Source organism: Nostoc sp. UHCC 0870 (assembly GCF_022063185.1).
GTDB lineage: Bacteria > Cyanobacteriota > Cyanobacteriia > Cyanobacteriales > Nostocaceae > Trichormus.
On the sequence record NZ_CP091913.1, the window covers coordinates 57,672 to 115,342 of the forward strand.

Consider the following 57,671-nt stretch of genomic DNA (forward strand, 5'->3'; position numbering starts at 1 on the left):
CATGGGGAATCTTAATTGGCCTGTGGCTGCAATTGACTTGCTGTGGTCAGAAGGAGCAGCATACAATTTGACGTTTGAGGGTGCTTTAAAAGCCTGGCGACCACTGCTGACACTAGGGGGTGTAGCTGTCATTTCAGAGATGAGTTGGTTCACAGACGAGATACCAGAACCCGCCCGTAAATACTGGCGGGATGCCTATCCTACAATTGGAAGTGAAGCTGAAAATTCAGCACGAGCAAAGACGGCTGGTTTTGAAGTGCTGGGCGTTCATCGTTTACCTTCTCAGGCGTGGTGGACTAATTACTACGAACCACTCCAAGAACGGATGAATACAGTTCGACCACTGGCTAATAGCATGATGCAGTCCGTTATCCATGAAACCGAAGTGGAAATAGAAATCTTCCGAAACTACGGTGATACATACGGTTACTCATTTTACATATTGCAAGCAGTTTAGCTCGGCAATACCTTAGCTGTTGCACCATTAGCCAGTATTTCCTTTAAGTGTAGGCATAAGATTTCCTGTATTATTTTATGTACAGTTTCTTTACTCAAAGTACCATCAACTCGGAAAATTTGTGAGGGTGAGGACGTGGCTAAATCTGCATAACCTTGCTGTACACGACGATGAAAAGCAATGGTTTCTTGTTCGATGCGGTCTAATCCTAGTGCATCCCCACGCTTTCGGGCTAGTCCTATCTCCACATCTACATCTAGCCAGATAGTTAAGTCGCTCTTTAAACCACCAGTAGCAATCTGATTTAACTGGTGAATTAAATTCATATCCAAACCACGACCATAACCTTGATAGGCAATGGTAGAGTCAATATAGCGATCGCACAAAATATATTTTCCGGCTGCTAAGTTGGGTTGTAACTCTTGAGCAACGTGTTGAGCGCGATCGGCAGCATACAATAATAATTCTGTCACCTCAGCCACAGGCTGATCATCTTTTTTTTCTAGTAATAACCGCCGCAGATGCACACCTAACTCCGTTCCCCCTGGTTCACGGGTGATAATTACAGAAATACCCAAACTTTGTAACCACTCTGCACAAAGCTGCATTTGGCTAGTTTTGCCGCAACCTTCTACCCCTTCAAATACAATTAATCTACCACCCATGCTTTTATCAGTTATCAGTTATCAGTTACAAGTTACCAGTTATTGTTCAGGGATTTAAGCCACCACTCCATGAGAACCGCACGACATTGTAGACAGATAAGATGCTGAAGTAAATCATGCACACCTGTGGAAGTGGCTGGGTAAGTTGCTCCCACATACTCAGATGCAACGATGGGATGGGGTTGGAGATAAGCCACAAAACCGTAAAGTTTCTGATTAGAAAAAGAACTGTTTACCGCCCAACCTTCGGTATTTAGGGGTATGATTTGACCAATTGTTGCCAATTCCACACCTAATTCTCTTTGCAAAATAGCTGGTACTGCTGTATCAGGGTTTTGTCCAGGGATGGCGCGACCACCGGGAAAGTCTAAAGTGAGTTCTCCTAGTCCGGGTCTATAGCTTAGAGGGGGTAAAATTAGGTAATTGGACTGAATCGGTATGATTACCACAGAATCGGCTTTTTCAATGCGCCAGTATTCTAATATTTGACCTTGATGGTCTTGCAGGTGTTCACCAATCAAAGTCAGCCAATTTGAGCGCAGTTCTAAAAAACGGTCGTGAATCTTCCAGGCTGGTTGGGATAATTTTTTCATAGAGGTTTGCGTTAACCTAGTCTGAAAGGCTAGAAAATTCTGATGAAAAAAAGGATTTGGCTCGCTCTGTTGGTACTAGTAGCAATTGTAATTGTAGGTGGTAAAGGGAGTACATTGTTTCAACAGCATTCCTCTGTAGAAATTGTTGAGACTACACCATTAATTACACCTCAACCACAACCAGAGTCTCAGGAAGTTAACAACGCCCCGGAAGTATCTGCTGATCAATTATTAACTCATATCCAAAAGCTAAATTTTCAACGCTATACACCAAAAGAGCGATCGCTTACTCGTACTTATATCATCAATGAACTACAGAAATTAGGCTGGAAACCCAAATTAGAAAAGTTTCCTGGTGGTGTGAATGTATTTGCTGAACGCCCAGGAACTAACACCAAAACCGGAGCAATTTTAGTTGCAGCCCATTATGATACAGTTGCTGCGTCTCCTGGATCTGATGATAATGCTAGTGGTGTAGCGGTATTACTGGAATTAGCCAGAGTTTTTCATTCACTACCCACACCCCGAAATTTGCAGTTAGCATTTTTTGACCTAGAGGAAGCCGGACTATTGGGGAGTAAAGCATTTGTGACTCAAGAAAAACGTTTGCAAAACCTCCAGGGTGTAATTGTCATGGATATGGTGGGTTATGCTTGCTATACCAGTGGGTGTCAGCAATATCCGACAGGTTTACCTGTGACTCCACCCAGCGATAAAGGTGATTTTTTAGTCGCCATAGGTGACACGGAACATTTACCCTTATTGAAAGCTTTTGACAACTCCGATAGTAGCAATTTACCAGATATTCTCAAGCTACCGATTCCCCTGAAAGGTTTGCTCACACCTGATACTCTGCGTAGTGATCATGCGCCCTTTTGGTATCAAGGTATAGGTGCAGTGTTAGTTACAGATACGGCTAATCTCCGTACACCCCACTACCATCAACCTAGTGATACCCCTGAAAATATCGAGCGATCGTTTTTTATCGGCTCTGCACAGATTGTAGTTAATGCCACTAATAACTTATTAAATTAACTTTAACTCCTCACTCGCTTTTAAGACATTGGTAAGCCAATTTTCTGGGCTGCTTCCTTTGCCATATCCCAGATATCTTGGGTCATCCCATCTTCAACTAACCAATTACCACTGATGCCTGTATAATCTTCCATAGCCTCGAAGACGTTACCATCGGTGTGAGGGGCTGGTTTGTAATCTTGAAAGTGGTTTTTATCTACTTGTGTTGCCATCATGTGCTCAAAGACATCGGGGGCTAAGGTTTTCTGTAAAAGTGCTAAGTAGACGGCTTGACCAACAACGATTTCTCTTTGTGGTCTTTCTACTAATCCAGCGATCGCTTCAGCAACTTCTCTGGCAGAATATACAGGTGTCATGGCTTTGGTTTGGCGACCTGTGTAATTGGCTGCGTGTTGAAATATGGGTGTATCAATAGAACCAGGTAAAACTGTGCAGACATGAATGTCAGGTGCGTGATCTAAATACAATTCCATCCGTAGGGAGTCGGAGAGTCCGCGAATTGCATACTTGCTGATGGTGTAGGGTATTGTGTATGGTTGTCCCGTTACACCGACAACTGAAGAAACATTAATCAAGTTACCGTTACCTTGTTCTCTAAAGTAGGGTAGGGCAGCACGCGCACCGTGGATGTAACCAAATAAATTAGTCTCAATTACTCGCCGAAAGGCTTCCATCCGTACATTTTCAAACCGTGCAAATAAGCTGACGGCAGCATTGTTCACCCACACATCTAACCGTCCGAAAGATTCGATAGCGCGGCGTGCTAGGGCTTGCACATCTGATTCAAATGTAACATCGGTTCGCACTGCCACAGCCGTTGCGCCTAGTTGTTCGCACTCTTGGGCAACTTCCCGTAAAGCATTTTCACGCCGAGCAGCTAGGAGTAATGTTGCCCGTTGTTTAGCAAACTCCAACGCTGTAGCCCGCCCGATGCCGCTTGATGCACCTGTAATGACTATGACTGAACTGTGTATAGGTCGTGGCATATTCTTTTCTCCTTCAGCAAATTTTGTATTTCTTAAGCTGGATTTTTCACGTAGTAGGACGAGCATTTGAAAGTTGGCATGGTACTAGTACCGCTACGCGGAAGTCAAAAGTTTTATATATTAAGGCTTTGAACGATTGAGAATGGTCTGTTTATTTACGCCGTGCTTTACTAGTGCAGCCGTGTAGGAAAACCTTTGTAATTGTTGCGGTGTCAGGTTCAGTTGATAAAGAAAAACCAGAATATTTAGAAATTGTATCCAACACCTAATAAAATTCCGACATCAGTTCTATCAATAAAACTCACATTCACACCACCTGTTGCTGTTATTTGTGGAGTTACAGGCACATCTACACCACCAGAAATTAATGCTCCCAAGGTACTATCTCTACCTGTAGAAATTGCCACGCCACCGCCAATATAAGGTGCTACACTCAGTTGAGTAAATTCCAAATTTTCTGTAGGAAAATCTACAGTGATTGGCACGAGAAAAACTGTATTATCCCCAACTAAAGCCGCAGGACGCGCCGATAAATTTCTTGTCAGTCCGATTTTGCTAATCACAGCAAATGAACTTTCACCTACCCGTGTATCACCACTCAAGCCAATGTTACCAGCCACACCAATATAGCTAGAACCCGAACGCGTGGATCTCCCAGGCTCAAAAGTTTGAGCTACCTGCTCAGTCTCAGGTTGACCGATTGAGGAAGGTTGTGTTGAATCTATCATCAAATCAGATGCAGAAGCAGTAGCAGGCGTTTCACTTACTGCTGCTGGCTGATTTGTCACAGCATTAGCAGAAGTGGAGTTTGCATTTTCAGCACTAGCCGGCAAAGTGTTACCAATAATAGTCACAGTAGCTAGAGTTAACAGAGTAAAAGTACCCTGGAAAAAAGTTGTATTCATAAATATTTCTTCCTTTTCATCTTGTTATCTTTACTTTTGATGACAAATGTGATTAGAAGGTGACAGAGATTAAATTTTTGCTATTAATTTTGTTAAAAAAAAACTATTTAAAATTTATAAATCTTGTTTTTAAATAAGTCTATTTATGTACACTGTGAATGTGTCATTCTTTAGGTATAAATTACTTAACAATTAAGTTCAAACTTTGGATAGTTGATTGATACTTTGGCGTTGCTGATTTTAGGGATTATTTGTCATTCTGAGCGCAACTTAGTGGAGTAAAGAATCTCGATAGATGCTATCCTGCGGGAATCACCTGTCACCTGTCACCTGTCACCTGTCACCTATCCCCTATCACCTTTGACTACTTAAGGGGCAAAAAAATTTGAAAAGTTGACCCCTCATCAACTACACTTTTGACACTAATATGACCAGTATGTGCAGCAACAATTTGTTGGACAATCGATAACCCTAAACCATATCCACCAGTTTTACGCGTCCGCTTTTTATCTACCCGATAAAACCGCTCGAAAATATGCGCTAAATCAGCTTTGGGAATACCAATACCATTGTCCATGACTTCAATCACAGCCCAATATGATTGGGTAAACAGCCGCAATTGAACTTGACCAGCAGCAGGAGTATATTTACAGGCATTATCGAGCAAATTCACTATTGCTTGACGCAGTAAGTCAGCATCACCGAGTACAGTCACACTGGTAGTTGGTAAAGTGTAAGTTAGATTGAGATGTTGTGTAGCCTCATGTTTTGCATATTCATCTGCTATTTCTAAAAGCTCACTCTTTAAGTCAACATCTTGTAAATATTCAGGAGATAATCGACCAGCATGACGCGCCAGAAAGAGTAGATTGTTCACCAGAGTATTCATTGACTTAGTGACATCGTAAATCTTCCCGAATATCTGACGTTGCGCCTCAATATTGTTAGATTTAGACAGTAAACCATACTGAGCATTGCTAGTAATTGCCGAAAGAGGCGATCGCAATTCATGGGAAGCATCAGACGTGAAGCGTTGTAACTGCTCGTAACTTTCATGAATTGGCCGCATAGCTATACCACCCAAACACCACCCAGCTAGACCAATTACCCCTAAAGTTGCTGGTACTATCAACAGCAAAACTAGCCGTAACTGAGCCAGATCATTCTGCACCGATGCTAGCGGTGTTGCAACTTGAAGATAACCGATGAACAAATTATCTTGGTATACAGGCAGAGTTAATTGACGAAGCCAGATCACAGGCGATGTTTCTTTTGACGAATCAAACCTCGTCTTGAGAGTCTTAAATCCCGGAGTTACTGTAACCTGTGCCTGTGGGATAGTACCAAAAAATTGCACCAGTTGCCCTCTAGTATTATACCAACGGGCATATACGAGTTCAGTACCCAATGGAGGTACTTTATTTCCTAAAAGCGGCACATTTTCCAGGTCTAGCTGTTGATTCCCCAGATCGTACTTCACATTTACAGCCATTACTCTGGATTTTTTGTAGAGTAAACTATCGAGATTCTCCAGCTTGTTTAATACTGTTTGGTAGTAAATTAACCCTGCAAAAACCACCAAAATACTACCCATCGTTAGGGTAAACCACAGAGCTAAATTACTACGACTACGGTAAAACATGAGACTAGTTAGATACAATTCAATTCATTGCTGGAGATAGGAAACTACCTTCTTTCTTGCCCGAAGAGCAGATACAGTCAGATTACTATCTATAGCAATCCTAAATGATATGTGAAAAATTTGGCATTAATCAGTATAAGGATAAAAGTGAAAAAATCAAATTGGATTCCTATATGTCTTTATCCTACGTATTAGAAAAACTACATTTTTTAAAGATAGAATATTTGTTACCTCTACCACTACTCTTAATAGCTTTTGGACTTGGTGGTGAATCATTAACCAACATCTTGTTAAGTCGTTCCCACCCTACAGTAGATAAGCTACAAGCTGATACACAAACATTCATGATAAGACTAGCAAGTAATGTGGTAATAACCGAAACTAAAATTGAAAAACAGCAAGATTTTACCCAATTTGAATTTAGATTAACCAACTCTTACCTGAAAAAATTAACCTTGAGAATTTCAGCTACAGAATTAAACAAAGTAAAAGCCATAGTTGAAGAGTTAGGACTATCTAGTGAAATAGCAACTCTACAACCTCATACACAAATGCAACTTAGTTCTACATTTCAAGTAGTAGGAATCCTATCTGAAATTGAAAAAGAAAAAGGTTTTACAAAAGTTGAGGTTAATACGACTAATTCCATCCTGAAAAAGTTAGAATTTGAGTTTCCAGTTACAGAATTAAGCAAAGTAAAAACAGCGATAGTTCAAGAACTGGGGCTTTCTCGTGAAAATGCCAGAATATTAGTCAGTTATCGGGTAAAAAATTAGCCCGTTATAATTAATTACGAATTACAAATTACGAATTAATTCTCTGGTGCTTTGAGACTGTAACCCATACCATAGACTGTTTTAATCCAATCAGCCGCACCAACTAACTGCAAACGATGACGTAACTTGCGTACTAGTACAGTTAATGCGTTACTTTCTGGTTCTGCCCCCCATTGCCACAATGCTTCTTCAATTTGTTCACGGGTGAGTATTTGATTATGGTGACGCATTAAGTATTCTAGCAATTGAGCTTCACGCGGGGATAATTCCACACTTTCCTGATTGCGTTCAATTGTCAAGTAACTTAGGTGCAGTTGTAAATCTGCAACAGTAAGAACATCTCCTACCCAGTGGGGAGAACGCCTCCCTAAAGCGCGTACCCGCGCCAAGAGTTCAACTAAATCAGCCGGTTTGACAAGATAATCATCTGCTCCCGCATCTAAGGCTGTAACTTTGTCCCGCGTGGTATCCTTGGCAGTGAGCATCAGCACAGGTGTAGTTTTGCCCAAAAGTCGATACTGATGACAAAGACTCAATCCGCTAATTGTGGGCAACATCCAGTCCAAAATCAACAAATCATACTCTTTTTTCGACAATAGCCATTGTGCAGTTTCTCCATCTTCAACGCCATCTACAATGTATCCAGCTTCTGAAAGTACACCCTGCAATGGCTCTAATTGTTCTGAGTCGTCTTCTACCAGTAAGATTCGCATACAAATTTTGAGCAATCAACGTCAATAAAATTACCAGCCTCATTACTTATGGTATGAAAACTTAACCTATTTCCTCTCTTCCATCAGTCATATTCTGATGCAGATGGCAGATGATCTAGGTTTTTTTGACAATTGCATTTAAAGAGCAGGAAAAGTGCTGAGTTGCAACTGCTGCTATTGACGTTCTCAAAACTCAGCACTCATAACTCACTACTCAGCACTCATAACTCACCAGGGAATCAGTCTTCCATTACCTTGTTCTGGAATCACCGCATAAGCATCAATCTCAAACAACATACCGTCAAGTGCAAGCCTAGGAACGGGAATGAGAGTGTTTGCTGGTAGATTATTACCCCATAACTTCCCAATTTCCCGTCCTAACGGTATCAATTTATCTTGAGTATGATCTACTATGAGGACAGTAGTTTTTACTACATCTTTTGGTCTTGCTCCAACGGATGTCAAGGCCAAGCTAAGGTTCTCAAAAGCCTTGACTAACTGCTCTTCAAAGTCATCGGAGACAAGATTTCCTTGTAAATCTGAACCAAATTGACCGGAAATATAGACGGTTCTCGTCCTTGGTGGTGTAATAGCTATATGACTATAGCCATTTTGGGGGGCATTATATAAAGTTGGTGGATTCACCAATAGCACATCTTTCTTATCTATAGCAATCACTTCCTTTTGCGTTCCCACCACAAAAGCCGTACCTAACCCGCTACCCCCAAGCCACAAAAGCGCATTCCGTCGCGACAGTTTTGTCACTAATGAATTTACAGCACTGGTAATACGTTGACTCATTAAAGATCCTTTAAGATGAGTTATCTATTTTTGCTCATACTTAGTTCTATTATGTGTCCAATGGGGGTACAAAAGCACTAGAAAAGAGGGAAAAATCAGTGTGTTCACGCAATATTAACTAATTCAAAATAATAAATTTACAATTTAATCAATGCCTACTGATTCCCTCTCAAGCTGACCAAGCTTCTCGGAAGTCTGCATATAGTGTCAATCCACCATCAATAAATAGTGTTTGTCCGGTGATGTATGCTGCTTCATCAGACGCTAAAAAAGCTACGGCTGCGGCCATTTCTTCTGAAGTTCCCGCCCGACCCATCGGGATGTGACTTTCTACAACTGCTTTCTTGTCTGGGTCGTTAACCCACTCTTCATTCATAGGAGTGACAGTTGCGCCAGGTGCGATCGCATTTACTCGAATACTTCGGTTTGCATACTCCAACGCCAGAGTTTTGGTCATGTTTTCCATCCCGCCTTTGCTAATGGAGTAGCTGACATACATCGGGCGGGGAATAATTTCGTGAACGCTGGAAATATTAATGATGTTTCCTGGCTGATTTCGGGAGAGGAAATGTTTGATAGTTTCACGGGTGCATAGGTAAGCACCTCGTAAATTGACCCCAATCACCCGGTCAAAGTCTGCGGTCGTGACTTCGTGGGATGGGCATTCAGTTTGAATTCCCGCATTGTTGACTAGAATATCAAGACTACCCAACTTATCAACGACAGTATTGACCATTTCCACGATGTCTGATTCTTGAGAGACATCACCCTGTATCAGTACAGACTTAACACCACAATTTTTGACATCTCCACAAGCCTTTTGCATTGCCATTTCTTCAGTATTTTCCGCACCTTCGGGACTTTTGCGGTAATTAATGGCAATATTACAGCCTTCTTGAGCCAGACGAATGGCAATCGCTTGTCCGATACCTGAACTTGCTCCTGTAATCAGAGCATTTTTACCTTTTAATCCTTTCATGGCATTTCCCTGTATGTGTCGGTTTTCTATTAGACATCTCCAGAAATAAAATATGCGTCATCCAGAAACTTTGTAGAGACGTAGCAATGCTACGTCTCTAAATTCTTTTTCGCCAGATGTCTATTAGACCTCTTGCAAAAATCTGAAAATAAGATGTTTCGCTTTGCTCAACATGACACCTTAAGCATTTATACAAGAGGTCTATTGAGTCATTGGTGGTAGAAGCACTCGGTCAATTATATGGATGACACCATTTCTAGCTTCAATATCAGGCTGTGTGACACGAGCATCATTCACTCTCACTTGGTCTTGAGCAACTTGAATATTTAGCGGGTTATTAGCAAGAGTTTTTACCTCTTGCGATCGAAGTTGATTAGCAGTAAGATTGCCTGGAACAACGTGATATGTTAAAACCTGTATGAGAAGTTGGCGGTTTTCTGGTTTTAATAGTCGCGCTCTTGTCTCCTCTGGAACTGCGGCAAAAGCCTCGTCAGAAGGCGCAAATAAGGTGTAAGGGCCAGCATCATTTAATTTATCTCTTAAACCTGCTTGATCAATCAGACTGGACAGTGTTTTCAATGAAGGATTAGCTTTGACAACATCTGGAATGTTTTCATTCACAGTTGCATCAGGGGTTGCAGGCTCAGGCGTTACATCTGCAACAGGCGGTGCAGTAGCAATAGGAGCAGGAGGTACTTCAGCCGTATCGTTGGGCGCACAAGCGGCAAAAACTGGCAGTAACAGAATACTTGCGGCAAAGTTCGCAAACTTTTTCATACTTGTAGCACAAGTTCGAGTCTTGATATGCTTCACCATGATTCTTTAGAGAGCCAACTGTTTGTTTAATTGCTCTTTCATGTTGGGCAGGAAATGTGAATAGAATGTGACTTCAATTATTGTCTACCTTATGGCTGAATAAATAAAAATTCTGCCCTGTATATTTGTTTCTTTTGGTGCTGGACGGTATTGTAACCAGGCAAATAAAGCAGCCGTACCCAGAAAAATCAAAGTTATTGTCGCTACCACTTGCAGCATAATACTGTAACGCATAACAAAAAATATAGATGTAAATTATGAATGTTTCACATGAAAATTCGCCCACATCACAAAACCATGAATTTGGCAGTCTAAACTTTTTAGCCAGTCAACGATTTCGTGATTACTATTGTGGAATAATGTATATTCCTGATCATCTTTGACTAAAGTTAAACCTGTTTGACGATTTTTGATGCTCGTCGCCATATTGCGGTTAAAACGTTCATCTAATAATGTCAGTAAGTGTATGACTTTGGGTTGTGCTACTTCTAAACTTAATAAGGTATAATTTTTTTGTTGAATTATTTGCTCAAGTTCGATGATATTGCTAAATTTTCGCCTACCGAGAGTGCCTTGAGTTGGTAGTAAAAGTGCCGCCGCCCCATTCCTCAAGTCCTGCTGATTGAGGGCAAAATAATTCCAATCACCGTAAGCATACTGGATTAATTCACCATTACCTGTGGGTAATACTAGTCGGGAATGCCAACCGTAATCTGTGACATAAATTGTTACTGCCCCAACAGGATAATTAGGGGGTATGATAATGGCGGGAGACAGCATCCAAACCAATAAAATACCAACAATTATTACAGAAGCAAACTTAGCAAGGCGACATAAACCCATAGATAAATTGAGTTAAACAAGGTTGTAGTGTTCCATGTGGATATTAGTTACAGGTACATCCAATTCATGTAACGCTCTCTCTACCTGATCCATCATTTTTGGTACAGCACAAATAAAGTAATTTCGAGTTGCTGGACGCTTAGGAATATAGCGTTCTAGCAGTTCTTTATCAACATAGCCACTTTCTCCTGACCAATCCTCTGGAGGTTCTTTAATCACATGAATTACTGTTAAGTCTAATTTATCCTTTAATTCTTCAATTTCCTCACGATAAGTTATATCTTCCCAAGTCTTATTTGCATATATGAGTAGTAATGGACGTTCATCTTTGCGTTCTGCTAAGGTAACAAGCATACTTATAATTGGTGTGATACCGATACCGCCAGCAATGAAAACAAATCCGGCTGTATTTTCATAGCGGTCTGTGGTAAAAACTCCATAAGGTCCATCCAGGAAAGCTTTAGTACCAGGGTTGACATCTTTGATGGTGTTGGTAAAATCTCCTACAGCCTTAATGCCAAATTCAATGCGTTGGCAATTTTCTGCACTAGATGCAAAAGAAAATGGGTGTTCCCGCATTCTAAACGGTGAAATTTCTAGAGTAATCCAAGCAAATTGACCTGGTTGGAAATGTATTCCTGGGTGTCCTCTGGGACGCAAAACCAAATTCCACACATCACCACGTTGAGGGATGACTGCTTCCACTAGGTAGGGTTTTTTCAGCATCAAATAGGGTTTAATCAGGCGGACATAAATCAGCAACCACACAGCAGTTAAGGCAATACCAGTCCAAATAACTGCTTTCCAAAAGAGTCCCAGGTAGTTACCCACACCCAAGGCGTGTCCTAAACCAAATCCCACGATGATCACTGCCAAGATACCATGAGCTATCCGCCAAGGTTCATAGGGGATATTCAGCTGCTTCCGCCAAATGGAAGTAACCATAATGGCAATCAAGGCTAAAGTAGCGATAACTGCTGCTCTAGCTCGCCACGGTGCTTGAATAAAATTCAATAATTGCAGTGTCTCTGGGTTATCAATAAACAGAATTATAGGGTGAACGAGAATGAAAAATAATGCAACTATCGAAGTGTAGCGGTGAAATTGCAAAATCAAGTCAACGCCGTATGAGGCTTCGATACGGTTAATCCGTGCGGTTAAGGCAAATTGCATTGCCATCATCGCTAAACCGATAAAACCCAAAGCAGCAGAAAATTCTAACCAAAAACTACGTTCATTACTTGGTGTAGGTGGATATAAAAGTAGTATCAATAGAGGTAATAGGATAATTACAATATATGCAGCTATCCAAGATGCCCCTATGACTACGGGATTTTTCATCAATAAGCTTCTCATACTAATTCTTCATGGGCTGCGCCCCGCTACGCTAACTTAATTCGTAATTAATAGATACAGGCTGTTTCTAGCACTTTATGAAGTATTAATTTTTGTCTCACATTGAAAAATTGATGCTTTGGTTTGATTAATCATGAGAAATAGCAGAATTGTTGCTTTTATTAGGTAAGCGGTGCTATAAGTCTCAAGAGAATAGAATTAATGATTGCCAAAGCAAGTGAGCCAAGCAAAGCACTCCAAAAGCCGTATCTTAATCGGAAACCAGGCACTATAGCAGCTGATAAGCCAAAGATAATTGAATTGAGAACAAAGAAAAATAAGCCTAAAGTAATAATAATAAACGGCAAGGTGAATAAGGTTAAAATAGGGAGCAAAAGCGCATTCAAAATACCAAAAACTGCGGCGGTAATTAATGCTTTACCAAAATTGTCTATTTCTACTCCTATCGGCAGTCGAGAAATAATTAAAAAGCTGATGGCTGTAACTAACCAAGTAATTATCAAACCAACCATAATAAATACTCCTTACAAATGACATTTTGATTTAAGCCAAGTAAGTCAAACCAATTCGCAATGGACTAATGTCCCGCTCCGCTCTAAGCGCAGCTATGCCGCAGGCTTTACGCAATTACAATCAGTGGGGGCTTGAAACCCACATAATTACCAATTACCAATTTGGTCAATATGTTTAGTATTTGTGATAAATGTGAATAGAAAGTGACACCTAGATAGTATTAGTCATCAACACTAACCAGCTATCAAGTGAATGATAACTGGTCAGTGATTTAAATTTATCTTGTCTCCCCCTACACCCCTACACCCCTATTTCACTAGGAATCTCAATCTCTTTCTTTGGTGTTTCTTCAAAAATACTTAAATCAAACCAAAAAGTAGTACCCACACTGACTTCACTGACCAAATGGACTCTGCTGTGGTGTCTTTCAATAATATTTCTGACAATCGATAGACCCAAACCTGTACCTTCTAAGGTGTGAACGCGGTTCTCGACACGGAAGAAACGGTCAAAAATAGCCTGTTGGTCTTCTGGGGCGATACCAATACCTGTATCAGATATTTCTATCCTAACTTGTGCAGGCTGATTGGATGATGTGGGTGTGATATCTAGCGGATAGGTACGGATGGCTACTTTGCCGCCGGCTACAGTAAATTTGAGGGCATTACCCACCAAATTAGCTAAGACTTGCAGCAACAAATCATAATTACCCATAACTAAAGGTAAATTGGGGGCAACTTCTTGTAAGAGTTCGATACCTTTATCTCTAGCGTTGAGTTGATATGTCCGCAGGGTTTGCTCAATGGCTTGGGCTAAATCTACACCATAGAAGTTGTAAATCTTGCCAGATTCTAGCTTAGATAAATCTAAAACATCATTAACTAAGCGAGTCAAGCGATCGGTTTCATGATTAACCGTTTGCAGGAATTCCCGTTTTTCTTCTAAGCTTAATTCTTCGCCGTACTCGTGCAGAGTTTCGATAAAAGATTTGATATTAAATAATGGCGTTCGCAGTTCGTGGGAAACGTTGCTGATAAATTGGCTTTTAGCTTCGTTTAGTTCTACCTCACGGGTGATATCTTGCACGGTGATAGCAATACCTTTGATACTCTCCCGTTGTAAATTGAGTACCGTAGTTAAGAGAATGCGAATAGTACGCTTAATGGGTTGACTTAAGAAAATGCGAAACTCAGCACTTTCACGTTCGCCGGCAGCCATTTGGTATAAAGGTTTGGATATTTCCATTTGCACTGTTGGCGGTAAGTGATGCAAAACATTACTGCCTACTACATCATCGCTACCTTCCCAACCAAAAATGTGCCGTGCTGTGGGGTTGACTAAAATTACCTGCATATTATTGTCAATTAAGACAGCACCATCAGCGATCGTGGAAACTAGGGTTTCGAGTTTGGCTTTTTCTGCGGTTAATTCCTCTATATTTTGTTCTTCGTAGCGTTCTAGACGCTCGGCCATTTCATTAAAGTTTAAAATTAGCTCTCCTAATTCGCCGCCTAGGGGTAAGTCAATACGCTGCTGGAAGTTGCCTGCGGCGATTTCTTTTACCCCTACTAGCAGTTCTTTAATCGGCTTAGTGATAGTTAAAGCGTTAATTACTCCTGCCAAAATCACCATTACCCAAATTGTGATAAATACGGCAATGGTGACATCACGGGTGAAGTTAGTGGAAATAACTGCTGTTTGGTTGGGGTTGATCCCGATCGCTAATATACCTAAGTTTTTTTTATTAACAATCAGAGGAATAAACACATCGGTCACAGCCCCATCTGGGGTCATGTGTTGCCGCACCATTGGCTTATCCCACTCTTGAGGATAATCTTCTGGGAGTTCGATTCGTCGCTCAATTGTCAGTGAGTTTTCTACTTCAGGTTCCCAAAAAGGAATCCCAAAATAGATTTTCCCAGTCTCATCCGCATACAGCATATAGCGGATGCTAGAGGTACTGCTATAAAAGCGTTCAGAAAATTTGGCTACCTCTGTAAGATTATTATCAGCTACCAGAGGGGTAACGTTAGCCGCCAATAGTAGCCCCAGATCCCGTCCAAAGCGGGTGTCATTCATGCGGGCATCTTGCTGGATGGTATTCACCGCCCAGAAAGTTAAACCACTCATGACTAGGGAGACTACTAAAGTAGCCACGGCCAAAAGTTTAGTTTGGAGAGTGAACTCTGACCACCAATTGGCGATCGCTTCTCGGATTGTTTTTAACAGCGACAGCATCTCAAATAAAGTTGTTAGTAGTTTCATCAATCAACCCCAACAACTAAAAAATTAACAGTTAATTCGACAAATATGCTAATTGGGGACTGGGAATTGGGGATTGGGGACTGGGGACTGGGGACTGGGGACTGGGTAATTAACCACTCAACATTCAACACTCAGCACTCACTACTCAGCACTCAGCACTCCTAACTCAGCACTCTATGACCTATATCTCTACGGTAATACATTCCTTCAAATTGAATAGATTCTAAGCCATTGTAGGCGGTGGACAGGGCTTGCTCAAAGTCCTCTCCGGTAGCAGTTACGTTTAACACTCGGCCGCCGTCTGTCACAGGTTGCTGTTGCTGGTTTAATTTTGTGCCGGCATGAAATACTGTGACTCCTTTAGCTTCAGCTTCCTTAATACCGGTAATGACTTTGCCTTTTTCATAATCCCCCGGATAACCACCGGAAGCTGCCACTAAGGTTGCAGATGCGCCATTATGCCAAGCAATGGGGGGTAAATCACTTAAACGTTGCTCGACACAAGCTAAAATTAATTCTTCTAGGGGTGTGGCTAACAGTGGCAGAATAACTTGGGTTTCAGGATCGCCAAAGCGACAGTTAAATTCTAAAACCTTAAAGTCGCCATCGGGGGAAATCATCAAGCCGGCGTAGAGTACACCACGATAATCAATGCCTCTAGATTTTAATGTGGCGATCGCTCTTTCTAAAACTTCGGTTTGCACCCTTGCCATTAATGCTGCCGTAGCAATGGGTGCTGGGGCATACGCGCCCATTCCACCTGTGTTTTCGCCTGTATCTCCTTCCCCGATGCGTTTGTGGTCTTGCGCTGGCAATAAGGGGCGAATTGTGATGCCATCGGTTACAGCTAACACCGAAACCTCTTGCCCAATTAAACATTCTTCAATAACTACAAATTCCCCTGCGCTGCCAAACTGCCCTTGAAATATCGTCTCAATGGCGTTGGTTGCCTGTTCTACGGTGGTAGCAACAATTACACCCTTCCCAGCCGCCAAACCGTCTGCTTTAACAACAATGGGCGCACCCTGAGACTGCACATAAGATTTAGCTGCGATCGCCTCAGTAAATACCGCAGCCTTAGCAGTAGGAATTCCCGCTTCTTGCATCAAGGCTTTAGCCCAAGCTTTACTGGCTTCAATCTTAGCTCCGGCTCTAGTTGGGCCAAATACCTTCAGTCCTTTATCTTGTAAATAGTCGGTAATGCCTTGAGCTAGGGGTACTTCTGGCCCTACTACCACCAGAGAAATCCCGTTTTCTATGGCGTATTTACTTATACCTGCAAAGTCATCTACTGCCAAAGGTATGTTTTGGCAACCTGCCATACTAGCCGTACCACCATTACCTGGTACACATACTACCTGATCAACTTGTGGCGATCGCAATAATTTCCAAGCCAAAGCGTGTTCGCGCCCACCATTCCCTACAACTAAAACTTTCACAGATTTCCTCTTGCGTCCCTTGAGAGATAAGAATGCCCTATGGCTGCGGATCAATTTTTCACCAATTCTTACCCTGACGCAAGCCCCCCTCAAAAATTCAAAATTCAAAATCTTGCCCTCGAACGAAGTGAAGGGTCAAAATTCAAAATGGTTCATACATTGGTGATAAGTTACTCTGTCACCTGTCACCTGTCACCTGTCACCTTCCTTCATTAACAGTATTAACCTAATAGACATTATGATGTAAAAATTGCACTAAAAGTAGAATACATGGCTAGAGTTATTGTTACTGGGGTTGCAGGATTTATAGGTTCTCATCTTGCACAAACTTTGCTAGAACAAGGTAAAGAAGTAATTGGTATCGATGAATTTAACGATTACTACGAACCTATGTTAAAACGCAAGAATATTGCTCATTTACAATCTTCACCTAACTTCACCTTAATTGAGAGCAATATTCAGGGTTTAGATTGGTCAACATTATTGCAAGATGTAGATGTTGTTTACCATCAAGCAGCTCAAGCCGGAGTCAGAGCTAGTTGGGGTCAAGGTTTTCGTGCTTATACTGAACGCAACATCAACGCTACACAAGTAATCTTAGAAGCCGCCAAAGATGCCAAACAATTAACAAGGTTCGTGTTTGCCTCTACATCTAGCATCTATGGTGATGCAGAAACATTACCTACTCATGAAGGCATTCCCCCGCAACCAGTTTCTCCCTATGGTATTACGAAACTAGCGGCCGAGCGTTTGTGTGGTCTGTATCACAAAAATTTTGGTGTGCCTTTTGTCTCTCTACGTTATTTCACCGTTTACGGCCCCAGACAAAGGCCTGATATGGCGTTTCATAAATTTTTCAAAGCTGTTTTGCAGGATGAGGCAATTCCCATCTATGGCGATGGACAGCAAACACGAGACTTTACATTTGTCAAAGATGCCGTAGCTGCGAATTTAGCAGCCGCTACTGTACCTCAAGCAGTAGGTGAAATTTTCAATATCGGTGGCGGTAGCAGAGTAGTTTTAGCTGAAGTCCTCAACACGATGGAAGGAATTGTGGGTAAACCCATCAAAAGAAACCATATAGAGAAAGCAATGGGAGATGCTAGACACACGGCGGCTGATGTGTCTAAAGCACGGCAAATTTTAGGATATCAGCCTCAAGTTTCTCTCAAGGAAGGATTGACCCAAGAATGGGAATGGATTAAAGCTTTATATAGTTAAAAATTGAGAGAATTTACAAAACTCTGTTATATCGGTTCTCTCTTTAGTTAGGTACAAGAACCACACTAAAGTGAGAACCGCTATATATTCTGGATTGGGTACAAAAAAACTACCAAAATGACCGATAACCACGAACAAGCATCATTAAAAACTTCCAAACCCCAGAATTTTCCGTTGAGCCTAGGTCTAGTTTCTGTAATCTCATTAGCAGTGCTTAATTTAAATCACACTGAGCCGACAGTACCTATTTTGGGATTTCATGGCCTTGTAGATATGAAGAATACTAGCCTAGCTCTCAACACTAATGAAATGCAGTATTCTAAACAAGAGCTAGAGAAAATATTAGACTATTTAGTTGTTAATGACTACTGGTTTTTATCAACTCAAGATTTATATGATTTTTTCTTAACTAAATCCCAAGAAATCCCAGCTAAAAATCGCCGACAAAAGCCAATCATGATTTCTTTTGATGATGGTTATAAATCAGTACATACAAAATTACTGCCTATCTTATCGAAGCTAGAAAAAAAATATAATAAAAAAATAAAAGTTGTCTTATTTATCAATCCCGGCAATTTAGCTAAACCTGGAATTAATAGTAAAACTCACTTGGGATGTCAGGAGTTAAGGGAAGGGTTACAAAAGGGTTTTTATGATATTCAATCTCATGGTTTAAAGCATAAAGATTTAACTAAACTATCTCGGCGAGAGTTACTTAGAGAACTTGTACAAGCTAGAACAATCTTAAGGCAATGTACACAAGATTTAGATCCCAAACAGAAGGTAGCATCTCACTTTGCCTATCCCTATGGAGCTACTAATAAACAGGTAGCATTATATGTTTCTAGATATTATCTTACGGGATATTTATATAACAATGAAGTTTTAAATCACACTTGCATAAATAATTATTATCAAATTCCTCGCCTCATGGTTAATCGACAAAAATCACCTAAAGAACTTATATACATGGCCGAAAAGCAACATCCAATTAACAAGCAGGAGAGTGCTGAGTGCTGAGTGCTGAGTGCTGAGTGAGGAGTGAGGAGTCAGGAGTCAGGAGTCAGGAGTCAGGAGTCAGGCGCAAGCACTGTAGAGAATTGGTATAAGGACTAAAGTCCTTACTACAAACCTTCAAAACTAACGGGTAAAAATTTACCATGTATATACATTTTATAAGGCATAGAAGGTATTTACTTTAAGTTTTACATTTTCCATGTATATACATATGTTCGGCAACTATAACCCTGAATTTTCTTCTTCCTGATTCTCCACAAAGCCTTGACGAGCAAATATTTCAATAGCTTCAGTGCGAGACAAATTATGTTTAGCTGCTAGTTCTGCTAACTTTTGCCAAGCTGTATCTGTCAATCTAATAGACCTCAATTGCTTAGGCTCATTACCATAGTCCATCTCAAACTTACCCGAAGCACTGCGTTTGCGCCTGGGTGATTTCTGCCTAGTCCCAGAATACTGATTAATCGACGTACTATTTGAGAGATTGATTGTCATCAATTTGACTAAGTTGTCAATGAGGCGATCGCACTCCATTGGTAGAATATCTTGACCATGCAGCATACTGTTAATAATTGTGAAATGTATCAATGTCCCCATAAAAATACGTGCTGCTACTTGCGAGTCAGGTAATTGCAGTTCTGGATGATCAGTAAAATACTGACTTACCAAATCCAACCCAGGCTTGTCTATATTGCTGACAAAGACCCTTGCTAGAGAGGGAAACCGGCCAGACTCCCCAATAATTAATCTCACCAAGTTCAATAACTCTTGTTCTTGATGGACTTGAGCCAAAATATGGTTTGCTAGGCGGCGCAAAACTAGCTGTGGTTCTCCTTGTAAAAATTCTGGATCTTTGACTGCAAGAAATTTTTCTTGTGCTAGGTGCTCAATTAAAGCGGTAAACAATCCCTCTTTATCTTGAAAGTAGCTGTAAACAGTTGTTTTAGAAACACCTGCGGCGGCTGTCACCTTATCCATTGAGGTAGCAGCATAACCGTGTATCAAAAACTCTTGCATCGCACCAGCAAGGATAGCGTCTACTTTGTCTTCTGTTTGTATCTTCTTTTTTCGCATCTTTTGGACATCGGGAGTGGAGAGTGAGGAAGAAATACTGGCATCTAGTCTTTTATTTTCCCAGAAGACCCTTGACATTATTGCAATGGACAGTTTAGTTTAGTTTTAGGTAACTAAACTAAATAGTTTATTTAGCATACGAAAAAAAGAGGGCTTATGGTGCGCGATATAGCAGCTAAAAGTTCCGCATTTTTCAAACCTAGCTCTCGCCCATTTATCATACTGGCAGCAGCTACAGGTTTTGCGATCGCCGGACTTAATGGTTATAGATTTTGGCAGAGTCAAGCACAGTCTTCTAATGCCAGTGAAACTACCCAAGTCAGCCTCCCGCCAGTCACAACGGTGACAGCTTTGGGTAGACTAGAACCAAAAGGAACGATAATTAAAGTTTCTGCACCCTCATCTAGTCAAGGGAGTCGGGTAGAGACACTATTAGTTAAAGAAGGGGACAGGGTAAAAGCTGGACAGGTAATTGCAATTTTAGATAACCGCGATCGCCTACAAGCAGCATACCAAGAAGCCCAATCTGCCGTGAAATTTGCCCAGATAAACTTAGAAAAAGTCCAATTGGGGGCTAAAGCTGGCGAAATTGCCGCCCAAAGAGCAGAAATTTCCCGTTTACAAGCACAGACAGTAGGGAGTAACGGAGAACAACAGCAAACGGTTGCTAGGTTAGAAGCCCAATGGCAAGGTGAAACTACAGCCCAACAAGCCACCATTAAAAGATTAGCAGCAGAATTAAAAAACGCCGAAGTAGAATTTCAACGCTACCAGCAACTTTATACTGATGGGGCAATTTCCCAATCTGCATATGACAGTAAAAGGTTAAGTGTAGATACCATTACCCAGCAGTGGGATGAAGCCAAAGCCAACCTGCAAAGAATTGATAGCACCGGACGCAAGCAAATCAGCGAAGCCAAAACCGCCCTAGCTAGAATCAACGCCACTGGCGATCAGCAAGTGAATGCAGCAGCAGCCACCTTAGAAAAAATAGCTGAAGTGCGTCCCGTAGATATAGCCGCAGCTAAAGCCGAAGTTAATCGGGCGATCGCATCTGCCAAACAAGCCCAAGCAAATTTAGCCCAAACCTATGTTAAATCTCCCCAAGATGGTGTGATATTTGACATTCATACCCGTGCAGGTGAAGTAGTATCTAACGACGGCATCGTAGAAATTGGGCAAACTAACGAAATGTATGCAGTGGTGGAAGTTTACCAAAGCGATGTCAACAAAGTCTTACCCGGACAACAGGTGCAGATATCAAGTAATTCTCTCCAAGGACAATTACAAGGAACAGTAGATTGGATTGGCTGGAAAGTTAAACGACAAAACATTATTAACACTGACCCCAGTGAAAATATTGATTCCAGAGTCGTAGAAGTTCATGTACAACTAGATGAAACTTCCAGCGATAAAGCGGCTAAATTTACCAATTTGCAAATCAAGGCGGTGATTCAACTGTGATGGGATTAATTCTAGAACTCCAACGGCGTACACCACTCGGATGGTTACAACTCAGCCATCACAAAAGTCGCTTACTTGTTGCATTAGCAGGTATTGCTTTTGCTGATGTCCTAATTTTTATGCAGCTTGGCTTTCAAAATGCCTTGTATGACAGCAACACCCGCCTTAATCGTACCTTCCTGGCAGACATTATATTAATCAGTCCCCAAAGCCGGAATATGCAGAATTTGGCGACCTTCTCCCGGCGACGACTTTTACAAGCTGCGGATGTACCGGGTGTAAAGTCAGCAGAAGCCCTGTATATCGGTTTAGTGACTTGGAAAAACCCCCAAACCCGCCAGAAAACTACAGTACAAGCAATTGGGTTTAATCCTGAGCAGGTAGCCCTGAATCTACCAGAAGTTAACAATCAGCTAGATAAAATTAAGCTACCAGAAACCTTTCTTTTTGACCGCGCCGCCAGAGGAGAATACGCACAAGTTTTTCAGCAAATTGATGCAGGTAAACTTGTCACCACAGAAGTAGATAAACGTACTATTAGCATTGGAGGAGTATTCAAGTTAGGAGCATCCTTCGGTGCGGATGGTACTTTAGTTTCCAGCGATGAAAACTTTTTGCGTTTATTCCCCAGAAGACAAGCAGGAAGTATTAGTTTAGGCTTGATTAATATTCAACCAGGATATGACACCCAGCAGGTAGCAACAGCTTTAAAAGCGTACTTAAAAAGTGAAGATGTCAAAGTATTAACTCGTGCAGAATATATCAAATTTGAAGAAGACTATTGGAAAAAAGAAAGCCCCATTGGTTTTATTTTTAGTTTAGGTGTATCAATGGGTTTCATGGTGGGTGTCATTATTGTCTATCAAGTCCTCTCAACAGATGTTAATGCCCACATGAAAGAATACGCCACCTTCAAAGCAATGGGCTATCCTAACTCTTATCTATTGGGTGTGATTTTTGAAGAGGCAATTATATTAGCAGCCTTAGGTTTTATCCCTGGATTTATTGTTCCTTTGGGACTTTATCAATTAGCTGCCAATGCGACAAATTTACCAATATATATGACCGCAATGAGAGCCATAATAGTTTTCTTTTTAACAATAATTATGTGTACTCTTTCAGGAGCAATCGCCACTCGGAGATTGCAAGCGGCTGACCCGGCGGATATGTTTTGATGAAGGGGACAGGTGACAGGTGACAGGTGACAGGGTAGAGAAGCTAATAACTAATGACTAAATATAAATTAGTATGATGCAGACTTTTAATAATTCTGAGCCTGTGATTTTTATTGAGAACTTAGATCATTACTTTGGTAGTGGTCAACTCCAAAAGCAGGTTTTATTTAATATCAACCTGGAAATTAATGCCGGGGAAATTGTGATTATGACAGGTCCTTCGGGTTCTGGGAAAACTACCTTGCTGACTTTAGTTGGTGGTTTGCGTTCTGCCCAGTCGGGTAGCTTGCGAATATTAGGTAAAGAACTTTGTGATGCTAGTAGTAAACAGTTAACCCAAGCGCGACGCAATAACGGTTATATTTTCCAAGCACATAACCTGCATGGTAGCTTGACTGCAATTCAAAATGTCCGCATGGGTTTGGAAGTGCAAGGGAAAATTTCCCCCCAAGAAATGCTGAAGCGATCGCAACATATCCTAGAAGAAGTCGGATTAGGCGACAGACTGCACTACTACCCAGATAACTTATCAGGCGGACAAAAACAACGGGTGGCGATCGCCCGTGCTTTAGTCAGTCAGCCTAAAATTGTCTTAGCAGATGAACCAACAGCCGCTCTTGATAAACAATCTGGCCGTGATGTCGTGGAACTAATGCAGAAACTAGCTAAAGAGCAAAACTGCACCATTTTACTAGTTACCCACGACAACCGCATTTTAGATATCGCCGACCGCATTATTTACATGGAAGATGGTCATCTGGTTAGAAATGGAGTCACTGTAGGGGACAGGTGACAGGTGACAGGGAGCAGGGGAAGCAGAGGGGCGGAAGTTATTCAATTTTGAATTTTGAATTTATATGCCCAATGCCAATCTTAATTACGAATTACGAATTACAAATTACGAATTACGAATTACGAATTACGAATTATTTGTTCTCGAATTATGCTCGCTGTAGCTGGAGCAAGTAAAACTCCATTACGATAATGTCCAGTGGCTAACAGAACATTACTAAAGCCGGGCAATTCACCAATAACTGGTGCTGGGCGACCTTCGGGACGGGGACGTAAACCTGACCAAGTGCGGATAATTTTGGCTGTCGCTAACTCTGGACAAAAGGCGATCGCTTTTTGTTTCACTGACTCCAATAGTTCTTGATTGGCGGGAATCTCATCGCTATCTACAGGAAACTCCACTGTTGCGCCTATCCAGTAGTCTCCGCCACCAATCGGGACAATATGCACATCACTACCGTTGATGGCTGGTTGAAAGTCAGGGTTGCCTAATGGATGCCCTAGGGATACTTGCAAGGCTTGCCCCAGTACAGGACGAATATCTATTTTTTGATTTAACTGGGCTGTTAATGCAGTAGAACCTAATCCAGCCGATATAATAATCCAATCGGCGGTGAAATTACCTGCTGTCGTTTCCACAGAGGTAGATTTACTATTTTCTGGACTGGATAGACCTAAAACATTGACACCAAACTGAAAATTTACGCCTTTTTGCTGGGCTGCTTCAACTAAAGCCAAAGTCAACACAGTGGGGTCGAGTTGGCGGTCTTGAGGAGAGTAGACAGCACCGATAACTTGGGAATGATTAACTTGGGGACAAATATCTTTGAGTTTCGCCTTGTCCCAAATTTCCAACTTCCAGCCTTGGGAGTGACGAACTGCTGCTAACTTTTCCCAACCTTCCAAGTTTTCATCTTCTAGACAAAGGTTGAGAATACCTTGACGGTTAAAAGGGATGATACGCCCTGTTAATGCTTCCAGTTCAGGAATCAAAGTTTCATAACGTTGGATGCTGGTTTGTCTCAGTCGCCAAGCCTTGCCCTTAATTTTATGGCTAATTATCCCCACTAAAACACCCAATGCCGCGCCTGTAGAAGCTTGTGCTGGGGGCTGTTTGTCAAATACTGTAATTTTGATTCCTGGGACTTGACTGAGTTCATAGGCGATCGCTGCCCCAACTACGCCACAACCGATAATCGCTACATTCATGATTTTTGCTTACGAGAGAGGGAGTAAGGAGTAGAGAATGGGGCATCGGGCATGGGTAAAGAGGAATGGGGCATTGAGAACAGAAAAAAATCTCCCTTGTTTCCCTTATCCCTATTCCCTTTACTGTCCCCTGTCCCCTGTCCCCTATCCCCTACCCTAGCTAGCCTCTGATTCGCTACTGGTTTCGGGCAGCAGTTGAATGAATTTATCAATATCTGCAAAAGCAGCTTGATAATTACTTAAGGCAAGTTGAGTATTACCAGCACTAGCTGCCTGATCGATTTTAACCAAGTGACTGAGCAAATCTTTGTTGATTTGCCGGGCTGCGGATTGTTCTTTAGGAAGTAGGTTGGGTGTGATATAAGTTATGCTCAACCTAGCTTCTGTGATAGGGCCGTGGATAAAATTACCCACATTGATCCAGTCACCTTTTTGAATCAGGGTTTTCAGTTCACCTGCGCGATCGCGCACAGCTTGAATTTCAGGAGAATGTACCTGAATTTTCTCAAGTTGAGCAGTTGTGTAAGTTGGAGGAGCAACTGCGGTAGTAGGACTGCCGCAACTAACTAGAAACGTTGCTACCAGTACGAGAAGTAATGAAATGATTGAGCGTTGACGCGCCATACACTGAAATTGGTTGATTTCTTTTTGCTGATTCACAGTGTAATTCTATATCGCTAAGGTAATTTATCGTTCACTCTAGTAAATAATGGTAGGTTGCTTTAACTATTTGTGCTAGTGCATAAGATGTTTCTGGTGTAAGTCGTTTGTCACTCAAGATGAAAGTTACAATTTCTTCGCCAATATCTACATCTTGTTGTGGTTGGCCGGTTATAAAGTATAGAGATTAATAAAGATACAGATTTTTACAGATTGGGTTGTCTAAGCGGATACCTGAAAATCAACCCAGTAATTTTTTACTTTGTCCAAAATTTGAATTATTTTCACCAAAGCAACTGCTTTACCAACTTCGGCAATGCGGGAAAGGCGATCGCCAATTTCAAAATTCATGCCTGGTATTGTTACCAACCAAGCAGTCGGACAATGACCGTAAAGGGCTTGAGTGAGAGCCAACAGCGATCGCGGATCACCTATATGAACGCTGTTATCAATATCACAAGCCGGTGAGAGCGATCGCACTTGTACATCCCAGCCATCCACAGGTAAACAAGCATCAACAAAGATGACTAAATCAGTCCGGGTTAAAGCAGTAGCTAAATCCGGCGTAAGTTGGTGAATTGCCAGGGATTCCACAGACGATAAATGCCAAGAAGCAATCTCATTTGCTATCCGTTGTCCAATACCGTCATCACTCCTTAAGTCGTTACCATAACCAATCACCATTACAGAGTTTTTCATAATTTTTAGTTATCTGACGTAAACAATTAACTTATTCAGCACTCTTTATAAACAGTAAATTTAATCAGCATCTTCAGCTTTACTGGTTCTATTTGAAACATTAACTCAACAATTTGAGGAAGTTGTGAGGGATAGGAGTTACCTGCTAACCAGAGATGCTTGACACGTAACCCCTAAAACAACTCAAAACTCAAAACTAATTACTTAAAACTCAAAACTCAAAACTAACCACTCAAAACTCAAAACTCAGCACTCAGCACTCAGCACTCAGCACTCAAAACTATTCTCGCTTGCTGACTCCATTGTTGGACTTGCTCAATTGGTGGACACAAATCCCGTCGCTGCATGGTTGCCACCTGCAACCGTAAAATCTGTTTATGTAATCTGTGAGTTGGAGTCTGCGCTAACTGTGCCACAGAAGCAACGCCTGCGTGTAGTAATAAACCACAATATTGTGTTCCCACACTAGGAATTCTAGCTAAATCAGCTAAAGCCACCCATTTATTTACATACTGGAGGTTAACCTGTAATTTATTTGCCAAAGCTACCTTTGCTTGGAGAGTTTTGCCCTGTTTTACTAGTCCAACTGTAGTTTTAATGCCGCAGTTTTGTAGTTGAGATTGTTCTTCTTGACTCAATCCCGGCAACTGTTCAATCGGCCAGTCAGAATATCGCATCGGACTGGGGTTTTTAGTCCCTGTTGGTTTAGCAGACATTTGTATCAATAAACTTAACAATTCAAAATTCAAAATGACGCTCAATGATTCGCTAACGCTGCGCTAACAAAATTCAAAATTAAAGACAGTTGGAGTCGGGGATTTAAACCTCAACTCAACTGATACTACGTGTAGACGTAGGGGTCTTAAACCCTTGAATTTACGATAAGTTGCCTTCACTATTTTGACTTTTTCATGAGGGACTGGGGACAAATCAATTCAAAATTCAAAACTTGTACTTGACTATTGACTAATTAGTTCTCCCCGTAAGACTGTAACAGCTTGACCTGCTAACAGAACACGATGACCGATCGCTGGTTGGAGACTATCGCCTCCTGTATAAGTCACTTTTACTACTCCACCGCGACTTGATGCTTGATATGCTAAGAATTGATCTTTGTTTAGGCGATCGCGCCAAAATGAAGCCAAGCAACAATGGGCAGCCCCTGTTACTGGGTCTTCATTAATACCTAATCCTGGCGCGAAGAAACGAGACACAAAATCGTACTGTGAATCAGAGTTTGCCAGACTAGTCACAATCACATTAGCCATAGGCAAGGTTTTCATTTGCTGAAAATTTGGCTGCATTTGCCGCACCAAATCTTCAGATGCAACTTCTACCAAGTAACCCAAGTAATTCTGCACAATTGATTTTAACGGTACTCCTAACGCCTCGCTGAGTCCTGGAGGCGCAACAGTTGCTTGAGAGTGGATAACTGGGAAATCTAACTCAATCCATTCACCTTGTCGTTTAGCAATCAGTAACCCACTTTTGGTGTAAAAACGTGCGGTTTCATCTGGTGATAAATGCCCCTCAGACCACAGCACATGACTACTAGCTAAGGTTGCATGACCACAAAGCGGCACTTCTACTGTAGGAGTAAACCAACGCAGATTAAAACCATCATCCTGCTTGAGTAAAAAAGCCGTCTCAGATAAATTCATTTCCTGGGCTACATTCTGCATCCATTCGTCAGATTGGGGAGCAGCTAAAACACAGACGGCGGCGGGATTGCCTGCAAAGGGTTTCTCGGTAAACGCATCAACCTGGGTAATAATTTGTCTCATCATTCTTAATTTGCGTAGATATAGCGAAGCTTTCTTTGATCAGGGGCATCTTATCCTACCAGTGCCAGATAGCTCAAACCCTGGCTACACCAATCCCTGATTTACTTTCAAGTGGTTTTTTTCATCCCCGGTCTGTTCGCGCAGCGTCTCCCCTGGGGAAAAGCACGTAATACGCAACTACGTTGCTGTTAGTCCGGGGTTTTCAACCCACCACTTATAATTTCTGGTATGTGTTAAAAAACTGAGACAGCAGTGATTAATATGGGTATCATGACAAACCGCAGAGGTTATCTAAATTATCTTGGCTTATTAGGAGCGATCGCACTTGGTGCTGTGTTGCGTTTTTGGCATTTGGATTTAAAACCTCTGTGGATGGATGAAGTCATTACTGCCATATTTAGTTTAGGGAAAAATTATCATGATTTACCGTTGGATGTAGTTTTTACCTTAAACCGCATCCCAGATATTTTTACTTTTCAGCCTGGGGTTAGCTGTATCCAAATTGCTAACAACATCGCTACGCAGTCTACCCATCCCCCACTTTTTTTTTGTGGGATGTATCGCTGGATGGAGTCGATACAACTTTTAGGAAATGATTGGGTAACAAAACTGCGATCGCTACCAGTTTTGTTTGGTATAGCTGCGATCGTCGGTATGTATGGTGTCAATTGTATCGCTTTTTCACCAACATCTGGAATTATTGCCGCATTACTCATGGCAGTATCTCCATTTGCAGTTTACCTTTCTCAAGAAGCGCGTCACTATACCTTGCCTATGTTTCTCATCACCTTATCATTGTTGTTAATCATGGAGATTCAACGAGATATTTTACAGGGTAGGGTGAGATTCTGGTGTTGGTTTTTATGGGTAGTTATTAGTATTTTTGGTTTTTACAGCCACTACTTTTTTATTCTGGCTTTCATTGCTGAAATTGCTACTTTATCAATATTAATATACTGGAGTGAATTTCAAAAAATCAGAATTTTATTATATTTAATTATATCTTCTATTAGTGTTTTTATTTGTTTTATGCCTTGGGTACTGATAACACTTAATCATGCTCAAGGATCAGAAACTAATTGGCTACCAAATACAAACATTATTACACCTTTTTATCACACTATCATTAGTCTGGTGTTAATGATTATATCTTTACCTTTAGAAAGTCAATCATTAATGATCATGATTATTTGTGGATCATTAATGTTGATTTTTGCTATTTGGGCAGGATTAATCATCTTTAAAGGTTTAGAACAACTGTTGCTACAAGATAAAACCTACTTCCCGACATTAACACTAATTAGTTTTACGAGTTTTATTTTGTTACAATGCTTCGCTATAGCCTATTTATCAGGTAAAGATATTACTGCTGTTCCCCGTTATAGTTTTATTTACTACCCTAGTGTTTGCTCTCTGCTTGCAGCTAGCATTTGTCACAGTCAAAAAATAAATATAAAAAGTAAAAAGCAGGCATTAGTTTTTATATTTGTTGGCTTGGTAAGTAGTACCTTTATTGTTTATAATTTTGTGTTTCAAAAGCCATTTATGCCGGAAAAAGTAGCCCTAAATATGAATTTAGAGCCGTCTTTACCTCTAATGTTGGTAGTGACCTATGAAAGCTATCAAGATGTTGCTCTAGGACTCAGTTTTGCTTTGGCACTTGAAAAAATTAGAAGTCAAATATCTGAATCAGATAATTTTGTTGCTTTAAAAAAATCTCCTAGTTTACCTGCTATCTGGACAAAGATTTCACAACTGTCAATAACGATAAAATCGCATTTCAATTTATGGATAGTTGCCCCTGGAATTAGGCGAAGAGATTATCCTCAAAAGTTAATCTTGTCTGGAAATACTTGTATAATCGACACTAATAAGCATTACCGCATCGGTATTCCCTATCAACTTTACCGTTGCAGTGTTTGCAATATACCAATTTTGAAGTGAAAATTTCTCATCCCAAGCAGTTGTTAGGGAACACCAAAAAATAAATTATCCGCAATTGATGGTTGGGTTGGGTAGGGTGCGTCAGTGCGATAGAACCTAACTATACTCAGAAATTATTCATACTGACGCACCCTACAGTTTGGATATTTTTTTATCTGGAAGTCTCTTAGCATAATTTTTTTGCCCTATTAGCTAGATGGACGTTTTAGCTACGATGGGGCGCATTATCTTTACTCCAACTTAGCACCCCAAAATAAGCTACAATTCAAGCAGATTAAGCATTTCTCGCTCACGAATACCCCATGCTAGAGAATCTGCAAACCCGACTTTACCAACTAGAACAATTTGCTAATACCCTTGTCTCTCAGCAACTGACACACCTGAGTTTGCTGAGTATTGGCATCATTTTTACCGCAGGTTTGCTAACTAGCCTTACACCCTGTATGCTGTCCATGCTGCCAATTACGATTGGTTACATCGGCGGATATGAAACAAAAAGCCGTCTCCAAGCAGCAGCCCAATCAACATGGTTTGCTTTGGGATTGGCGACCACTCTAGCCGGCTTAGGCATTATAGCCGCTTTGGTGGGCAAAGTTTACGGTCAAATAGGCATTGGTTTGCCGATTATTGTCAGCATTATCGCCATTCTCATGGGGTTGAACTTACTAGAAGCCCTACCTCTGCAATTACCTTCTTTTGGTGATACCAATTGGATTTCCCAAGATTTACCTCCTGGGGTGCGTTCCTATGGGGTTGGGTTGACGTTTGGCTTAGTTGCATCCCCTTGTAGCACACCTGTTTTAGCCAGTCTTTTAGGTTGGGTAGCGAATACACAGGACTTAATTTTGGGTGCTGTGTTGTTAATTTCCTACACAGCCGGATATGTCGCACCATTAATTTTAGCGGGTACTTTTACTGCTTCAATTAAAAAATTACTAGAATTGCGTCGCTGGTCTGGTTGGATTAACCCAGTTAGCGGTGTGCTTTTAGTCGGATTTGGCGTATTTTCTCTAATTTCTCGGATTCCCCTTGGTAGTTTGTAAGCAATGACTATAGATAATTCAGCGTCTACAGCATCCTCTTGGTGGTCAGTACCAGGAAAATACTTGCGGCGAGAGTTTTTACCTGTACTGACAGATTTACGATTAGCGATCGCACTATTATTAATCATCGCCCTGTTCAGTATAAGCGGAACTGTCATCGAGCAAGGTCAATCACCAGCATTCTATCAAGCCAATTACCCAGAACACCCGGCTTTATTTGGTTTTCTGACTTGGAAGGTCATCCAAGTAGTAGGCTTAGATCATGTTTATCGGACTTGGTGGTTTTTAAGTTTACTAGTTTTATTTGGAACTAGCCTGACTGCTTGCACATTTACCCGTCAGTTACCAACCTTAAAAACTGCTCAACGCTGGAAATATTACGAAGAACCCCGACAATTTCAAAAACTCGCTTTAAGTGCAGAACTAGATACTGGTTCTGTAAAATCTTTAACTCCCTTATTACAAAATCGTCGTTATAAAATCTTTCAAGAAAAAGATGGGATTCTCTACGCCCGTAAAGGTATAGTCGGGCGCATTGGCCCAATTATCGTGCATATTGGCATCGTCATGATTCTTCTAGGGGGAATCTGGGGGGCGATGACGGGATTTATGGCTCAAGAAATGATTGCTAGTGGTGATACATTTCAAGTCAATAATATTATCGATGCTGGGCCTTTAGCCGCCCCAGTTCCCAAAGATTGGTCTGTACGCGTCAATCGATTTTGGATTGATTACACTCCCACTGGTGGGATTGATCAATTTTATTCTGATATGTCAGTTTTGGATAATCAGGGACAGGAAGTTGACCACAAAAAGATTTTTGTTAACCAACCTCTGCGTTATCATGGCATAACTTTCTACCAAACAGATTGGGGAATTTCGGCTGTTCGCGTCCGCATCAACAACAGCCCCATTTTTCAGTTACCAATGGGACTATTAAACACTAAAGTTCCGGGACGCATTTGGGGAACTTGGATTCCGACGAAGCCAGATATGAGTGAGGGTGTGTCTCTATTAGCAAAAGACTTGCAGGGGATGGTGTTAATTTATGATTCTCAAGGTAAGTTAGTTGATACTGTCCGCGCTGGTATGTCTACCCAAGTCAATGGTGTCACCCTGAAAGTTTTAGATGTAGTTGGTAGCACAGGGTTGCAAATTAAAGCCGACCCAGGTATACCGATTGTTTATACTGGGTTTGCTATTTTGATGCTGGGTACAGTGATGAGTTATTTTTCTCATTCCCAAATTTGGGCATTAGAAACAGGCGATCGCTTGTATATTGGTGGTAAGACTAATCGCGCTCAAGTAGCTTTTGAAAGAGAAGTTTTGGAAATTTTAGATACTGTGAGTTCTGATTCCCAGCTAATTCCAGTCGCCAAATAAGTGTTTAATAGATTTAATAACCCCGCTTTTTCTTGCAAAAACGGGGTTATAGATTGATTGAATTATTTTTGATGACGCACTTCTACCACAGTGTGAACATTACCACGGGGAGTAAAATCAGCTTTCACCGTGACTTCTAAAGGGTCACAAGCTGCGACAAAATCATCAAGAATTTGATTAGCAGATTCTTCGTGGGAAATGTAGCGATCGCGGTAACTGTTAATATAAAGCTTCAGTGCCTTTAACTCCACCACCCGCTCATCAGGAACGTAGGTAATATGAATGGTGGCAAAATCAGGATAGCCGGAAAATGGACACTTACAGGTAAATTCTGGCAAACTAATATTAACGTCATAGCGTCTACCCACACGCGGGTTAGGGAATGTAATTAGCTGTCCTTCCGCAATGATACGTTCGCCATACTTCATTTCTTGGCTAGACTGAGATACATTTTCAGGTGATAAATTACTCATAAGTTACTAAGGTGGCTATGTTAGCAATCTGAAGAACCGAATAATTACTAACTTAACACTTCGCAACACTTACCACTCCTACCCATCCCAGTCTGGACAACTCCCATCATCCCAGCCGTGGGGGTGCATTCCACAAACTAACAAATTACCCCCATACACATGACCGTGGTAATTTTGACAACCGACGCAAGCAGGGTTTTGTTCAACTGAAGGTTCAACAGAATAAGGAAAACCAGGGTCAGCATCAACTACGAGTTCTTCCAATTCCCAATAAGCATCGAAAATTGGTTCAGCTATATCCTGTAAATACTGATCAACTTCAGTAGCAATTGAGTTTTGTACTTGTTCGGAAATCTCTTCTGTTACCTCAAAAAAAGTATCTACCATTTCACTCATTCCTAGGAAGAAGCGTTCTACTTCATCAGCCACTGTTTCCACGATTTCGATCAAATCTTTTTGCCACTGTTCCATAAATGTTACGCCCTTAATGCCTTTCTACAGGACGCTTAGTGCTACTTGGCTGGAAGCACTAGAGTACACCCTAGGTAATGTATATTATAGATTCTTCTGGACGAGACATTCCACCAAAGTTTTACTGTACTAGCTGCAAAATAGTGCTGTTAGCCGCGCTACCGCTAACAGAAATCAGCACTCGGAACTCAGCACTCACTAGTACCTTACTCGTTTTGCAACTTCTTTAACTCTTCTTGCAGGTTTAGCACTTGTTGGCGTAATTTATCTACGTTTTCAGTCGATTCCTTTTTCACCGTGGGTTCTTCGTCTTCCTCTAAAATTTCGATGCGACGAGGTTCAGAAGGTGGTGACTTTTCGGCAGTGTCAGCAGGTGGTTGTGGCTGTTGAGCTTGTCTCATCATGTCTTCCACAAAGCGGCGGGCTTCCTCGGTGTTCATTTCGCCCTTCGCCACCATTTCATCTGCCAGCTTTTGGACTTGCGATCGCAGTTCAGATAACTTGCCTCCGGCTTTCTCACCAGCGTAAGAAGCCAAACCGACACCAAGGTAAAAAGCTTTTTGAACTAAATCTCCAAAACCAGGCATTGCTGCTGATCGCTCCTACAAAATAGGGCGACCCGGAGACTACGCCTACTACAAGCATCCTGTGTTGCTGCTACCTTCCGGTCCTGACAAAATTTAGGCGTTGCAGTCGCATAGATCCAGGTCTAAACAACAGTATAACATCAATATTCAGTAAGTGAGTATTATTCTGCTACGATTTTCCATTTGTATCGGTTGTAATTTTTAAATTCTAAAATACCTATAAAGATAGATGTAGATTGATCAGATGAAAGTAATATGTATAAGGATGCCAAAATATATGTAAAATCAAAACATCCAACATTAGATAGATGCGGTTACATAAATCTCAATGTTAGGAGTCAGCCGCTTGCGACCACAAGATATACATAATTCCATCGTTGCCAAAGTTGCAAGTGCGATCGCTATTGTAGTTGGCGGTTTGATATTAATTATTTCCTACTTAAAAATTAAAATTCTTCAGGGTAGCTTCTTAGGTATTGAAGCGACAATACAACCAGATACAGCATTATGCTTTTTTTTATCAGGTATTTCCCTGTGGCTGTTGGTTGGAATGAGGCGACGAAAGTTTAGTTACTTATCTAGAATCTGTGCTGTAGCTGTCGGTGCGATCGCATCTCTCACCCTGAGTAAATATTTATTAGGCTGGAATCTGGGGATTGATGATTTTTTACAGCAGATAACACAGCACCAGGGAGGCATGGGGTGGAATACATCTATAAGTTTCATCTTACTAAGTTTAGCTCTACAGTTGCTAGTTCATCCCACGAATAAACGCAGCTATTGGTATGCTCAAATTTTCACTCTGATGGTAGCTGTAATTTCTCTACAGGTGGTGATAGGTTGTGTATATAGAGTGAAATTTTTTTACAGCCCGACTTCTACTATCCCATCTATGGGATTTTATACAGCATTATTACTGATAGTTCTGTGTGTAGGGATTTTATGGGGGCGAGCTGAACAGGGACTGATGAAAATAGTGATCAGCGATAGTTATGGCGGCTCAATTACACGACGCTTATTAGTAGCTGCGATCGCATTTCCCGTAATTCTAGGATGGTTAATCGTCGAAGGACAAAGGGCAGGAAAATACGGGACAGCCTATGCTGTATCAGTATTTGCCGTTGTTTTAATTGTAATTTTTGCCATTGTAATTTGGCAAAGTGCGGTAATTATTGAACTCCTCAGCCAACAACGCGATCGCGCCGAAAAAACAGTTAAAGTCTATGAAGAAAAACTCAGGAGTTTTGTAGATGCTAACCTCATCGGGATCATATTTAGTGACGTTTATGGCGGAATAGAAAAAGCTAACAACGCCTTCCTAGAAATGATTGGTTATTCCCAAGAGGATTTACTGGCAGGAAAGTTAAGTTGGCGAGACATCACACCACCAGAGTATCTTCACTTAGATGAGCAAAGCATCGCCGAAGCCAAAGCTAACCCTAAAGGTGCTTGTACGCCCTACGAAAAAGAATATATTCACAAGGATGGTAGTCGCATTCCCGTGTTAGTAGGTTATGTACTGACAGGAGAAACCAAAGAAGAAGCAGTCGCCTTTATCTTCGACTTGAGAGAGAGCAAACAAGCACAAGCCGAACAACAAAAATTAGTATCTCTAATCGAAAATAGTAATGACTTTATTGGTTTAGCTACCCTAGAAGGTGAGTCATTTTACCTCAACAATGCCGGTCAAAAATTAGTAGGACTCAGAAATCTAGAGGAAGTTAAGCAAAAGGTAGTATCAGATTATGTCATGCCTCAAGACCAGGCTTATTTTCTAGATCAGATTCTGCCGACTGTAATTACCAAAGGTGATTGGCATGGCGAATTCTTTTTTCGGCACTTTCAAACTAGCCAAGCCATCCCAGTTGATTATCATGTTTTTACCATTAAAGATCACAACACTGGAGAACCCATTGCCTTAGCTACGGTAACTCGCAATATCACCGAGCAGAAGCAATCACAAGAAAAAATCCTGCAACTCAACAAGGATTTACAGCGTCGCGTTGCCGAGTTACAAACATTACTAGAAGTGATTCCTATTGGTATTGGCATAGCAGAAGATGCCCTATGCCAAAATATCAAAGTTAACCCCGCCTTGGCCAAACAACTAGGAATATCGCCAGATGTTAATGCTTCTTTAACCGCTCCCATTGAAGAAAAACCAACACAGTTTAAAGTTTATCGCGGAGGTAGAGAACTTTTACCAGAAGAACTGCCCATGCAATATGCTGCGGCTCATGGGGTAGAAGTTTTAGATTTTGAAGTTGATATCATTCACGACAATGGTAATATTGTCAACTTATTAGAGTACGTTGCCCCACTTTTTGACGAAGAAGGTAACACCAGAGGAGCTATCGGCGCGTTTTTGGATATTACAGAACGCAAGCAAGCTGAAGAATTACTCAGAAATCAGCAACAGTGGTTGGAATATGTCTTAAACCTGATGCCTCGACCACTATTATTTATTGAGCCAGGAACAGCACGGGTCATATTTGCCAATCGAGCTGCTGATGAATTAGCTGGAGGTGAATTTCCCAGGGGTATACCAGGCGCAGACTATCACACAGCTTACTACTGCACAGATGCTGATGGGAATCAAATTCCCAACGACCAAATGCCAGGGGTAAAGGTTGCCCGTGGAGAACGTTTAGAGGGGTATGAACTAGACTGGCATACCCCCAACGGTATCCTATCTATCCTGGTATTTGCCGATACTCTACCAGCCTTGCACGGCTATCCCGCTACCTGTGTATTAGTATTTCAAGATATTACCAAGCTCAAGCAAGCTGAAAAAGCCCTGTCACTGGGCTATAAAAGGCTGCAATTATTATTTAGTACCGCTAATGAATTACTATCTAGCCAAGAACCATTGGCATTAATCGATAGTTGCTTTCACAAACTGGCAGAACAGATAGGTCTGGATACTTACTTTAACTATTTAATGGAGGAAAATTCCCAGGGAATGCGTTTAGCTTCCCATAAAGGGATTTCCGAGGAACTAGCCCAAGAAATTGGGTATTTGTCCCTAGGGCAAGCTGTATGTGGTGTTGTTGCTCAACAATGTCAATCAATTTATGTCGAGAATGTACAGCAATCAACTGATTCCAAAACAGAATTAGTACGCTCCATTGGACTCACAGCCTATTATTGTTCTCCATTGATAGCCCAGGGGAAAATTTTAGGGACTTTGGGTTTTGGTAGCCGCACTCGTAATGCTTTCACCGAAAATCAAAAGGGTATGATGAAAGCGGTTTGTGATCAAATTGCGATCGCAATGGAACGTACCCAATTAATTACTTCTTTACAGCAGCAAACTGAACAGCTAACAGCCGCCAATCGCATGAAAGATGAGTTTTTGGCTATACTTTCCCATGAATTGCGATCGCCCCTCAATGCTATCCTCGGTTGGTCTCAGCTGCTGCGGACTCGCCAACTCAGTGAAACTCAAACCGCTAAAGGCTTAGAAACCATCGAGCGTAACGCCAAAGCTCAAACCCAGTTAATTGAAGACTTGCTAGATATCTCACGGATGATTCGCGGTAAGTTGCACCTTAATGTTTATACTTGTAATCTCGTTCCTATCATCGAATCAGCGATTGAAAATATCAAAATAGCCGCTCAAGCCAAAGAAATTGACTTGCAATTTTCCTTATTTCCTCAGTCCCCAGAAAACACACAATTCCTCATTTCCGGCGATTCTGAGCGATTACAGCAAATTATTTGGAATTTGTTAGCAAATGCTATCAAATTTACACCCACATCCGGCAAAGTAGAAGTCAGGCTCTCAAAAGTTGAGGGTAGTGAACACGAAACGAAAACAGCCTATGTCCAGATCCAAGTCATAGATACAGGTATTGGGATTAACTCTAGCTTCCTACCCTACGTGTTTGATCGCTTTCGCCAAGCTGACAGTTCCAGTACCAGATCCCACGGTGGATTAGGTTTAGGTTTAGCTATTGTTAGACATTTAGTAGAATTACATGGTGGTACAGTCCACGTATACAGCCCCGGAGAACAACAAGGAGCTACCTTTACAGTCAAGTTACCACTTCTAGCCGTGAGTAAATTAACCCTGACAGAACCAGTCAATCAATCAGCAGCAAATGCTTCTCCATTGCCCATGTGTCCCTCACTGTCAGGCGTGCGGGTACTAGTAGTAGACGATGAAGCCGATTCGCGTAATTTTGCAAGCACAGTATTAGAACAGTGTCAAGCAGAAGTCCAAGCAGTTGATTCTGTACAAGCAGCATTAGAGATGATTAACCAGTGGCAACCAGATGTTTTAGTCAGTGACATCGGTATGCCCAACGAAGACGGATACGCCTTAATCCGTAAACTGCGATCGCTGCCTCCAGAAAAAGGAGGCAAAATTCCCGCCGCCGCACTTACAGCCTACGCTAGAGCCGACGATCGCACCCGCGCCATCCAAGAAGGGTATCAGCTACATTTACCCAAACCAATTGAGCCGATTGAGTTAGCCACAGTTGTCGCCAGTCTGATTGACAGAAATAAATAAGGCAGGGGATTAAATCAATTCGCAATTCGCAATTCGCAATTCGCAATTCGCAATTCGCAATTCGCAATGGGCTAACGCCCCGCTCCGCTAACGAAATTACGTGTTGTAACGGGTGGCTAAATCAGTGAACAGTGAACAGTGACTGATTATGCCCAGTTACTATTTCTTTTGCAGCTGGACTAAAGTCTCATAAATTTGTTGTTTTAAGTTCCTATTGTTAGGAATTTCCATTGTGATTCTATTAAACCTATCAATAGACAGTCCATAATTTTCCACAATTTCCTGGGACTGTTTACAGTAATTAACGGCAATATCTCTAGCCCTATTAGGCAAACTATTCATACTATTAGGTTCATGACAAACTATTTTAGGAATATTTCCACTGCCAACTATTCTTTTAATTTCTCCAAAAGCTTGTTGACGAGCAGGCTCCATTGCTAACAAAGCTTGAGCGTAGCTCGTAATTTCGTTTTTATTAACAGAGAGATTTTGAGCATTAGCTTTTAAACTAAATGTACTCAAAACCAAAGTAGTTGTAGTTATCAGTCCAAACAAGAAGTTATGAGTCATCCTCTTGTGCATACTCGTTTGGAAAAACAAATTATTAATAGTCTTCATAGGATGTGACACAGAACCACGGCAAGGAGTATTTAAATGACGTTGAATTATTTTAGAAGTAATAAGTTCCAGAAAACTTTGATTGCTCCTATAGCAATTTTATTTAATTTTGAAGATTGGGGGACTTCAGAACCCTAGTTTCTTGTCTCTCTTGAATGATTTAGCATGACTATAGGATAATTTCTTGTTAACTCCGCCGACAGACTAGACAGAGTTCTATGACTTTAGTTTGAAGGACAGATACATCTCCAGAGCCTTTTTTGAAAATAAACTCCAACTCTAGTAGTAGGGGTAAACAAGAAATTAGTTGCCGTAAAGCCAGAGATTGCACTTCTTGTTGTAAAAAGTAGATGCGCTTAGGATTGCCGACTTCAGCAGCTTGAGCGATCGCCTGGGGATTTCGTTCACCACTTTCCAGCATCAACTTCACCCATAACCAAGTACGAAATTGACCTACAAGGGTAGCAATAATCCGTAACTCTGGCTCGGCAGCATTGACGAGATCACCTAAAACGGTTAAAGCTTTAACTGTGTCACCTGTTCTAATCGCTGCGGCAAGTTGCAGGCTATTTTGAGTAGTATTCCTCACTAAAAGAGTGACAGTATCTACATCTACAGGTTGATGGCTACCCTCAGCATAAAGACGTAATTTTTCTATTTCATTGTAAAGTAGCCGTGTATCATTACCTACCGCTTCCGCTAAAACTTCCGCAGATTTCGCAGTCAGTTTTACGCCAACTATTTGAGCAGCTTGGTTAACAGCTTGTATGAGTAACTCGGTCTTCCACGGTGGAATCAGGGGAAACTCTCGGAACTCAGTAGCGTATTTTTTGATTAATTTCGTGGATTTTAGACGTTCGTCTGGTTTGTTACGGGAAGTAAGTAATAAATATGAATTGTCAGGAATTACTGGCAAAGTCCGCGTCAGTTCTGCCAACATATTCTCAGGACACTGCTGACAAATAGTAGTGTTTATCAGCCATACCAAACGCCCGCCAGCACCAAAGGGTGGAGTCATAACTTGATTTAACGCCGCGATCGCTGCATCACTTTGATCGGGAAGAAAACCAGTATAGTTAAAACTAGTCCACAGAGGATCAAGGATGCGATCGCGTAATATCGCCACGGCCTTATCTATGGCAAAATCATCCTCACCCCAGTAAAAGTAAATAGTCATTAGGTATTGGGGAATAACTTATATTAATTAGTATTGTCCCTTACACCCCTATACCCTTACACCCCTACACCCCTACTCTTTAATCTAAATTTTCCCTAAAATCAATCAAGTGAGAGCGCGAGGCAACGAAGATTGGACGACAACTACCAAACTTATCTAAATCGGGTAGCGAGAATGACGCTACCAGAAGCTTATAGATCCCAAGTACAGCATATTCAGGAATCTTATAAATTTCAGCCATCTGGGGAATCTAGAGCCGCAGTACCTTTTCCTGGCTATACTCTGATTACCCCAACGGCGGCGGAAGACTCAGCAAACGTTGATTTCTACGCCACATTACAAGGGTATCAACAGGAAATTTTGCAGTTACCGGGAAATAAAGATTTAATTGTCCCTCTGCCTCCTGGGAGTTTCCACTTGACCTTAGCAGATTTGATTTGGGACAGTGCTTATCGTCATGCTTACGAGAAAAATCCCGAATTTGACCAACAATTACACTCTTGCATCGCAGAAACATTTCAGCAATATCAAGAATCCCTGACACAAGAGAGTCGGGCGATCGCCTGGCAAATGTTAGGACTAGTAATCATGCCCAGAGCTATAGGTGTGTGTCTAGTACCTAAAAATGAAAGTTGCTACGAACAGATTTTGAAATTCCGCCGCACAATTTATCAAAATTCCAAGTTAATTGCTTTGGGAGTTGAACAACATTATCACTTTACAGCCCATGTAACTTTAGGCTATTTCGGGGATATTTCCCCGGATTTAGAGCGAATAAAACTTGCTAAATCATTTTCTGAGTTAAATGAAAACTGGATGTTTAATATGCCAGAAATATCCATTCATCGTGTCGAACTACGGAAATTCGACGATATGACCCGTTACTATCGGGAATCAGACTGGCCTAGTTTAGAGTTTTAAGGGGATTGGGGATTGGGGATTGGGGACTGGGGACTGGGGATTGGGATGATCAAAATTATCCCTTGTCTTCCTTTCACCCCTACACGGAAGCTTAACTAAAGATATATTGCCAGCTAAACCCATAGATTGATGAAGAAATGAGTAGCAACAGCGAGACTGAGAAGTAGAATTAATATGCAAGTAGCAAAATGGTATCTCAGAAATCTCAACAATATCAACGTGCAATTGGCACATTTAGAAACAAACAAGAAGCTGAACGAGCATTAAATGAGTTGAAAAACTCTGGTTTCTCAATGGATCGGGTTTCTATATTGGCAAAAGATACAGAGCGCAACGAGCAAATAGCTGGAAACCGTGTAAAAGATCGTGGTGATACAGAAGCTCAAGAAGGTGCTGGTATTGGTGCAACTACAGGGACTGTCTTGGGTGGTCTTGGTGGCTTACTTGTAGGTTTAGAAGCTTTATTAATCCCCGGAGTAGGGCCGTTTCTAGCCGCAGGGACGATCGCCACTACCTTAGCAGGTGCGGGTATTGGTGCGGCTGCTGGCAGTATCGTGGGAGCATTGACTGGTTTAGGTATCCCGGAAGAAGAGGCAAGAAATTATAGCGATCGCGTTTCTCAAGGCGAATATTTGGTGATCATTGAGGGTACAGAAGCAGAAATTGAACGTGCTGGCAGAATTTTTAGCGATCGCGGCATTCGTAATTGGAGAGTAGATAATATTAGTGATATTCGTGGTTATAGTACCGACGTAGCACCTACAGCTACTACAGCTACTGTGGGAGAAACAGACACATATCCTGGAACATTACCCGACAATGATGCAGTAGAAATTATTGATCAGCGCGATCGCTATTAGCAATTTAATTTCATCGGCAAAAATAGTCAAAAACCCCAGTTTCTCTAAGAAACTGGGGTTTTTAAGGTAAGTAGGGCTTGCTGAAAAAAACCAACCTAGTCCCCATTGCCCTTTCCCTATTCCCCAGCCGTCGGTAGCCTGGGATGCTGCGTTGAGTATTTAGCTACTAACTTGGAAATTTCAGGATTATACAGTCTCAGATAATTCCAATAGTTACCAAATACTTGCCGGACATAATTTTTGGTTTCACCAAAAGGGATGGCTTCCACAAACTCATCTGGATCTTGATTTGGTATAGTTTGCAACCATCGGGAAACATTGCCGGGGCCAGCATTGTAACTAGCGATCGCTAACATGGAATTATTGTTATACCGCTCATGGGTATAATCTAAATACCATGTTCCCAGCATGATATTGTCGTTGGGATTTTCTAAATCAAGGGTCTTGTTATCTACCTTAATTTTAGAAGCTATCCATTTACCAGTATCTGGCATCACCTGCATTAAGCCAGTTGCACCAGCCACAGATTTAATTTTCGACTCAAACCGTGACTCCTGGCGCATCAAGGCTGTCACCAGTAAAGGATTAAGTTGCCGTTCAGATGACCATTTCTCGATTTCTCGCAGGTAAGGAAAGGGATATCGAGCTTGCCAGTAGGTAATCTGTTTGCTAAATTCCTGATATTGGGCTTGTTCTTCTGGCGTTTCCCGGTCTTCTAATTTAGAAATGAGGTTAATACCTGAGAGATTTTCACCCCGTGCAAGACGCATCAAGCCTTCTGTAAATTGCTCTGGGATTGTAGGCTGCTGTTTATTAACATATTCTGTTTCCCATTGCAACCAAGCATCCCGGTCTTGTCCCAACAGATACAATTCTTTAAAGCTGTCCGAACCAGCAGGTGGAATAGGACGTTGATGGGGAACTACTTCTGGTTGGAGTTGACGGACATTTTTAAAGTCACCCACATTCAACCCCAACATATTCGCCGATCGCCAGGCATAGTAAGAGTAAGGAAAGTTACTAAGCACATACTCATAAGCTGTTTTTGCTTCTTGTTCTTTGCCTAGGTTATTTGCCCATTTACCCACCCAAAAACCGGCTCTGGGAGCTAAAATACTGTTTGGGTTTTCGGTGACAATTGGTGTAGCCCATTTCCAAGCTGTGGCATAATCTCTAGCTTTGGCTTTTTCTTCGGCAATCTTCCAACGGTATTCTGCCGCCTCCTCAGATTTACTGTGCTGAGTTATGAGTTGTTGCCAAGCCTGTTGAGCTGATTTAGTATCATTAAGTCCTTGAAAAATTTCGGCTTTTTTAACTACAGCTTGACTGGCTTGCTCTGGGAATTTAACAATTACTCGGTCAAGATAGGGTAGAGCATTCTTTTTAGGATTAGCCATCTCCGCCAGACGCAATAAGCCCATACCCGTTTCCCTGGCTTCTGGGAATTGCTGTGCTAGTTGATTATAAGTGGCGATCGCTTTTTCTCGATCTTTGCCGCCTACTTGCAATCCCCGCGCTGTCCGGTAGAGGTTACGGGCAGTTTTAGGGGCCTTGGCATAAGCAGCAGCCGCTTTGGTAAATTGATTATTGTCCCAGTATGCTGTGCCAATGGTTTCCCAGTCTGCTGGTTTGAGATTCGGCTGTTTGACTAGTTGATCTAATACCCCTACTATCCCCGGCTGGTTATAGGCATATTTAGCCAAGATTAACTGCAATTGGGGCTGATTGGGATTCTCTTGCAGCCGCTTCCTAATAATTTCCCAGGTGAGAGGATTAGAAGGAAATTGAGCGATCGCTAAATCATGTAGCTTTGGTTGAGCAATCAGATACTTAGCTTTGACTACCGCCGCTTCCTGGGGATATTGTTTTAATACCTGTCGCCTTAAATCGGAAGCCTTACCATCCTTATTTAAAAGATCCTGAGCTTGGGCTTGTTTGAGCAAGATATAAGGCGCGAGGACAGGATAATCTTTCTCTAGTCCTGTCAGCAGTTCTAGAGCTTTTTGCCCTTGTTTGGTATCTATATAATCACTCGCCAACAGGTAACGCGCCCTTTCTCTGTCTGGTGAACGACCATTTTGTGAAATTTCTGCTAACTTTGGCGATCGTTCTGGTACAGATTGTGATATTAGTGGGAACACAGATGAATTGGCTTTGCTAGCATCAGATAGCTGCTCTGTCTGATTTGACGACAGATTCAGCCATTGCCCCAAAGATTTGCCAATCTGCGGTGCTGATACCATCGCCCCAGCAGAAAAGGCAAACAGTGCTGCGCCAGCAATTAGAGGAATTGGTTTTTGTTGTAGTTTCTTCAGCATGGATACTCGCTGAACAGTGCCGATGAATTTCCTGAAACTCTAGCATTCATTGCCATGAGTGTAATCACCTCTTCACTAGAGATTTCTCATTTTAGGAAAAATCTGTCAGATTATCGATGTTAACGTTGTTTTTATTTTTAGTTGGTCAGTGATGGCGATAACCGAACGTCGCGCAAAGCGATAAAGGTTAAAAACGCTTCATTATACCTCTTGCATAAATGCGGAAACTGTCATGTTGAGCGAAGCGAAACATCTCAATGACACATCCCATTTTCAGATTTTTGCAAGAGGTCTATTATCCTGCTTTCTTCACTAACCAAGTTAAACTTTCAACTACTGCCATAAACTAATTCCATCAAAAGTTGATATATAACCGATAATTATCAACAGATAATCATTTGCCAACGTCCAGTCAATGCTAAACAGATGCAGCATCCCGAAAAAAAAGCCACTCTCAAATTTCTAGACTTGTTTTGTGGGATTGGCGGGTTTCGTATTGCAGCAGAAATTGTTTGCCAAGAGCGAAATTTTGAACCCGTCTGCGTTTTTTCAAGTGACATAGATCCTGATGCTCAAAAAGCATACGCAGCAAATTTCGCCGAAAAACCCGCAGGTGACATTACGAAAATAGATACTCAAGACATTCCTGAACATGATATTTTGTTTGCAGGTTTTCCGTGCCAACCCTTCAGTATATGCGGAGACATGAAAGGTTTTGATGATATACGGGGTACTTTATTTTTTGAAATAGCCCGTATATTGCAAGCGAAACAGCCTCAAGCCTTTATCCTTGAGAATGTCAAACAGCTAAAGGGACATAATCAAGGTCAAACACTCAGGCGAATCATAGAGACTCTTAGCAGTTTAGGATACTATACTGACTATCGCATTCTTAACGCGCTGGATTTTGGTGTACCGCAGAAGCGCGAACGTATTTTTATTGTTGGCTTCCGAAATCCAGTTAATTTCCTTTGGCCTGAAGGTGGTGTTCCGATGAAGCCGCTTTTGCAAATTTTGGCAGATAACGTACCGGATTTTTATTATGCTTCCGAAAAAATCAGGAATAGCCGTATAGAAAAACGAAAGGGTAAGCAACAGTATAGCGAGATGACTATCTGGCATGAAAACAAAGGCGGGAATATTAGTGCATATCCCTATTCCTGCGCTTTGAGAGCAGGCGCATCCTATAATTACCTCTTAGTCAATGGTGAAAGAAGACTGACAGAACGCGAAATGTTGCGACTTCAAGGCTTCCCCGATTCCTACAAAATAGTTGGCAATTATCAAGCATTACGAAAGCAAGCTGGTAATGCTGTGGCTGTTCCTTGTGTTGTGGCTGTTATCCGCTCGGTTCTAGATGTAATGGCAAAAACTGTCACCGAATCTAAAGCATTCAAATCTCATACAAACAGAGAATTGAGTTTGATGCTTGAGCCTCCTGCCAGCATATATACAGCTAGTGGAGCATGAATATGCCGACAGTTGAAGATGCAAAAGAACGGTTAGACAGCATAATCAACAAGGGACGGGTTGACCTTTATAAGCCAATTCAAATTGCTGAAGTGCTGAGACGCTCACGGCTAAAAGGTGATATCAACATTCTAGACACAAACACATACCAAAATCCTTCAGTTCGTTGGCGCGATGAAGTGACAAGGTGCTTATTGGGCAAAGTTTCCACATCCTCAGCGAGATACCAACATGATGTGTGGAATTTTACCGCCATGTATCCTGAACTGCTCACAGTTCTTGACACTGAAAACAAGCGCACTCAAGGCGGTGTGGAGCGTTATATCTACTTACGATTTAATGAAAGACAAAAAACTGTTGCCAGCATCATCGCTTTTGTGGAGAGTAAATCCCCAAAAGATTTTCAATTGAGTGTTTTACTTGACAAATTTATCAAACAAAAAGGTATTAGACGAAGCATTGACAAAGCTTATGAAATTGTCACTTATAGCCTCTTTGAAACAATTGTGGTTGCTCTTGGCACAACTATCAAAGTCAGTATTCCCCCCAAAAACAAAGAATTGCTTGCCGAGTTCTCTGATTTGACGCGCGTTCTGATTGGTCTGGAAGCAGGAAAAGAAAGTTGGGAATTTCCTGCTCATGTGTATCGTGTGGGTGTCACTAATGCCGCAGATAGAGGTTTGGATATGTGGGCTAATTTCGGACCGGCAATTCAAGTCAAACACCTGACACTTGATAACAAATTGGCTCAAACCATTATTGACCAAGTAGAAAGTGACAACATTGTAATTGTATGTCGTGATGCTGACGCAGAAGTAATCAAAGTTGTCACCCAGCAGATCAGTTGGGGCTTGCGTGTGCGCGGCATTGTGTGCGAGTCCGAGTTGATTGATTGGTATGAACGTTGCTTACGTGGCAAGTTTAGCGAACAACTGGCGAATCCTCTAATTGAGCGTCTAGGAAATAGCTTCAAATCAGAGTTTCCACAAGCTAACACTATTGTGGATTTCTTAGAAGAACGTGAGTATCTTTCAATACCTGTTGACAAAATTTGGGTGACAGAAATTGATGTCAGAGCCTAGCATAAATACACAATATTCACAGTCCTCATTTTTGATTGATTAAGAATGCGATCGCCTAAGCCCCGCCTTTCCTGCGGTTCTCTACAAGTAAGGCGATCGCTTTGATTGCAACTGCCTGGTCACAACGTAGTAGGATGATGAACGGGAAAACCTCAAAATCAGAGAGGCGACCTAGAATTAGAGCAAAAGACGAATTTTAAAACAAGCACACTCATGCGTATATCTCTGAATTGGCTGCGGGAACTAGTAGAGATAAAACTGAGCCACGAAGAACTGGCGGAAACCCTCACAATGGCTGGGTTTGAAGTCGAAGACATTGAAGACCGTCGCACCTGGGCAAACGGCGTTGTAGTGGGTAGAGTGCTTGAGCGTCAACCCCACCCCAACGCTGATAAGTTGAGTGTTTGCCAGGTCGATGTCGGTACAGGTGAGATTTTAAATATTGTCTGTGGTGCTGCTAATGTGCGGGCAGATATTTATGTTCCAGTGGCGACTACAGGCACTTATTTACCAAACATCGATTTAAAAATCAAACCCGCTAAATTGCGCGGTGTCCCTTCCCAGGGCATGATTTGTTCTTTAAAGGAACTCGGTTTACCTACTGATTTAGACGGGATTCATATTTTCTCCCAAGAAAATCTCCCCGTCGGTAGTGATGTGCGGCCGTTGTTGGGTTTAGATGATGTAATTTTAGATGTCGCCGCCACCGCTAACCGTGCTGATGCTTTGAGTATGGTAGGGATAGCGCGGGAAGTAGCGGCTTTGACTGGCGCACAGTTGAGCATTCCTGCACCTGGGGAAGTATCTGTTTCTCAAAATGCCGGGGCGTTAAGTTTAAAAATCGCTGATACCCAAGCTTGTCCAGCTTACATTGGTACAGTTATTGACCAGGTAAAAATTACCACTTCTCCTGAATGGTTACAACAGCGTTTGCGGTCGGCGGGAGTCAGACCAATTAATAATGTAGTTGATATTACTAACTATGTATTGTTGGAATGGGGACAACCACTACACGCTTTTGACAAAGAGCGTTTAAAATCTGTAGGTGGCACAGAAACCTTACAAATTGGTGTGCGTTTTGCTAACTCAGGGGAAATCCTCAAAACCCTAGATGGGCAAACTCGCAACCTAGCAACCCAAAACTTGTTAATTACCGCTAACGATAAACCCGTGGCTTTAGCGGGGGTCATGGGTGGGGAAGAAACAGAAGTTTATGACGGTACACAAAGCCTAGTTTTAGAAGCAGCGTTATTTGATTCCGTCGCCATTCGTCGTTCCTCCCGCAGTGTAGGCTTGAGAAGTGAAGCTTCTGGGAGATATGAACGCGGTGTCAACCGTGCAGAGTTGGAAGTCGCTTGTCGCCGCGCTTTATCTCTTATTACTGAATTGGCTGGGGGTGTGATTGTCCATCAAGAAATTGCTGATACTCGCCCCGACCCTGCTACCTGGAGTCATTCGATTTCACTGCGTTTAGACAAGGTGAATGATGTGCTAGGGCCAGTGGTTTTGGGTGAAGAAACGGGAGAACTAGAAACACAAGATGTAGAAAGAATCCTGACGGCGTTGGGTTGTCAACTAACTGCGACGGAAGAGAAAAGTTGGAATGTTACCGTTCCACCCTATCGTTACCGTGACTTAGAGCGAGAAATTGATTTAATTGAAGAAGTTGCCCGTCTCTATGGTTACGATCGCTTCTGTGATACTCTACCGGATAAGGCAGAAGCTGGTTATTTGCCCTTAGACCAAGAATTAACTCGCAAGTTACGCGCAGCATTACGGGCGGAAGGTTTAACAGAATTAATTCAATATTCCTTAGTCAAACCTGGGAATAGCAGACAAATTGTCTTAAGTAACCCTTTATTTGCTGAATATTCCGCCTTGCGTACCGATTTACTTTCTGGGTTAATTGACGCGTTTCAATACAACCTCGAACAAGGTAACGGTTCTCTCAATGGTTTTGAAATTGGGCGGATTTTCTGGCAAGAAGAAGAAGGTTTGTTAGAAAAAGATGCGATCGCTGGCATCATGGGAGGAGATAGAACTATCGGCAAATGGTCAAAGGGTGGAAAAGAACAACCTATGACCTGGTTTGAAGCCAAAGGGATTTTAGAAAGCGTCTTCCAGGAACTAGGAATACTAGTAGAATATCAGCCAGATTGTCGTGATGCACGCCTCCACCCAGGACGCACCGCCTCTTTGTGGATTAGGGGAACTAGTTTAGGTGTGTTTGGACAACTCCATCCCCAACTCCGCCGGGATAAAGATTTACCAGAATCGGTTTATCTATTCCAGTTAGATTTAAATGTGCTATTGGATGCCTTAGACCAAGATGAAATTCTTATCCCAGCATTTAAAGCATATTCTACCTATCCAGCGAGCGATCGCGATATCGCTTTCTTTGCACCGGTGAAAATTTCCGTCGCCGACATTGAAAAAGCTATTACCAAAGCTGGTACAGGTTTATTGGAATCGGTGGAAATGTTTGACGAATATCGTGGCGAAAACGTCCCCCAAGGACAACGCAGTTTAGCCTTTCGTCTAGTATATCGGGCAGGCGATCGTACTCTTACTGATACTGAAGTTGAGCCGGTTCACAACAAAGTTCGGGAAGCCTTGGTAGAGAAATTCGGCGTTAACCTCAGAAGTTAGTCTGAATTTTGAGATTTGCCCAATTAAGATTCCCGACTTCTTGAAGAAGTCGGGAATCTTATCATCTCCTCTATGTAATTTCACGAGTTAAGATATACACATATATTTTGGCACTCTCAAATTATTTGTAGCGGATTTATGATAAATGTGAGCTTGACTGCTGTAGCTACTGCGATCGCTAACGTACTGTGGACTAAAGCCCAAGAGAAAATCGGCGAAAATCTTGGTGATTTTTTATGGACTGCGCCTGGTAAATTAGACATCTCCAAAATAGTATTATTCTGTGATAAAAGAACATTAAAGCGTTATTTTGACACAGAAGCATGAGCAATATACTGAATTACATTGAAGAGAATCCTAAACAAACCCAAAGGTTAATAGGTCTGGAATATGAACAGTTACAACAATTAATCATAAATGGGGAAAGATTATATCATGAAAAAAAAGCTTTACTGGAATCTAAGAAAGTGAGAATTATTGCTGGTGGAGGAGGTCGGAAACCAAAATTATCTATTTCTGAACAAATCATTTTAACTTTAGTGTATCTCCGACATCTGACAACCTTTCAACTTCTAGGTATTCAGTTTGAAGTAAGTGAGTCTACAGCCAACGATACGTTTAACTATTGGTTGCCTAACTTGCGAGAATTACTGCCATCAAGTTTGCTTGAACAAGTAAAAAAAAACGCTTCTGACTATGAAGTAGTAAAAGAAATGCTCACAGAATATGAATTAATAGTAGATAGCTATGAACAAGTCAGAGAAAGACCTAGAGACAATGATGAACAAAAGAAATATTTTTCAGGTAAGAAGAGTAATCATACATTTAAAACTCAAATGATTATTTTACCTGATGCTAGTGATATCGTTGATGTTGTGGCAGGTGAACCTGGTCCAAAAAGCGATATAACTTTGTTCCGAGAATATCGTTCAGAGTTTGATGCCAAACAAAGATTTAAAGGAGATAAGGCATATCTTGGAGAAGATTTAATTACAACTCCAATTAAGAAACCAAGAAATCAAGAACTAACAACTGAACAGAAAGAACAGAACAAAATATTTTCATCTAAACGAATCTTTGTTGAACATCGAATACGGTCAGTCAAAATCTTTCGAGTTGTCCAAGAGAGATTTAGGTTAAATACCCGCAAATATAAGCAAGTAATTTTGACGATTTGTGGGCTAGTAAGGTTACGGATTCGAGGGCTAATATTACCATTAGAAATATCAGCTATATCATCAGGTTAAAATTATCGCATATAACTAGATATTTTTGCCTAATTATCAACAGCAAATATCTCAAAGTCTTATTTCATCGTACAGAATAGCTAATTTAAGATGATTGCATTTAGTGGCTACAGCCTAGCCAAACAAAGGCTTTGACTGTTTTCGGAGATGTCTAATTTCTACCTAGCTTGGCATCAAGGAAATACTGAAGAAGTCAGTCTTAACCATCTTGACTTACCCCAACGCTTGCAAGCTGTAATTAAAAATGACTCTCAACTTAGCCAAAACATTCACTTAATCTGTATCGACACCAGTAAATTCATCGAACCAGATAACCCAGCCAACAAAATTTACACTGCAATTGTCAAAGCTGGCTGTCCTAAATGTTCAGATGGTACGCCGAGAACAATAGACATCTCCAAAATAGTATTATTCTGTGATAAAAGAACATTAAAGCGTTATTTTGACACAGAAGCATGAGCAATATACTGAATTACATTGAAGAGAATCCTAAACAAACCCAAAGGTTAATAGGTCTGGAATATGAACAGTTACAACAATTAATCATAAATGGGGAAAGATTATATCATGAAAAAAAAGCTTTACTGGAATCTAAGAAAGTGAGAATTATTGCTGGTGGAGGAGGTCGGAAACCAAAATTATCTATTTCTGAACAAATCATTTTAACTTTAGTGTATCTCCGACATCTGACAACCTTTCAACTTCTAGGTATTCAGTTTGAAGTAAGTGAGTCTACAGCCAACGATACGTTTAACTATTGGTTGCCTAACTTGCGAGAATTACTGCCATCAAGTTTGCTTGAACAAGTAAAAAAAAACGCTTCTGACTATGAAGTAGTAAAAGAAATGCTCACAGAATATGAATTAATAGTAGATAGCTATGAACAAGTCAGAGAAAGACCTAGAGACAATGATGAACAAAAGAAATATTTTTCAGGTAAGAAGAGTAATCATACATTTAAAACTCAAATGATTATTTTACCTGATGCTAGTGATATCGTTGATGTTGTGGCAGGTGAACCTGGTCCAAAAAGCGATATAACTTTGTTCCGAGAATATCGTTCAGAGTTTGATGCCAAACAAAGATTTAAAGGAGATAAGGCATATCTTGGAGAAGATTTAATTACAACTCCAATTAAGAAACCAAGAAATCAAGAACTAACAACTGAACAGAAAGAACAGAACAAAATATTTTCATCTAAACGAATCTTTGTTGAACATCGAATACGGTCAGTCAAAATCTTTCGAGTTGTCCAAGAGAGATTTAGGTTAAATACCCGCAAATATAAGCAAGTAATTTTGACGATTTGTGGGCTAGTAAGGTTACGGATTCGAGGGCTAATATTACCATTAGAAATATCAGCTATATCATCAGGTTAAAATTATCGCATATAACTAGATATTTTTGCCTAATTATCAACAGCAAATATCTCAAAGTCTTATTTCATCGTACAGAATAGCTAATTTAAGATGATTGCATTTAGTGGCTACAGCCTAGCCAAACAAAGGCTTTGACTGTTTTCGGAGATGTCTAATGGCGGAACTCCAAACCTATTGGGATTTGCTAGAAACTGATAAGCGGGTGGTTTTAGTGTTTCACCCAGGCGCAACTAATAATAAAGGTGAGGAGACATACAGCAATGTGTTTCTCAACGCCATCAGCAAATTTGATGGTGCGATTTGTTTGATTAGCGACCCTATACCAGACTACAAAACCCTCAAAGTCTTTACACACAGCCAATCAGTTGATGAAATTTTAGAATGGTTGGCTTGTAGTTGATTATCTTTGTGCGTTATTCACGACAGTTGGAATTATTCTAAACTAGACATAACTGTGTAAATTTTTTCCATTATTTGACTTTTACAGGCAATGAAACAGTGTTTTTATAACGATGTAGAAACATGATTGAAACAAACCGGAGCTAATCTGAATAATGTCCAATAACTTATACGATCGCGACTTGCAATATTGGATCGAGCAAACGATTCAACAGTTGCGGAATCGTGAATTTGAATCACTCGATATTGAGAATTTAATTGAGGAACTAGTTGATTTGGGTAAAGCGGAGAAAAATGCTTTAAAGAGCAATTTGACTATTTTGTTAGCACATTTACTCAAGTTAATGGTTCAACACGATGTACCTGATATGATGAAAGGAAGTTGGTACAGTTCGATACTAGAACATCGTCAACGAGTGCTGAATAATTTGTCAGATACTCCTTCTCTCAAAAATTTTTTGGTAGAAGCAATAGAAAAAGCTTATGCTGATGGTCGAAAGTTGGCGATAAAAGAAGGTAAGCTAGCTAAATTTGGGGTTAGTGTCCCAGAGGAAAGTGAGTATCCAATAGTTTGTCCTTTTTCAGTTGAGCAAATTCTCGATGAGGATTTCTACGGGCTGTAATCGCTACCAGTAGACAGATGAATAAATTCAAAATTCAAAATTCAAAATTCAAAATAAATACAAATCCCATACTATTAACAGCACAACTCAAACTTATCTAGAAATCCCTACTCAAACTGCTTGCTCGTCCAAATGCCATTTTCTCCTAAGATGACAAGAGGTAGTTAATCAATCTAAAATTCATCATGCCCAAATATGTGATGTGGGGTTCTTACTGCGAAGACGTTTTGGAAAAACGCGCACCTTACCGTGAAGCACACTTAGACGGTTTAGCCAAACAAAAAGAATCTGGTGTGCTAATTACAATTGGCCCTACTAAAGATGTCACCAAAGTTTTTGGTCTTTACGAAGCTGAAGATGAAGCCACTGTGCGCCAGCTAATCGAAAATGACCCCTACTGGCAAAATGGTATTTGGACTGAATACTCTGTGAAAGAGTGGATTCAAGCTTTTTAGGTTCATCACACATATAATACTTGGTACATTAAACATCTTATAATGTGCCAGTTTTATTATTGTCTACTACGAGAATATTTTTTAAAGAAATATAAAAGATTACGGCTTATAGTAGATGCTATTGCTGTTTTGTTAATGCCATTATGCAATAGTGACGTTAATAAAATAGTTGCAGTTGTCTACACTTAAAATAACAACATCTACTACATCTGCAACAGCAAAAATTGCGATTTTGCTCTAACTGTAGATGTTTTCACAAAGTGAACCCTATGAAAAAAATCTTCAAACGTGCATTTCTACCCAGCCTCATGGCTGCAAGTTTAGCCAGTGTTACCTTGCTTCCAGCACAACCTGCGGCTGCTGATGATAAAGTCCTAGAAGATGCCTTAATTGGTGCTGGTGCTAGTGCAGTAACTGGAATTTTTACCCGATGCGGTTCTGTCGCCAACAATGCTATTAAGGGTGCGGTGGCTGGTGCGGCTGTGAACGGTGCTAATGGATTGAGACGCGATCGCCAAAACCGTAATTTAGGTCAAGATGTGGTTGTAGGTGCTGGTGCTAGTACAGTGGCTGGGGCGGTAATTGGTGGTTGCAGAAGACCAGGAAGTAATGCTATCAATGGTGCAGCCGCAGGTACGGCCGTTCATATTAATAGCAACAGAAAAAAAAGATAATTTCTTTTGATAGAATCTCAATATCTAATATCTAGAACCCCGGTTTCTTCAAGAAACCGGGGTTCTGTAGAAACCGGGGTTCTGTAGTAGTAGGAAATATTACCACTTCTCTAATCTAACCCTTCAAAGCCTTTCTGAAGTTACTCCGATAAGATTTATTGGCAACAAATAAAACCGGCCATAACAAAGATAAACCAATGCGATTGGGTAAAGATTGGGAAAAATTAGTCCGTGTAAAACCATTCCAAAATTTCCAAACACCACCTGCATAAACCACAATTAAAGCAACAATCAATAACTTCATCGGCCATCAACTCCATTAGTTAGTGACAAAATTCATGATAAGTATTACTACATGATGTAGGCATCTCATAACTAACATCAATACACCAATATTTAACCTCTGAGTTAGTTCATCATAACCTTTGCCCTTGAAATTGTAGATTATTCTAACCATCATAGCTATTTAAGGTTTAACCACAAATTATAGCGGTTATCGTTTTAGTGAGGTAAAAGAACCCCACCCCCAACCCCCTCCCCGCAAGCAAGGAGGGGCCATGATATAACTCATGTGATTAAGAAACGCTATATATCTATTGCCACGATAGAACAACACAAAGATAGCAAATTCAGGTATAAAAGATATACAGAGTATTATTTAATTTCTATATTACTTTTTCCTGCTTCCTGGTTGTCTCTCAAGCTAACATAATGAAACTTGAGCAGTAGGAACATCTTAAGGACTTACGCATGAAAACGCAAAATCAAGGATTTGGGCAAGGGGTGCAGGGGTATAGGGATGTAAGGGTGTAGGTGTTTAAAAAACTTACAGCCTTACAGCCTTACACTCGCAAATTGCCAAAATTATCGTTGTATAAGTTCTGATATTTTGGTAGCAAGTGTTTGATTGGCATAAACACTTATACTGATTTCTCACTAGATGTCTCTAGCGGAAGTTCCTCAACAATCAGTGTTTGTAGGAGACTGGAGAAAAACACAATATACTCTCACAGGTTTGCAACCAATATATGGCTGTAAAAGGTTAAGGAGGATTTATGCGTGCAGTGCTGATGGCAGGCGGTTCGGGAACGCGACTTCGCCCGTTAACTTGTGATCTACCAAAACCGATGGTGCCGATTCTGAATCGACCCATTGCTGAACATATTATCAATTTACTCAAAAGACATCAAATTACGGAAGTGATTGCAACCTTGCATTATTTACCTGATGTCTTGCGGGATTATTTTCAAGATGGCAGTGATTTTGGCGTACAAATGACCTACGCCGTGGAGGAAGACCAACCTTTGGGGACAGCAGGTTGTGTCAAAAATATCGCCGAACTTTTGGATGAAACTTTTTTAGTGATTAGCGGTGATAGTATCACAGATTTTGATTTAACAGCTGCGATCGCTTTTCACAAACAAAAACAATCGAAAGCTACGTTAATTTTAACTAGAGTGCCTAACCCCATTGAATTTGGGGTAGTCATCACCGATGAAACAGGTAAAATTAACCGCTTTTTAGAAAAACCCTCTTCCAGTGAAATCTTTTCGGATACCGTCAACACTGGTACTTATATTCTCGAACCAGAAGTTTTAGAATATCTACCAGATCACACCGAATGCGACTTTTCTAAAGATTTATTCCCCTTGCTGCTGGCTAAAGATGAACCCATGTACGGTTATATCGCCCAAGGTTACTGGTGCGATGTCGGTCATTTAGATGCCTATCGTGAAGCCCAGTATGATGCTTTAGAACGGAAGGTAAAACTTGATTTTGCCTACAAACAAGAAATGTCTGACTTGTGGATAGGACAAAATACTTATATTGACCCCTCCGCCCATATTGAAACCCCAGCCTTGATTGGGAACAACTGCCGCATCGGTGCTAGAGTCCAAATTGAAGCGGGAACTATCATTGGGGATAACGTCACCATTGGGGCTGATGCCAATCTCAAGCGTCCGATTGTCTGGAATGGGGCAATTATCGGTGATGAAGCCCAATTGAGTGCCTGTGTCATTTCCCGTGGAACTCGTGTAGACCGCCGCGCCCATGTCTTAGAAGCAGCTGTAGTTGGTTCTTTGTCTACGATTGGGGAAGAAGCTCAAATTAGCCCCGGTGTCAGAGTTTGGCCGAGTAAAAAAATCGAATCGGGGGCAATTTTAAACATTAACCTGATTTGGGGTAGCACTGCCCAGCGTAACTTGTTTGGGCAACGGGGTGTGCAAGGATTAGCTAATATCGACATCACCCCAGAATTCGCCGTCAAGTTGGGTGCTGCTTATGGTTCTACCTTAAAGCCAAAATCTAAAGTAGCTGTCTCCCGCGATCAACGCAACGTCTCCCGCATGGTTACAAGGTCATTAATTGCGGGTCTGATGTCAGTGGGTGTAGATGTGCAGAACCTTGATGCGACAGCCATTCCCATTGCGCGGACAGTCATACCCAACATGAAAATCACAGGAGGTATTCATGTCCGGGTACACCCCGATCGCCCAGACTATATTCTGATAGAATTCATGGATGGTAAGGGGATTAATATTTCCAAAGCCCTAGAGAAGAAAATTGAAGGGGCTTTCTTTAAAGAAGATATGCGCCGCGCCTTGGCGCATGAAATTGGTGATGTTGCTTACCCCAGTCAAGTCATTGACCTTTACTGCACAGCTTTTGAAAAACTATTACACGTTTTCACCCTCCGCAATAGTCGAGCGAAAGTGGTGATTGATTACGTGTATGCGGTGTCTGGAGCAGTTTTACCGCAAATGTTAGATAAATTTGGTGCTGATGCTGTTGTTCTCAACGCCAGTTTAAATAAAAATGCTGTAACTACCACTGACCGCGAAGCACTCCTGACGCAGTTAGGTCATGTGGTGGAAGCTTTGAAAGCTAATTTTGGTGTGCAGGTATCAGCCAACGGCGAACAGCTGATTTTAGTAGATGAGTCAGGTTTTGCAATTCGGGGTGAACTGTTAACCGCCCTGATGGTAGATATGATCCTCACCTCTAACCCCAGAGGGACGGTAGTTGTGCCGGTGCATTCATCCAGTGCAGTGGAACAGGTGGCGCGTCGTCATGATGGGCGGGTGATTCGTACCAAAGCGAACCCAACCGCATTAATGGAAGCTTGCCAGAAAAATGCCAATGTGGTGCTAGGGGGTAGCGGTGATACTGGCTTTATCTTCCCGCAGTTGCATCCCGGCTTTGATTCCATGTTCTGCATCGCCAAAATTATTGAGATGTTGACCATTCAGGAGCGATCGCTGGCTACTGTCCGAGCCGAATTACCCCGTGTCATTCACAAAAACTATACCATTCGCTGTCCTTGGTCAGCTAAGGGTGCATTGATGCGCTACTTAGTGGAAACTCACCCCGCCCAAAACCTCGAACTCATCGATGGCGTGAAAATTCGCCAACCCTTCGAGGATAGTTGGCTGTTAGTTCTACCTGATGCGAGTGAACCATTAGTGCATTTGTATGCAAACAGTAACGAACGCGATTGGGTG

General features: G+C 41.4%; 53 protein-coding genes and 1 other RNA gene (2 of these 54 cut by a window edge). 26 read left to right on the forward strand and 28 right to left on the reverse strand.

Features of this window, described 5'->3' with window-relative positions:
• On the forward strand, positions 1 to 457 hold the 3' portion of the coding sequence (locus tag L6494_RS00210) for a class I SAM-dependent methyltransferase (RefSeq protein ID WP_237990897.1). The gene continues 296 nt to the left of window position 1, outside the view; the window shows 457 of its 753 coding nt (coding positions 297-753); its start codon lies beyond the left edge, outside the window; it ends in the stop codon at positions 455 to 457.
• Here the strand turns inward: L6494_RS00210 and tmk are convergent.
• Both tmk and L6494_RS00220 read right to left on the reverse strand, forming a co-directional pair.
• The gene (gene tmk / locus L6494_RS00215) at positions 454 to 1,122 is read right to left on the reverse strand and encodes a dTMP kinase (protein ID WP_237990898.1); all 669 of its coding nucleotides are present in this window, start codon (positions 1,120 to 1,122) and stop codon (positions 454 to 456) included. The two genes, L6494_RS00210 and tmk, sit on opposite strands and share 4 nt — an antisense overlap.
• A 32-nt stretch (positions 1,123 to 1,154) precedes the next feature.
• Positions 1,155 to 1,715: an NUDIX hydrolase gene (locus L6494_RS00220; RefSeq protein ID WP_237990899.1), complete on the reverse strand. Its 561-nt coding sequence runs from the start codon at positions 1,713 to 1,715 to the stop codon at positions 1,155 to 1,157.
• 42 nt (positions 1,716 to 1,757) lie between these two features.
• Between L6494_RS00220 and L6494_RS00225 the strand changes: the two genes are divergently transcribed.
• Positions 1,758 to 2,750: a M28 family peptidase gene (locus tag L6494_RS00225; RefSeq protein ID WP_237990900.1), complete on the forward strand. Its 993-nt coding sequence runs from the start codon at positions 1,758 to 1,760 to the stop codon at positions 2,748 to 2,750.
• 20 nt (positions 2,751 to 2,770) lie between these two features.
• On the opposite strand, the gene L6494_RS00230 is transcribed toward L6494_RS00225, so the two are convergent.
• From L6494_RS00230 to L6494_RS00240, 3 genes are all read right to left on the reverse strand, one after another.
• Positions 2,771 to 3,736, reverse strand: coding sequence for an SDR family oxidoreductase (locus L6494_RS00230; protein WP_237990901.1), 966 nt, complete (start codon positions 3,734 to 3,736; stop codon positions 2,771 to 2,773).
• Between the two features lie 245 nt (positions 3,737 to 3,981).
• Positions 3,982 to 4,641 carry a hypothetical protein gene (locus L6494_RS00235; RefSeq protein WP_237990902.1) on the reverse strand — a complete coding sequence of 220 codons (660 nt, stop codon included), beginning with the start codon at positions 4,639 to 4,641 and terminating at the stop codon, positions 3,982 to 3,984.
• Between the two features lie 364 nt (positions 4,642 to 5,005).
• Positions 5,006 to 6,283 carry a sensor histidine kinase gene (locus L6494_RS00240; RefSeq protein WP_237990903.1) on the reverse strand — a complete coding sequence of 426 codons (1,278 nt, stop codon included), beginning with the start codon at positions 6,281 to 6,283 and terminating at the stop codon, positions 5,006 to 5,008.
• A 104-nt stretch (positions 6,284 to 6,387) separates the two neighbouring features.
• Here L6494_RS00240 and L6494_RS00245 point away from each other — a divergent pair, with 104 nt between their 5' ends.
• Positions 6,388 to 7,059: a hypothetical protein gene (locus L6494_RS00245; RefSeq protein ID WP_237990904.1), complete on the forward strand. Its 672-nt coding sequence runs from the start codon at positions 6,388 to 6,390 to the stop codon at positions 7,057 to 7,059.
• Positions 7,060 to 7,094: 35 nt separating this feature from the next.
• On the opposite strand, the gene L6494_RS00250 is transcribed toward L6494_RS00245, so the two are convergent.
• The 9 genes from L6494_RS00250 to purD form a co-directional block, all read right to left on the reverse strand.
• A complete protein-coding gene (locus tag L6494_RS00250; RefSeq protein WP_237990905.1) occupies positions 7,095 to 7,772 on the reverse strand; it encodes a response regulator transcription factor in 678 nt (225 codons plus the stop codon).
• Positions 7,773 to 8,000: 228 nt separating this feature from the next.
• Complete coding sequence (locus tag L6494_RS00255) at positions 8,001 to 8,573, reverse strand: RidA family protein (RefSeq protein WP_237990906.1); 573 nt, start codon at positions 8,571 to 8,573, stop codon at positions 8,001 to 8,003.
• 169 nt (positions 8,574 to 8,742) lie between these two features.
• Complete coding sequence (locus tag L6494_RS00260) at positions 8,743 to 9,552, reverse strand: SDR family oxidoreductase (protein ID WP_237990907.1); 810 nt, start codon at positions 9,550 to 9,552, stop codon at positions 8,743 to 8,745.
• A gap of 201 nt (positions 9,553 to 9,753) precedes the next feature.
• Positions 9,754 to 10,329, reverse strand: a complete 576-nt coding sequence (locus tag L6494_RS00265) for a fasciclin domain-containing protein (RefSeq protein WP_237990908.1) — start codon at positions 10,327 to 10,329, stop codon at positions 9,754 to 9,756.
• 294 nt (positions 10,330 to 10,623) lie between these two features.
• Positions 10,624 to 11,211 carry a DUF2459 domain-containing protein gene (locus L6494_RS00270; RefSeq protein ID WP_237990909.1) on the reverse strand — a complete coding sequence of 196 codons (588 nt, stop codon included), beginning with the start codon at positions 11,209 to 11,211 and terminating at the stop codon, positions 10,624 to 10,626.
• A gap of 12 nt (positions 11,212 to 11,223) precedes the next feature.
• On the reverse strand, positions 11,224 to 12,567 hold the full coding sequence (locus L6494_RS00275; RefSeq protein ID WP_237990910.1) for a ferredoxin reductase family protein: 1,344 nt from the start codon (positions 12,565 to 12,567) through the stop codon (positions 11,224 to 11,226).
• 161 nt (positions 12,568 to 12,728) lie between these two features.
• Complete coding sequence (locus L6494_RS00280) at positions 12,729 to 13,079, reverse strand: phage holin family protein (protein WP_237990911.1); 351 nt, start codon at positions 13,077 to 13,079, stop codon at positions 12,729 to 12,731.
• Between the two features lie 301 nt (positions 13,080 to 13,380).
• Positions 13,381 to 15,318 (reverse strand): two-component system sensor histidine kinase NblS, encoded by a 1,938-nt coding sequence (gene nblS / locus L6494_RS00285; RefSeq protein WP_237996310.1) that lies wholly within the window; start codon positions 15,316 to 15,318, stop codon positions 13,381 to 13,383.
• Positions 15,319 to 15,506: 188 nt separating this feature from the next.
• A complete protein-coding gene (gene purD, locus L6494_RS00290; protein WP_237990912.1) occupies positions 15,507 to 16,784 on the reverse strand; it encodes a phosphoribosylamine--glycine ligase in 1,278 nt (425 codons plus the stop codon).
• Positions 16,785 to 17,054: 270 nt separating this feature from the next.
• On the opposite strand from purD, the gene L6494_RS00295 reads away from it, so the two are divergent.
• Positions 17,055 to 18,005 carry an NAD-dependent epimerase/dehydratase family protein gene (locus tag L6494_RS00295; protein WP_237990913.1) on the forward strand — a complete coding sequence of 317 codons (951 nt, stop codon included), beginning with the start codon at positions 17,055 to 17,057 and terminating at the stop codon, positions 18,003 to 18,005.
• A gap of 117 nt (positions 18,006 to 18,122) precedes the next feature.
• A complete protein-coding gene (locus tag L6494_RS00300; protein WP_237990914.1) occupies positions 18,123 to 19,025 on the forward strand; it encodes a polysaccharide deacetylase family protein in 903 nt (300 codons plus the stop codon).
• Between the two features lie 219 nt (positions 19,026 to 19,244).
• On the opposite strand, the gene L6494_RS00305 is transcribed toward L6494_RS00300, so the two are convergent.
• A complete protein-coding gene (locus L6494_RS00305; RefSeq protein ID WP_237996312.1) occupies positions 19,245 to 20,096 on the reverse strand; it encodes a TetR/AcrR family transcriptional regulator in 852 nt (283 codons plus the stop codon).
• Between the two features lie 156 nt (positions 20,097 to 20,252).
• Here L6494_RS00305 and L6494_RS00310 point away from each other — a divergent pair, with 156 nt between their 5' ends.
• The 3 genes from L6494_RS00310 to L6494_RS00320 all read left to right on the forward strand — a co-directional run bounded on the left by L6494_RS00310 (position 20,253) and on the right by L6494_RS00320 (position 23,528).
• Complete coding sequence (locus tag L6494_RS00310; protein WP_237990915.1) at positions 20,253 to 21,560, forward strand: ABC exporter membrane fusion protein; 1,308 nt, start codon at positions 20,253 to 20,255, stop codon at positions 21,558 to 21,560.
• The gene (devC, locus tag L6494_RS00315; protein WP_237990916.1) at positions 21,557 to 22,735 is read left to right on the forward strand and encodes an ABC transporter permease DevC; all 1,179 of its coding nucleotides are present in this window, start codon (positions 21,557 to 21,559) and stop codon (positions 22,733 to 22,735) included. Before L6494_RS00310 ends, devC begins: the two co-directional genes overlap by 4 nt.
• Positions 22,736 to 22,811: 76 nt before the next feature.
• Positions 22,812 to 23,528, forward strand: a complete 717-nt coding sequence (locus L6494_RS00320) for a DevA family ABC transporter ATP-binding protein (protein ID WP_237996314.1) — start codon at positions 22,812 to 22,814, stop codon at positions 23,526 to 23,528.
• Positions 23,529 to 23,647: 119 nt separating this feature from the next.
• On the opposite strand, the gene L6494_RS00325 is transcribed toward L6494_RS00320, so the two are convergent.
• From L6494_RS00325 to L6494_RS00345, 5 genes are all read right to left on the reverse strand, one after another.
• Positions 23,648 to 24,736: an NAD(P)/FAD-dependent oxidoreductase gene (locus L6494_RS00325; RefSeq protein WP_237990917.1), complete on the reverse strand. Its 1,089-nt coding sequence runs from the start codon at positions 24,734 to 24,736 to the stop codon at positions 23,648 to 23,650.
• 156 nt (positions 24,737 to 24,892) lie between these two features.
• Positions 24,893 to 25,360, reverse strand: coding sequence for a photosystem II protein PsbQ (gene psbQ / locus L6494_RS00330; RefSeq protein WP_237996316.1), 468 nt, complete (start codon positions 25,358 to 25,360; stop codon positions 24,893 to 24,895).
• Between the two features lie 258 nt (positions 25,361 to 25,618).
• A complete protein-coding gene (locus L6494_RS00335) occupies positions 25,619 to 26,095 on the reverse strand; it encodes a hydrogenase maturation protease (protein ID WP_237990918.1) in 477 nt (158 codons plus the stop codon).
• A gap of 260 nt (positions 26,096 to 26,355) precedes the next feature.
• Positions 26,356 to 26,811, reverse strand: coding sequence for a DUF4332 domain-containing protein (locus L6494_RS00340; RefSeq protein ID WP_237990919.1), 456 nt, complete (start codon positions 26,809 to 26,811; stop codon positions 26,356 to 26,358).
• Between the two features lie 243 nt (positions 26,812 to 27,054).
• The gene (locus L6494_RS00345) at positions 27,055 to 27,879 is read right to left on the reverse strand and encodes a PhzF family phenazine biosynthesis protein (RefSeq protein ID WP_237996318.1); all 825 of its coding nucleotides are present in this window, start codon (positions 27,877 to 27,879) and stop codon (positions 27,055 to 27,057) included.
• A 270-nt stretch (positions 27,880 to 28,149) separates the two neighbouring features.
• Here L6494_RS00345 and L6494_RS00350 point away from each other — a divergent pair, with 270 nt between their 5' ends.
• The 3 genes from L6494_RS00350 (at position 28,150) to L6494_RS00360 (ending at position 32,249) form a co-directional block, all read left to right on the forward strand.
• Positions 28,150 to 29,823: a glycosyltransferase family 39 protein gene (locus L6494_RS00350; protein WP_237990920.1), complete on the forward strand. Its 1,674-nt coding sequence runs from the start codon at positions 28,150 to 28,152 to the stop codon at positions 29,821 to 29,823.
• Positions 29,824 to 30,125: 302 nt separating this feature from the next.
• Positions 30,126 to 30,866, forward strand: coding sequence for a cytochrome c biogenesis protein CcdA (locus tag L6494_RS00355; protein WP_237990921.1), 741 nt, complete (start codon positions 30,126 to 30,128; stop codon positions 30,864 to 30,866).
• Positions 30,867 to 30,869: 3 nt separating this feature from the next.
• The gene (locus L6494_RS00360) at positions 30,870 to 32,249 is read left to right on the forward strand and encodes a cytochrome c biogenesis protein (RefSeq protein WP_237990922.1); all 1,380 of its coding nucleotides are present in this window, start codon (positions 30,870 to 30,872) and stop codon (positions 32,247 to 32,249) included.
• Positions 32,250 to 32,311: 62 nt separating this feature from the next.
• On the opposite strand, the gene queF is transcribed toward L6494_RS00360, so the two are convergent.
• From queF to ffs, 4 genes are all read right to left on the reverse strand, one after another.
• Positions 32,312 to 32,722 carry a preQ(1) synthase gene (gene queF, locus L6494_RS00365; protein WP_237990923.1) on the reverse strand — a complete coding sequence of 137 codons (411 nt, stop codon included), beginning with the start codon at positions 32,720 to 32,722 and terminating at the stop codon, positions 32,312 to 32,314.
• Positions 32,723 to 32,800: 78 nt separating this feature from the next.
• Entirely contained in the window at positions 32,801 to 33,193 is a 393-nt protein-coding gene (locus L6494_RS00370) for a hypothetical protein (protein WP_237990924.1), read from the reverse strand.
• Positions 33,194 to 33,399: 206 nt separating this feature from the next.
• Positions 33,400 to 33,780 carry a phasin family protein gene (locus L6494_RS00375; RefSeq protein ID WP_237990925.1) on the reverse strand — a complete coding sequence of 127 codons (381 nt, stop codon included), beginning with the start codon at positions 33,778 to 33,780 and terminating at the stop codon, positions 33,400 to 33,402.
• Positions 33,781 to 33,806: 26 nt separating this feature from the next.
• An RNA gene (ffs, locus tag L6494_RS00380) (signal recognition particle sRNA small type) lies at positions 33,807 to 33,903 on the reverse strand.
• A 205-nt stretch (positions 33,904 to 34,108) separates the two neighbouring features.
• Between ffs and L6494_RS00385 the strand changes: the two genes are divergently transcribed.
• Positions 34,109 to 38,296 (forward strand): hybrid sensor histidine kinase/response regulator, encoded by a 4,188-nt coding sequence (locus L6494_RS00385; RefSeq protein WP_237990926.1) that lies wholly within the window; start codon positions 34,109 to 34,111, stop codon positions 38,294 to 38,296.
• Positions 38,297 to 38,455: 159 nt separating this feature from the next.
• Here the strand turns inward: L6494_RS00385 and L6494_RS00390 are convergent, their stop codons facing one another.
• Entirely contained in the window at positions 38,456 to 38,866 is a 411-nt protein-coding gene (locus L6494_RS00390) for a DUF4168 domain-containing protein (protein WP_237990927.1), read from the reverse strand.
• Positions 38,867 to 39,101: 235 nt separating this feature from the next.
• Positions 39,102 to 40,091 (reverse strand): DNA polymerase III subunit delta, encoded by a 990-nt coding sequence (holA, locus tag L6494_RS00395; protein WP_237990928.1) that lies wholly within the window; start codon positions 40,089 to 40,091, stop codon positions 39,102 to 39,104.
• 132 nt (positions 40,092 to 40,223) lie between these two features.
• Here holA and L6494_RS00400 point away from each other — a divergent pair, with 132 nt between their 5' ends.
• On the forward strand, positions 40,224 to 41,012 hold the full coding sequence (locus L6494_RS00400) for a DUF1868 domain-containing protein (RefSeq protein WP_237990929.1): 789 nt from the start codon (positions 40,224 to 40,226) through the stop codon (positions 41,010 to 41,012).
• Between the two features lie 188 nt (positions 41,013 to 41,200).
• On the forward strand, positions 41,201 to 41,872 hold the full coding sequence (locus L6494_RS00405; protein ID WP_237990930.1) for a general stress protein: 672 nt from the start codon (positions 41,201 to 41,203) through the stop codon (positions 41,870 to 41,872).
• A 116-nt stretch (positions 41,873 to 41,988) separates the two neighbouring features.
• Here the strand turns inward: L6494_RS00405 and L6494_RS00410 are convergent, their stop codons facing one another.
• Positions 41,989 to 44,190, reverse strand: a complete 2,202-nt coding sequence (locus L6494_RS00410) for a lytic transglycosylase domain-containing protein (protein WP_237990931.1) — start codon at positions 44,188 to 44,190, stop codon at positions 41,989 to 41,991.
• Between the two features lie 426 nt (positions 44,191 to 44,616).
• Here L6494_RS00410 and L6494_RS00415 point away from each other — a divergent pair, with 426 nt between their 5' ends.
• The 11 genes from L6494_RS00415 to L6494_RS00465 all read left to right on the forward strand — a co-directional run bounded on the left by L6494_RS00415 (position 44,617) and on the right by L6494_RS00465 (position 54,168).
• Positions 44,617 to 45,660 carry a DNA cytosine methyltransferase gene (locus L6494_RS00415; protein WP_237990932.1) on the forward strand — a complete coding sequence of 348 codons (1,044 nt, stop codon included), beginning with the start codon at positions 44,617 to 44,619 and terminating at the stop codon, positions 45,658 to 45,660.
• A 2-nt stretch (positions 45,661 to 45,662) separates the two neighbouring features.
• Positions 45,663 to 46,742, forward strand: coding sequence for a HaeII family restriction endonuclease (locus L6494_RS00420; RefSeq protein WP_237990933.1), 1,080 nt, complete (start codon positions 45,663 to 45,665; stop codon positions 46,740 to 46,742).
• A 213-nt stretch (positions 46,743 to 46,955) separates the two neighbouring features.
• On the forward strand, positions 46,956 to 49,391 hold the full coding sequence (gene pheT / locus L6494_RS00425) for a phenylalanine--tRNA ligase subunit beta (RefSeq protein WP_237990934.1): 2,436 nt from the start codon (positions 46,956 to 46,958) through the stop codon (positions 49,389 to 49,391).
• 138 nt (positions 49,392 to 49,529) lie between these two features.
• Positions 49,530 to 49,718, forward strand: a complete 189-nt coding sequence (locus tag L6494_RS00430; RefSeq protein WP_237990935.1) for a hypothetical protein — start codon at positions 49,530 to 49,532, stop codon at positions 49,716 to 49,718.
• Positions 49,715 to 50,638 (forward strand): transposase, encoded by a 924-nt coding sequence (locus L6494_RS00435; RefSeq protein ID WP_237988802.1) that lies wholly within the window; start codon positions 49,715 to 49,717, stop codon positions 50,636 to 50,638. The genes L6494_RS00430 and L6494_RS00435 overlap by 4 nt, the downstream gene beginning before the upstream one ends.
• A 147-nt stretch (positions 50,639 to 50,785) precedes the next feature.
• Positions 50,786 to 51,097, forward strand: a complete 312-nt coding sequence (locus L6494_RS00440) for an NACHT C-terminal alpha/beta 1 domain-containing protein (RefSeq protein ID WP_237990936.1) — start codon at positions 50,786 to 50,788, stop codon at positions 51,095 to 51,097.
• On the forward strand, positions 51,094 to 52,017 hold the full coding sequence (locus tag L6494_RS00445; RefSeq protein WP_237988802.1) for a transposase: 924 nt from the start codon (positions 51,094 to 51,096) through the stop codon (positions 52,015 to 52,017). The genes L6494_RS00440 and L6494_RS00445 overlap by 4 nt, the downstream gene beginning before the upstream one ends.
• A gap of 154 nt (positions 52,018 to 52,171) precedes the next feature.
• A complete protein-coding gene (locus tag L6494_RS00450; protein ID WP_237990937.1) occupies positions 52,172 to 52,417 on the forward strand; it encodes an NACHT C-terminal alpha/beta 1 domain-containing protein in 246 nt (81 codons plus the stop codon).
• A 154-nt stretch (positions 52,418 to 52,571) separates the two neighbouring features.
• Positions 52,572 to 53,039 (forward strand): DUF29 domain-containing protein, encoded by a 468-nt coding sequence (locus tag L6494_RS00455; protein ID WP_237990938.1) that lies wholly within the window; start codon positions 52,572 to 52,574, stop codon positions 53,037 to 53,039.
• Between the two features lie 185 nt (positions 53,040 to 53,224).
• Positions 53,225 to 53,494, forward strand: coding sequence for a YciI family protein (locus L6494_RS00460; protein WP_237990939.1), 270 nt, complete (start codon positions 53,225 to 53,227; stop codon positions 53,492 to 53,494).
• 269 nt (positions 53,495 to 53,763) lie between these two features.
• Positions 53,764 to 54,168: a hypothetical protein gene (locus L6494_RS00465; RefSeq protein WP_237990940.1), complete on the forward strand. Its 405-nt coding sequence runs from the start codon at positions 53,764 to 53,766 to the stop codon at positions 54,166 to 54,168.
• Between the two features lie 115 nt (positions 54,169 to 54,283).
• Here L6494_RS00465 and L6494_RS00470 read toward each other — a convergent pair whose 3' ends face one another.
• Positions 54,284 to 54,472, reverse strand: a complete 189-nt coding sequence (locus tag L6494_RS00470; protein WP_237990941.1) for a hypothetical protein — start codon at positions 54,470 to 54,472, stop codon at positions 54,284 to 54,286.
• Between the two features lie 751 nt (positions 54,473 to 55,223).
• Here L6494_RS00470 and L6494_RS00475 point away from each other — a divergent pair.
• A protein-coding gene (locus L6494_RS00475; RefSeq protein ID WP_237990942.1) for a mannose-1-phosphate guanyltransferase crosses the window boundary here: on the forward strand, positions 55,224 to 57,671 show its 5' portion. It continues 81 nt past the right edge of the window; the window shows 2,448 of its 2,529 coding nt (coding positions 1-2,448); the start codon lies at positions 55,224 to 55,226; the stop codon falls past the right edge of the window.

Coding starts and splice junctions, on each gene's coding strand:
- tmk (WP_237990898.1), bottom strand. CDS start 1,122: ATGGGTGGTAGATTAATTGTATTTGAAGGGGTAGAAGGTTGCGGCAAA.
- L6494_RS00220 (WP_237990899.1), bottom strand. CDS start 1,715: ATGAAAAAATTATCCCAACCAGCCTGGAAGATTCACGACCGTTTTTTA.
- L6494_RS00225 (WP_237990900.1), top strand. CDS start 1,758: ATGAAAAAAAGGATTTGGCTCGCTCTGTTGGTACTAGTAGCAATTGTA.
- L6494_RS00230 (WP_237990901.1), bottom strand. CDS start 3,736: ATGCCACGACCTATACACAGTTCAGTCATAGTCATTACAGGTGCATCA.
- L6494_RS00235 (WP_237990902.1), bottom strand. CDS start 4,641: ATGAATACAACTTTTTTCCAGGGTACTTTTACTCTGTTAACTCTAGCT.
- L6494_RS00240 (WP_237990903.1), bottom strand. CDS start 6,283: ATGTTTTACCGTAGTCGTAGTAATTTAGCTCTGTGGTTTACCCTAACG.
- L6494_RS00245 (WP_237990904.1), top strand. CDS start 6,388: ATGATATGTGAAAAATTTGGCATTAATCAGTATAAGGATAAAAGTGAA.
- L6494_RS00250 (WP_237990905.1), bottom strand. CDS start 7,772: ATGCGAATCTTACTGGTAGAAGACGACTCAGAACAATTAGAGCCATTG.
- L6494_RS00255 (WP_237990906.1), bottom strand. CDS start 8,573: ATGAGTCAACGTATTACCAGTGCTGTAAATTCATTAGTGACAAAACTG.
- L6494_RS00260 (WP_237990907.1), bottom strand. CDS start 9,552: ATGAAAGGATTAAAAGGTAAAAATGCTCTGATTACAGGAGCAAGTTCA.
- L6494_RS00265 (WP_237990908.1), bottom strand. CDS start 10,329: ATGAAAAAGTTTGCGAACTTTGCCGCAAGTATTCTGTTACTGCCAGTT.
- L6494_RS00270 (WP_237990909.1), bottom strand. CDS start 11,211: ATGGGTTTATGTCGCCTTGCTAAGTTTGCTTCTGTAATAATTGTTGGT.
- L6494_RS00275 (WP_237990910.1), bottom strand. CDS start 12,567: ATGAGAAGCTTATTGATGAAAAATCCCGTAGTCATAGGGGCATCTTGG.
- L6494_RS00280 (WP_237990911.1), bottom strand. CDS start 13,079: ATGGTTGGTTTGATAATTACTTGGTTAGTTACAGCCATCAGCTTTTTA.
- nblS (WP_237996310.1), bottom strand. CDS start 15,318: ATGCTGTCGCTGTTAAAAACAATCCGAGAAGCGATCGCCAATTGGTGG.
- L6494_RS00295 (WP_237990913.1), top strand. CDS start 17,055: ATGGCTAGAGTTATTGTTACTGGGGTTGCAGGATTTATAGGTTCTCAT.
- L6494_RS00300 (WP_237990914.1), top strand. CDS start 18,123: ATGACCGATAACCACGAACAAGCATCATTAAAAACTTCCAAACCCCAG.
- L6494_RS00305 (WP_237996312.1), bottom strand. CDS start 20,096: ATGCGAAAAAAGAAGATACAAACAGAAGACAAAGTAGACGCTATCCTT.
- L6494_RS00310 (WP_237990915.1), top strand. CDS start 20,253: ATGGTGCGCGATATAGCAGCTAAAAGTTCCGCATTTTTCAAACCTAGC.
- L6494_RS00320 (WP_237996314.1), top strand. CDS start 22,812: ATGCAGACTTTTAATAATTCTGAGCCTGTGATTTTTATTGAGAACTTA.
- L6494_RS00325 (WP_237990917.1), bottom strand. CDS start 24,736: ATGAATGTAGCGATTATCGGTTGTGGCGTAGTTGGGGCAGCGATCGCC.
- psbQ (WP_237996316.1), bottom strand. CDS start 25,360: ATGGCGCGTCAACGCTCAATCATTTCATTACTTCTCGTACTGGTAGCA.
- L6494_RS00335 (WP_237990918.1), bottom strand. CDS start 26,095: ATGAAAAACTCTGTAATGGTGATTGGTTATGGTAACGACTTAAGGAGT.
- L6494_RS00340 (WP_237990919.1), bottom strand. CDS start 26,811: ATGTCTGCTAAACCAACAGGGACTAAAAACCCCAGTCCGATGCGATAT.
- L6494_RS00345 (WP_237996318.1), bottom strand. CDS start 27,879: ATGAGACAAATTATTACCCAGGTTGATGCGTTTACCGAGAAACCCTTT.
- L6494_RS00350 (WP_237990920.1), top strand. CDS start 28,150: ATGACAAACCGCAGAGGTTATCTAAATTATCTTGGCTTATTAGGAGCG.
- L6494_RS00355 (WP_237990921.1), top strand. CDS start 30,126: ATGCTAGAGAATCTGCAAACCCGACTTTACCAACTAGAACAATTTGCT.
- L6494_RS00360 (WP_237990922.1), top strand. CDS start 30,870: ATGACTATAGATAATTCAGCGTCTACAGCATCCTCTTGGTGGTCAGTA.
- queF (WP_237990923.1), bottom strand. CDS start 32,722: ATGAGTAATTTATCACCTGAAAATGTATCTCAGTCTAGCCAAGAAATG.
- L6494_RS00370 (WP_237990924.1), bottom strand. CDS start 33,193: ATGGAACAGTGGCAAAAAGATTTGATCGAAATCGTGGAAACAGTGGCT.
- L6494_RS00375 (WP_237990925.1), bottom strand. CDS start 33,780: ATGCCTGGTTTTGGAGATTTAGTTCAAAAAGCTTTTTACCTTGGTGTC.
- L6494_RS00385 (WP_237990926.1), top strand. CDS start 34,109: ATGTTAGGAGTCAGCCGCTTGCGACCACAAGATATACATAATTCCATC.
- L6494_RS00390 (WP_237990927.1), bottom strand. CDS start 38,866: ATGACTCATAACTTCTTGTTTGGACTGATAACTACAACTACTTTGGTT.
- holA (WP_237990928.1), bottom strand. CDS start 40,091: ATGACTATTTACTTTTACTGGGGTGAGGATGATTTTGCCATAGATAAG.
- L6494_RS00405 (WP_237990930.1), top strand. CDS start 41,201: ATGGTATCTCAGAAATCTCAACAATATCAACGTGCAATTGGCACATTT.
- L6494_RS00410 (WP_237990931.1), bottom strand. CDS start 44,190: ATGCTGAAGAAACTACAACAAAAACCAATTCCTCTAATTGCTGGCGCA.
- L6494_RS00415 (WP_237990932.1), top strand. CDS start 44,617: ATGCAGCATCCCGAAAAAAAAGCCACTCTCAAATTTCTAGACTTGTTT.
- L6494_RS00420 (WP_237990933.1), top strand. CDS start 45,663: ATGCCGACAGTTGAAGATGCAAAAGAACGGTTAGACAGCATAATCAAC.
- pheT (WP_237990934.1), top strand. CDS start 46,956: ATGCGTATATCTCTGAATTGGCTGCGGGAACTAGTAGAGATAAAACTG.
- L6494_RS00430 (WP_237990935.1), top strand. CDS start 49,530: ATGATAAATGTGAGCTTGACTGCTGTAGCTACTGCGATCGCTAACGTA.
- L6494_RS00435 (WP_237988802.1), top strand. CDS start 49,715: ATGAGCAATATACTGAATTACATTGAAGAGAATCCTAAACAAACCCAA.
- L6494_RS00440 (WP_237990936.1), top strand. CDS start 50,786: ATGTCTAATTTCTACCTAGCTTGGCATCAAGGAAATACTGAAGAAGTC.
- L6494_RS00445 (WP_237988802.1), top strand. CDS start 51,094: ATGAGCAATATACTGAATTACATTGAAGAGAATCCTAAACAAACCCAA.
- L6494_RS00450 (WP_237990937.1), top strand. CDS start 52,172: ATGGCGGAACTCCAAACCTATTGGGATTTGCTAGAAACTGATAAGCGG.
- L6494_RS00455 (WP_237990938.1), top strand. CDS start 52,572: ATGTCCAATAACTTATACGATCGCGACTTGCAATATTGGATCGAGCAA.
- L6494_RS00460 (WP_237990939.1), top strand. CDS start 53,225: ATGCCCAAATATGTGATGTGGGGTTCTTACTGCGAAGACGTTTTGGAA.
- L6494_RS00465 (WP_237990940.1), top strand. CDS start 53,764: ATGAAAAAAATCTTCAAACGTGCATTTCTACCCAGCCTCATGGCTGCA.
- L6494_RS00470 (WP_237990941.1), bottom strand. CDS start 54,472: ATGAAGTTATTGATTGTTGCTTTAATTGTGGTTTATGCAGGTGGTGTT.